This is a genomic window from Pseudomonas sp. S30, assembly GCF_016518545.1.
GTDB lineage: Bacteria > Pseudomonadota > Gammaproteobacteria > Pseudomonadales > Pseudomonadaceae > Aquipseudomonas.
The window spans coordinates 1-55,959 of the sequence record NZ_JACVTO010000016.1 but is presented as its reverse complement, the minus strand read 5'-3'; the positions used below and the strand labels follow the sequence as shown (position 1 = coordinate 55,959).

Sequence of the window (55,959 nt, the reverse complement as noted above, 5' to 3'; positions counted from 1 at the left end):
ACCACCAATCCGATCTTCCAGAGCGTGGTGCAGCAGACCGGCAACGCGCTCAAGCAGAGCGCGGCCATGCTGCGCGCCTCCCCCGAACACTTCGCCGCCAGGCTGGCGGAGAACGAGGCGGTGGTGCGCGCCATCCGCGCGCGCAGCAGCGCCCAGGCCAGCGCACAGATGCGCCGGCACATTCTGGCCGAAGGCCAGCGCATGGGCATCGAACTGAATATCCCGGACGAGCATCCGGCCCCGGACCATTGACCCAGGAGTGCCATCATGACCGCCTTGGCCCCTTCAACGCGCCTGCCCCCGCTGATCCACCACGGCGAAGGACGGCTGGGCGCCGACCAGATCTATCCGCGCCTGTTCGACGCCATTCTCGAGCAACGGCTGCCGCCGGGCAGTGCCTTGCCGGAGCAGGCGCTGGGCCGGGCCTTCGGCGTCAGCCGCACGGTGATCCGCCGGGTACTCGGGCGCCTGGCCGACCAGCAGGTGGTGGTGCAACGGCCCAGCCACACCGCCCATCTGGCAGCGCCCGATCCGCAGCAGGCGCGTCAGGTGCTGAGCGCGCGTCGGCTGGCCGAGACCACGCTGATCGGCCTTGCCGCGCAACGGGCGCGACCGGCCCAGGTGCGCCAGTTGCGCCAACTGGTCGAACGCGAGCGACTGCACCACGAGCGCGGCGAGCGCTGCACGGCCATCCGCCTGGGTGGCGAATTTCACCTCAAGCTCGCGCAGGTGGCCAACAATGCACCGCTCGAACGCTTTCTCAACGGTCTGGTGCCGATGACGTCGCTGATCATCGCGCGTTATGAAACGCCGTGCTGCGAGCACTGTGCCTGGCAAGAGCATGCGGCGATCATCGACGCTGTGGAAGCCGGCGATGCCAGCGCAGCGCTGGCGCTGATGCATCAGCACCTCGATCACCTGGAGGGCAAGCTGGAGCTGCGCGACAGCTAGCGGCAGCGCCGGGCAGGCCGTCGAAGTCAGGGCTCGCGTGAATAAGACGCTCAGGCCGCTGCCAGCGCCGAACTCGGCAGACCGAACAGCCGGTCGAACGCCCAGTTGTAGACGAAGGTGTAGCATGGCACCAGCACGATGAATGCCAGATCGACCACGAACGCCTGCCACAAGGTCATGCCCAGCCACCAGGCGATCAGCGGGATCAGGTACACCACCAGGGTCAGCTGAAACCCTATGGCATGGGCGACCCGCCGGCCCAGCCCGCGACCGCGCGTGGACTGACGGCTTTCCCAGCGTTCGAACAGGGTGTTGTAGATCAGGTTCCAGAGCACCGCGACGGTAGTGATCATCAGCGCCAGGGGGCCGGTGTGCGTGGCCTGGCTGCCCGAAAGATACGCCAGTCCCAGGGTCGACAGGCACAGCCCGATCAGCTCGTAGAAGGTCACATAGACCAGTTTACGTTTGACGCCTTGCACGGTTCTGCCTCTTGGAAACTTCAACGAGGGGTGGATGATGAGTCACTGTTATTGACAGCAAAAGTCAGCTCCTTTCATATTTACTGAAAGGAGTAACCATGAGTTTTTCCACGGACACCATCCAGCTGTTTCTCGCCGTGCTCGACAGCGGCTCGTTTTCCGCAGCGGCCCGGCAACTGGGCAAGGTTCCCTCGGCGGTGAGCATGGCCATCGGCAACATCGAGGCCGAGCTGGGCTATCCCCTGTTCGAACGCGGTTCGCGCGAGGTGCGCGCCACGGATCGCGCACGTGCGCTGGAGCCCCATGCCAGGCTCATCGCCGAGCAGCTGGGGCTGTTGCAGGTCCATGCCCTGGAGCTGTCCTGTGGCCTGGAAAGCAGCCTGTCCATCGCCGTGGTGCCGGATCTGGATCCGGCACCGCTGCTCGCCGCCATCTCGCGCCTGGGCCAGCGCTACCCCCTGCTGGACATCGAACTGCTCAGCGCTCCCCAGGAGGATGCCCTGCACCTGCTCGACAGCGGCCGCGTGGGGCTGTGCCTGGCCTTCGCCGAATTGCAGGTCGACCCACAGCGCAGTTTTCAGCACGTGGGCAGCGAGTCACTGGTGGCCACCCTCTCCCCTGAGCATCCGGCCCTGCGCGCCGGTCGCATCCGTGACCTGGAAGACCTGGTGGACCTGCGCCAGATCCTGGTGCATAGCCGCGACCTACCCCTGCGCGATACCCGCTCGCTGATCGGCACCGCGCACTGGCGCACCGACAGCCTCGACCTTGCCATCGCCATGGTCGAGGCCGGTCTTGGCTGGGGCGACCTGCCAGCCTCGCGTATCGCGCCAGCGATCGCGGCCGGTCGCCTGGTACAGCTGACATTCGGCAACACCCGCAACGAGCTGCAGTTGCCGGTACATGCACTGTGGCGCAAGCGCCAGCCGCTCGGGAAAGCGGCGCGCACGCTGGTGGACTGGCTGGCGGCCGGCTGAGGCAGCCACCGTCGGTCGGATGTCCCGGCACAGCCCTCAACCTTTCTCGCCCCAGGCCGATACCGATTCCGACCGGCACCGCCAGCCCGCCATGGATGGACGGCCGCCACCCCCGATCACGGCTCAAGGTCTGGAAACATGAACCTGAAGTTCCGCCACAAGATTCTGCTCAGCGCCTGCGGTGTCGTCGTACTGGCATTCGCATTGTTCACCCTCTACAACGACTATCTACAGCGCAAGACCATCACTCAGAACATCGAGTCTTCCGTCCAGCAGGCCGGCGCACTCACCGCCAGCAGCGTGCAGAACTGGATGAGCGGACGCATTCTGGTGCTGGAGAACCTGGCCCAGGACATTGCCCAGCAAGGCACCGGCCCGCAGGTCGCCGGCCTGGTCGACCAGCCTTCCTACACCAGCAACTTCCAGTTCACCTACTTCGGCCAGAACACCGGCGCGTTCACCCAGCGCCCCGACGCGCAGATGCCGGCCGACTACGACCCGCGCAAGCGGCCGTGGTACAGCGCGGCGGTGAACGCCAACCAGACCCTGCTCACCCCGCCGTACCAGGCGTCGGTCGGTGGCCTGGTGGTGACCATCGCCATCCCGGTCAAGGCCCGTGGCAACAGCGAACTGCTGGGTGTGGTCGGCGGCGACCTCAGCCTTGATTCTCTGGTCGACATCATCAATGCCGTGGACTTCGGCGGCATCGGTCACGCCTTCCTGGTCGACCGAGAAGGTCAGGTGATCGTCAGCCCGGACAAGGACCAGCTGATGAAAAACCTCAAGGACCTCTATCCCGACAGCGGCCTGCGGGTCGAGCCAGGGATGCAGAAGGTTACCCTGGCGGGCCAGAAAAGGATCGTGTCGTTCACGCCGGTCAAGGGACTGCCCTCGGCACAGTGGTACATTGGCCTTTCGGTCGACAAGGACAAGGCTTACGCCGCACTCGGGCAGTTCCGCAGCTCGGCCATCATCGCCATGCTCATCGCCGTGCTCGCCATCGCTGCCGTACTGGGCTTGCTGATTCCCGTGCTGATGCGTCCGCTGACCACCATGGGCCGGGCGATGCACGATATCGCCGAGGGCGAAGGCGACCTCACCCGCCGCCTGCAGGTCCAGCACAAGGACGAGTTCGGTGAGTTGGCCACGGCCTTCAACCGTTTCGTCGAGCGTATCCACGCCTCGATCAGCGAGGTGGCGTCGGCCACACGTCTGGTGCATGACCTCTCCGAACAGGTGATGAGTGCGTCGAACGCGTCGATCAACGGCTCTGAAGAGCAAAGCCTGCGCACCAACAGCGTGGCCGCGGCGATCAACGAGTTGGGCGCCGCCACCCAGGAAATCGCCCGCAACGCCGCCGACGCCTCGCAGCACGCCAGCGGTGCCAGCGACCAGGCCAACGATGGCCGCCAGGTGGTGGACGATGCCATTGGCGCCATGACGGCGCTGTCGCAGAAGATCAGCGAGTCGTGCCAGCAGATCGAGACGCTCAATGCCAGTACCGACGAGATCGGCAAGATCCTCGACGTGATCAAGGGCATTTCCCAGCAGACCAACCTGCTCGCGCTCAATGCGGCGATCGAAGCCGCCCGTGCCGGTGAGGCCGGTCGCGGCTTCGCGGTGGTCGCCGACGAGGTGCGCAACCTGGCGCATCGCACGCAGGAATCGGCCGAGGAAATCCACCGCATGATCACCGGCCTGCAGGTCGGATCGCGCGAAGCGGTGCACACCATGAACGCCAGCCAGGTGTCCAGCGAACAGACCGTGCAGGTGGCCAACAAGGCCGGCGAGCGTCTGGCCAGCGTGACGGCGCGCATCGGTGAAATCGACGGCATGAACCAGTCGGTCGCGACCGCCACCGAGGAGCAGAGCGCGGTGGTCGAGAGCCTCAACCTGGACATCACCCAGATCAACGCGCTCAATCAGCAAGGGGTGCAGAACCTCAATGAAACCCTGCGCCACTGCGACGCCTTAACTCAGCAAGCCGGCCGACTCAAGCAACTGGTGGGCAGCTTCCGGATCTGACCACGCCCCTGTCATCTGCCCGCCTGGACGCGGGCAGATGAACAACGCCCGTTATAACCTCATAACCAAGAATTCTATTTGGCTATAAAAAACAATCTATATGCTGGCCAGCATCCGACCACGGGCTAGCAGGCAGATCGAGTAGCGTATGGATGTAGGTTCTTTTGGTTTCACCATCGCCGGACTGGTGGTGGGCTTCATCGTCGGCATGACCGGCGTCGGCGGTGGCTCGCTGATGACCCCGATCCTGCTCTGGTTCGGTATCAATCCCGCCACGGCCGTAGGCACCGACCTGCTCTATGCCGCCATCACCAAGGCCAGCGGCGTCTGGGTCCACGCCCGCAACCGCAACATCGACTGGAAGATCACCGGCTGGCTGAGTTTGGGCAGCGTACCTGCCGCAGCGCTGACCCTGTGGTTCCTGAGCACCTTGCACACCGACACCACCGCCTTAAATGCGATCATCAAGCAGGGCCTGGCGGTGGTGCTGATCCTCACCGCACTGGCGATCCTCTTCAAGTCGCGCTTGCAGACATTCGCCAACCGACATGCCGGCGATCATTATCACCTCAGCCCGCGCAGCCTCAACCTGCTCACCGTGATCACCGGCATCGTGCTCGGCGTGATGGTCACCCTCACCTCCATCGGCGCCGGCGCCCTGGGCACGGTGGCGCTGTTCCTGCTCTATCCCTTCCTGGTCACTCGCCGCCTGGTGGGCACGGAGATCGCCCATGCCGTGCCCCTGACCCTGGTGGCTGGTCTGGGCCATGCCGGCATGGGCAACATGGACTGGTCGCTACTGGGGTACCTGCTGCTGGGCTCGCTGCCGGGCATCTATTTGGGCAGCCACCTCACCGGACGCATCTCCGATCGCGTGTTGCGCCCGTGCCTGGCAGGCATGCTGCTGCTGATCGGCTACAAGCTGGCGTTTTGAGCCCTGCGCCTCACCCCGTCGTCAGGCGCAGGCGCCAGCGGTCGGTGCGACTGAGGTGCAGTCGTGCGCAAGGCAGCACGTCGATGGGTGGATGGCTGTGCAGCGGCGCGCCCAGCACCGCCAGCAGGGCGGCGCGAATCACGCTCGGGTGGGTGACCGCCATCCAGTCGCCGGGTTCGTCGAACGCTTGCAGCCAGGCGTCGACCCGGGCGTAGAGCGCCTGGAAGGACTCGCCACGGTGGGGCGTGGCCTGTGCGTCGACCTGCCACCACGCCAACCCATCGGCGTTCTCGCGCTGCAAGTGCTTGAGAGCCACCCCTTGCCAATCGCCCATGTCGCAGTCGGCCAGCGCAGGCTCCACCCGGACCTGCTCCCCCAACCAGGCGGCCGTCTGGCGAGCGCGCAACTCCGGCGCGCAAAGCAGGCGCATGCCCGCCGGTGCAGCGGCCATCAGCGGCGCATCGGCCTGTATCGCGTCCCCGGGGTGATGAAACCGGCCGATCTGCTGGGAACGGGTCAAGGCATGGCAAACCAGAGTCAGGCGTACAGGCTTCATGGTCGATGGACTCAGACAATCGGAATTAGGGCATTGACGCGCCCTGCGCTAGGATGGCGAGTCTAACCCAGGCAAGCCGCCAGCAGAGTCGATCCGATGCCAGACGCCCCCCGCCCTTCCGCCAGTCCGCTTCTGCTCGCCCTGCGCCAGGGTACGCAGGCGTGCCACAAGACCCTGGAAGCACGCCTGCCCTTTTTCAGCGACAGCTTCGACCACGCGGCCTACCGTCGACTGGTCGAGGCCTACTACGGATTCCATGCACCGCTGGAGCTGCGCCTGTCGGGTTATCAGGGCAGCGAGCGCCACAAGGCCCCAGCGCTGTGCCAAGACCTGCTGGCCCTGGGTGCAAGTGCTGCGCAGATCGATGCCTTGCCGCTGTGCGAGCGACTGCCATCGATCACCGACCAGGCGAGCGCGTTGGGTGTGATGTACGTGCTGGAGGGCTCTACGCTCGGTGGCCAGGTGCTCAAGCGCGCCATGGCCGAGCGTCTGGGCGTCGATACCAATACCGGCGGCGCCTTCCTGGATGTCTACGGCAGCGCCACCGGCAGCCGCTGGCGCAGCTTTCTGCAGCGCCTGGAGCAGGCCCCGCATTCGGCGGATGGACAGGCTCGCAGCGTGGCGTGCGCCGTAGCCACCTTCCAGTGCTTCGAGCGCTGGCTCGACCAGCGCCAGGTCCTGGAATCCCGCTGAGACCAAGTGCCACCATTAATCGGCTCTGTCGCCCTTCGTCTTCCCTGTAGCCCATCAGTACAAGGAAGTCGAACATGCTTGCCCTGTCACGTCGCTCCCTGGTCGGCCTCGGCCTGGCCCTGCCTGCCCTTGGCGCCCTGCGCCTGGCCCATGGTGCACCGGCCGATCCAGGCCCGGTGCAGATCAACTTCAACGAAAGCCCCTGGGGACCCAGCGCCGCGGCACGCCAGGCGATGGCAGAGGGCATCGCCAACTGCGGACGCTACCCCTACAAGGCACAGTACCGGCTGATCGATCACTTCGCCGCGCAGCATGGCCTGCAGGCGGACCAGGTCCAGGTGTTCTGCGGCTCGAAGCTGGCGCTGCAACACGCCGTCATGGCATTCACCCAGCGCGGCAGCCTGGTACTGGCCGAGCCCTCCTACGAAGCCCCCGTCGAGGCAGCCCAGGCCCGCGGCACCGCTGTGCATGCCGTGCCGCTGGACCGGCAGCACGCCCACGACGTCGACGCCATGCTCGCCGCCGATGCAAAGCCCGGGATGATCTACCTGTGCAACCCCAACAACCCGACCGGCACCCTCACCTCGCGCCACGCCATCGAGCGTTTGCTGAGCCGCGCACCGGCGGACAGCGTGGTGGTGGTCGATGAGGCCTACATTCATTTCAGCGACGCACCGAGCTGCATCGAGCTGGTTCGCGAGCACCCGCGCCTGCTGGTGCTCCAGACCTTTTCCAAGCTGTACGGCATGGCCGGCGCACGCCTGGGCCTGGCCATCGGCCAGGCACCGTTGTTGCGGCAACTCGAAGTGTACGACGGTGAAAACGTCGCAGCCGCACCGACCTTGCTCGGCGGGCTCGCCAGCCTGGCCGATCCACAGCTGGTGCCCACCCGCAAGGCGGCCAACGCGCGCCTGCGCGATGCCACCATCGCCTGGCTTGGCGACCGCGGCTGGCAGTGTACGGCCAGCCAGACCAACTGCTTCATGATCGACTTGCGCACGCCGGCTCAGCCCGTCGTCGAGCGCTTGGCCGAGCGCGGCGTCCTGGTCGGACGGGTGTGGCGCAGCTGGCCGAACTGGATGCGCGTGAGCGTCGGCAGCGAGCACGACATGCAGCGGCTACGCGAGGCCTTCGTCCAGGTGATGCCGGGCTGAACCCTCGGCACCGGCAGGCGTGCCCAAGCCGTACAGGGGTCAGGCCAGAACCGCACCCAGCGCGTTGACCACCTGCGCCAGGCGTGGCGCCCCCTCCGGCACTCGCACCGCCAGCCCTTCGATTTCGCGCCGCAGGGGATAGCGCTTGCGCAGCAGGTCGAAGGCCTCGCGCTGTACCTGGACATCTTCGCTGAGACTGCGGCGCATGTCCGCGTCGTCTCGACGCGGGTCGTACACCGCACGGCACAGCATGGCCAGTGCCCAGGTAGGGTCCGCCTCGGCATCGAGCTCGATGCGCAGCAACGGCGGCGGCGGCAGCAGGTCGGCCAGCCGTACCTGTTCGGCCGCACCCTGTACGCGGCACAAAGCCTGATAGATCTGCGCGGTGCCGCGCTGCTTGCCATCCAGGCTGTAGCCGGCGATGTGCGGGGTGGCCAGGGTGCACAGGTCGGCCAGTGCCAGGTCGACCTGCGGCTCGCCTTCCCACACGTCCAGCACAGCGTGCACATCGTCGCGCGCGAGCAGCAGCTCACGCAGGGCCGCGTTGTCCACCACCGCACCACGACTGGCGTTGATCAACCAGGCGCCGGGGCGCAGGCGAGCCAGCTCGGGGGCGCCGAGCAGGTGCCAGGTCGGATGATCGCCATCACGCTGCAACGGCGTATGCAGGCTGATCACATCGCAACGCGCCAGCACTTCGTCCAGGCTGACGAATTCACCGTCCTCGCGCGCCGCACGCAGCGGATCGCACACCAGCACCTGCCAGCCCAGCCCGCGCAGCACGCGCACCAGACGTCCTCCGACTTCTCCGGCACCGACCACCCCATAGACGCGCTCAGCCAGCGCCACGCCCTCGAGCTCGGCCAGGGTCAGCAGGCTGCCCAGCACATAGTCCACCACGCCGCGGGCGTTGCAGCCTGGAGCACTGCTCCAGTGGATATGGGCCTGGGCGAAATAGTCGAGGTCCAGGTGATCGGTGCCGATGGTGCAGGTGCCGACGAAGCGCACCCGACTGCCCTCCAGCAGCTGCCGGTCGACGCGGGTCACCGACCGCACCAGCAACACGTCGGCGTCGCGAACGCAGTCGGCATTGATCGCACGACCGGGATAGCGGCGGATCTCACCGAATCCGGCGAAGAAGTCAGCGAGCAGCGGGATATTTTCGTCGGCTACGATCAGCATGGGCGCTCTCCAGTGGGGGAGCGCAGTGTAGGCGCTGTGACGCAGGGTATCCAGCCTGGGTCAGTCGGCCTTCTTGCGGATCCAGTAGAGAAAGGTGCCCGCTTGCTCCTGCTGCTGCACCAGTTCATGCCCCAGGAAGGTGCAGAACTTGGGAATGTCCCGGCGGGTCGAGGGATCGGTGGCGATGACCTTGAGCAGGCCGCCGGCGGCCAGGTTGCGTACGTGCTGGTGCAGCATCATCACCGGTTCCGGACAGTTCAGGCCGGTGGCGTCTAGGGTAGCGTCTGGGGTCAGGTCGGACATGGCGTGCTCCGCGCAAATGGGGTGTGGCGCCGATCAGGCTCGGCGCGGCTTGAGGTCGAGCCGGCGCAGGTGGCAGGTCACTTCCTCGCGGTCGTGGTACAGCTGCTTGCAGGCGATCGACACCTTGACCTTGCGGGCCTTGAAGGTGGCGTCCATGCGGTCCAGCAACTTGCGTACCTCGGCATAGCGCTGCTTCATCGGCAGCTTGAGGTTGACCACGGCCTCGCGACACAACCCCTCGCCTAGCCAGGTTTCGATCAACGAGGCAGTGCGGGCGGGCTTCTCGACGATGTCGCAGACCATCCAGTCCACCGTCTGCCGCGGTTTCCAGGTGAAGCCATCGGCCATCAGGTGCTGCACCAGGCCGGTGTCCATCAGGCTCTCGGCCATGGGGCCGTTGTCGATGGCGGTGACCAGCATGCCGCGCTTGACCAGCTGATAGGTCCAGCCACCCGGCGACGCGCCGAGGTCGACACCGGTCATGTCGTCGCTCAGCCGCTGTGGCCAGTGCTCGCGAGCGATGAACTGGTGCCAGGCTTCCTCGAGCTTGAGGGTCGAACGGCTCGGTGCCTCGCGCGGGAATTTCAGGCGCGGGATACCCATCGGCCACAGCGCCGAGTTGTCCGCCTCGGCCAGGCCGACGAACACCTGCCGGCCACTGGTGAAGGTCAGCAGCAGGCGCGGCGCGGCGGCGTCGTCGACCAGTCGACCGGCCTTTTCTAGAGCCTTGCGCAGCGGCCCTTCGAACTTGCGGCAGAAAGTCGAGAGGGCCTTGCCCTCGTTGCTGTCGAGCACCTCCAGCCATAGGCTGCCGCAGACCGGCAGCGCCGCCAGATGGTCGAGCAACACGCTGATGCGGTCGGTTTCCGGCAGCTCCAGGTATTGGCCCCGGGCCCATTGCCGCGGGAAGATCAGCCGCTCGAAGCGGCGCTCACGCATCAGTCGCTCGGCACCGCCTTCTTCCAGGCAGACGAACTCGGCGCAGGCGCCATGCGCCTTGCCCTTGGCATAGCCGGCAATGCCCAGTTGCGCAGCGTGCTCGCTGAGCTCGGCGCAGACCTCGCCCTCGAAGCCGGGCCGGCAGTGCATGAACAGCGTATTCATCTCTCACTCCACATCACTGGCACAGACAGTGCCAGGGCGGCGAATGATAAAGGAAGTTCGGAACCTGCGACATGCCCTACAGGTCCAGAACTGGGTCAGCCTTGCCAACGCGGGCTGTCCCGATCGATCAGCCAGGCCCGTGCCGTGCGGGCCGATACAGAGCGGTGATACCGGCATCGACGACTGCCGGACACCGGCGCAGAAGGAGTTGGCAATGCCCTCGCTCGATAGCCTGAACACTCTCAAGACCCTCCAGGTGGCCGACCGCGCCTACCACTATTTCAGCCTGACCGAAGCCGCCCGCCACCTGGGCGACCTGGAGCGCCTGCCCATGTCGCTCAAGGTGCTGCTGGAAAACCTGCTGCGCTGGGAAGACGGCAAGACCGTCACCGGCGACGACCTGCAGGCCCTGGCCGACTGGCTCAAGGCGCGGCGCTCGGACCGCGAGATCCAGTACCGTCCTGCGCGCGTCCTGATGCAGGACTTCACCGGCGTGCCTGCCGTGGTCGACCTGGCCGCCATGCGCGCGGCCATGGCCAAGGCCGGCGGCGACCCGCAACGCATCAACCCCCTGTCGCCGGTGGACCTGGTGATCGATCACTCGGTGATGGTCGATCACTATGCCAGCGCAGACGCCTTCGCCGACAACGTCGACATCGAGATGAAGCGCAACGGCGAACGCTATGCCTTCCTGCGCTGGGGTCAGGACGCTTTCGACAACTTCCGCGTCGTGCCGCCCGGCACCGGCATCTGCCACCAGGTCAACCTGGAATACCTAGGCCGCACGGTCTGGACCCGCGAAGAAGAGGGGCGTACCTATGCGTTCCCCGACACACTCGTAGGCACCGATTCGCACACCACCATGATCAATGGACTGGGCGTGCTGGGCTGGGGTGTCGGCGGTATCGAGGCCGAGGCGGCCATGCTGGGTCAGCCTGTGTCGATGCTGATCCCCGAAGTCATCGGCTTCAAGCTCACCGGCAAACTGCGCGAGGGCATCACCGCCACCGACCTGGTACTGACGGTGACCCAGATGCTGCGCAAGAAAGGCGTGGTGGGCAAGTTCGTCGAGTTCTATGGCGATGGCCTGTCCGAATTACCTCTGGCCGACCGCGCGACCCTCGCCAACATGGCGCCGGAGTATGGCGCCACCTGCGGCTTCTTCCCAGTGGACGACGTGACGCTCGACTACCTGCGCCTGTCCGGTCGGCCGGCCGAGACCGTCGAGCTGGTGCAGGCCTACTGCAAGGCTCAAGGGCTGTGGCGCCACCCTGGCCAGGAACCGTCGTTCAGCGACAGCCTGGCGCTGGACATGCACGAGGTCGAGGCGAGCCTGGCGGGCCCCAAGCGCCCGCAGGACCGGGTGGCCCTGTCCCAGGTCAGCCAGGCCTTCGACGGTTTCCTCGACCTGCAGCCCAAGCCGGCGGCCAAGGAAGTCGGTCGCCTGGAGAGCGAAGGCGGAGGCGGCGTAGCGGTGGGCAATGCCGATCAGGCCGGCGAGATCGAATACACCCATCAGGGCCAGAGCCACCGCTTGCGAGACGGCGCCGTGGTGATCGCCGCGATCACCTCCTGCACCAACACCTCCAACCCCAGCGTGATGATGGCTGCCGGGCTGGTGGCCAAGAAGGCGGTGGAAAAAGGCCTGGCGCGCAAGCCCTGGGTCAAGAGCTCGCTGGCACCGGGCTCCAAAGTGGTGACCGACTACTTCCACGCTGCGGGCCTGACGCCCTACCTCGACCGACTGGGCTTCGACCTCGTCGGCTACGGCTGCACCACCTGCATCGGCAATTCCGGCCCTCTGGACGAGGCCATCGAGAAAGCCATTGCCCGCGCCGACCTCACCGTGGCGTCGGTGCTGTCGGGCAACCGCAACTTCGAGGGCCGCGTTCACCCCCTGGTCAAGACCAACTGGCTGGCCTCCCCACCCCTGGTGGTAGCCTATGCCCTGGCCGGCAGCGTGCGCGTGGACCTGACCCGCGACGCCCTGGGCACGGGTAAGGATGGCCAGCCGGTGTATCTGCAGGACATCTGGCCCAGCCAGCAGGAGATCGCCGATGCAGTGGCCAAGGTGAACACGGCGATGTTCCACAAGGAATACGCCGAGGTGTTCGCCGGCGATGACAAATGGCAGGCCATCGAAGTGCCCCAGGCGGCTACCTATGTCTGGCAGGATGACTCCACCTACATCCAGCATCCACCCTTCTTCGAAGATATCGCAGGCCCCTTGCCGGACATCGAGGACATCCGCCAGGCGCGCATCCTCGCCCTGCTGGGCGACTCGGTCACCACCGACCACATCTCCCCGGCCGGCAACATCAAGGCCGACAGCCCTGCCGGTCGCTACCTGCGCGACAAGGGCGTGGAGCCACGCGACTTCAACTCCTACGGCTCGCGCCGAGGCAACCATGAAGTGATGATGCGCGGTACTTTCGCCAACATCCGCATCCGCAATGAGATGCTCGGCGGCGAGGAAGGCGGTAACACCTTGCATGTGCCCAGCGGTGAAAAGCTGTCGATCTACGACGCGGCGATGCGCTATCAGCAGGAGGGCACGCCACTGGTGGTCATCGCAGGTCAGGAATACGGTACCGGCTCCAGTCGCGACTGGGCCGCCAAAGGCACCAACCTGCTGGGCGTCAAAGCCGTGCTGGCGGAGAGCTTCGAGCGTATCCACCGCTCCAACCTGGTGGGCATGGGCGTGCTGCCGCTGCAGTTCAAGGCCGGGGATGACCGCAAGCGGCTGGGCCTGACTGGCAGGGAAAGAATCGAAGTGACCGGGCTTGGCGGCGCGCAGATCCGCCCTGGCATGAGCCTGCCACTGCGCATTATCGGCGAGGACGGCCAGCAGCGCGACATCGAGGTGCTGTGCCGCATCGACACCCTCAACGAAGTGGAATACTTCAAGTCAGGCGGCATCTTGCACTATGTCCTGCGTCAGCTGATCGCGGGATGACGCATCGATGAGCCTATGAGGGGGCTGGCCTGACCGGCCTGCCCTCTCATGCACCCGTGGCGGCGCGAACAATACATCGTCATATGCCAACAAATACGTCAAAAAACTGCAAAAAATCGTTCAAGATGCGCTATCGACCGCATCTCACTAGCTGATTCGTACTGCTTCCTGATTGCGCCACGTCAAGCCAGACAAATATCGACTCAACAAATTCCCTGACCTGCCGATACTGGATGAAAGCCACGCCAGTCGAGCACGCCATGCGCAACAACCAACCGATTACACAGAGAGAACGGACTTTCCCTGCACAGCAGCGGTTGATTTCCACCACCAACGCCAAGGGCGTCATCACCTACTGTAACGACGCCTTCATCGAAATCAGCGGATTCTCGCGAGAGGAGCTGATGGGCGCGCCGCACAATCTGGTGCGCCACCCCGACGTGCCAGCGGCCGTGTTCGCCCACATGTGGCAGACGCTCAAGCAGGGCCAGCCCTGGATGGGCATCGTCAAGAATCGCTGCAAATCCGGCGATCACTACTGGGTCAATGCCTACGTCACGCCGATTTTCGACAACGATCAGGTGGTCGGCTTCGAGTCGGTCCGCGTCAAGCCCAGTGCAGAGCAGATCCGGCGCGCCGAAGCGCTCTACCAGCGCATCAACCAGGGCAAGCCAGCCGTGCCGCGGCGCGACAAATGGCTTCCGGTGCTGCAGGACTGGGTGCCGTTCATCCTCATCAGCCAGGTGGGCTTCCTGATCGGCAACTGGTTCGGCCATTCCTGGGGCTTCGCCCTGGCGGCAGCCGTTTCCGTGCCACTGGGCCTGCTCGGCCTGACCTGGCAGCAGCGCGGGCTCAAACGCCTGCTACGCCTGGCCGAGCAAACCACCTCCGACCCCCTCATCGCGCAGATGTACACCGACAGCCGCGGCGTACAGGCACGCCTGGAAATGGCCATGCTCAGCCAGGAATCACGCCTGAAGACCTGCCTGACCCGGCTGCAGGACAGCGCCGAGCACCTCAGCGACCAGGCGCGCCAATCCGATGAACTGGCCCACAAGAGCTCCTCGGGCCTGGAGCGCCAGCGCGTGGAGACCGAACAGGTGGCCGCCGCCGTCAACCAGATGGCCGCGACTACCCAGGAAGTGGCCACCCACGTGCAGCGCACAGCCGATGCCACCCAGCAGGCCAACCGGCTGACCAGCGAGGGCAGGCAGATTGCCGGCGAAACCCGCGAAGCGATCCAGCGCCTGTCCATCGCGGTAGGTGAAACTGGCCAGACCGTGACCCAGCTGGCCAAGGACAGCGACGAAATCGGCGGCGTGGTCGACGTCATCAAGGGCATCGCCGACCAGACCAACCTGCTGGCGCTCAACGCCGCGATCGAAGCGGCGCGCGCGGGCGAAATGGGCCGAGGCTTTGCCGTAGTGGCCGATGAAGTGCGCCAATTGGCGCAACGCACCGCCGAGTCCACTGGACAGATCCACGGCCTGATCGCCAAGCTGCAGCACACCGCCAGCAATGCCGTACAGACCATGGAAAGCGGTCATCGTCAGGCTGAAGAAGGGGTCGAGCGGGTCTTGCAGGCCGACCAGGCGCTGGTGGGCATCAGCGAGGCGGTGGCCAACATCACCGACATGGCCACGCAGATCGCCGCTGCCACCGAAGAGCAATCGGCAGTGGCCGAGGAGATCAGCCGCAACATCAGCACCATCGCCGACCTCGCCGACCAGACCGCCGAACAGGCCCAGCACTCTGCACTGCTGAGCGAAGAGCTCAACAGCACGGCCGGCACTCAGTATTCCCTGGTGGAGCGATTCAACCGCTGAACCGTCCCGCGCCGCGGGCCTGCAGGGCGCGCGGCGCGCAGGTGGTCAACCAGCCAGGCTCAAGCCACTTTCGAAATAGCGCGCCTGGCCGGTCAGCGGGTCGTCGAAGCGCAGGCTGTGGGCGAGCAGCTGCAGCGGCCGTTGGTAGTCGTCCGGGGCGTCCAGCAGATGCGGATAGAAAGGGTCATTGCGAATCGCCGCCCCTAACGCGGCCATGTGCACCCGCAACTGATGAGTCTTGCCGGTCACCGGCGACAAGCCATAACGCCACCACTGGCCGTTGCACTCCAGCACCTCGGCCAGGGTCTCGGTGTTGGGCGCACCTTCGACTTCCTGCATGCGAAAGAACGGTTCGCCATGGACCAGCCGACTGCGGTGCACCCGTGGAAAGCTGAGCCCCGGCAAGGCGGCGGCGATCGCCTGATAACGTTTGTCGATGCGCCGTTGCGGAAATAGCTGCTGGTAGGCACTGCGCGACTGCGGATTGCACGAGAACAGCACCAGGCCGGCGGTGTGCCGATCGATCCGATGCAGCGGCACCAGATGCGGATTGTCCAGACGGCGAATCAGGCGCCTGAGCAGCGTGTGCTCGACGTATTCGCCCGTCGGCGTCACCGGCAAAAAGTGCGGCTTGTCGGCCACCACCAGGTGGTCGTCGCAGTACAGCAGCGTTTCCTCGAACGGGATGGGCTGTTCATTGGCGACCTCGCGGAAGTAATGCAGGCGCAGACCGCGCCGGTAGGGCAGATCGGCGGCGACCGGTCGACCATCGGCATCGAGCACACGACCCCGAGCGAAGCGGTCGAGCCACTGGTCACGGGTGATACCCTTGAAGTGATCGCACAGGCAATCGAGCACGGTAGGCCAGTGGCCTGGCGGCAGGCAGACGGTACTGGCTTGCTGGAGGGCGGGGTCGAACGGGGTGGACATGGCGGGCTCGGTTATCGGCGGGCAGGCATTATCGCCAATGCCCATGCGCTCAACCAGCTTCGTGAGCCACCTCGCACCGCGCCTTCAGCCAACGCAACACCTGGACGGCTTCCCAGCGCCCGGCATCGTACAGTGCGTACGCCATGCCCTCGTAGCCGACGACATCCAGCGGGCGGTGAAAGCCCGCACGCTGGAACAGCGCTTCGATTTCGGCGAAGCAGGTGTTGAAATGCACCTTGCCGAATGGCGTGCGGTCATCGGTCACCAGGCCCTCCATGCGCAGTTCGAGCACGGCCTCGCAAACCGATTCCGGCGACATGCGGTTGACGCTGTACTTCAATTGCCCGACGTTGTGCATGACCTGACTCTGGGTACTGTATCTTTATACAGCATACGAAGCTGGCCTTGCCCCGTCAATTCTCCACAGGCTGCGAGCGGTCATGTCGACGGACGGTACGCCTGACCTGGCACTGGGCTCATTGCAGAAAGGCGACGACCTGCTCCTGATCGAACGGCCAGGGCAGTTCGCTACCGTCGTCACAACGCCGCAGCACCGGGATGATCAGCCCATAGCGCTCGAACAGGCTCTGGTCGTCGGCGACGTCCACCAGTTCGACCCACAGTCCATGTTCGACCAACGGCATCAGCAGCGCCTCGGCCACTTCACACAGGTGGCACCCTAAGGTGCCGTACAACTGGCACTCTGGCAGCATCACGGATTCCTCATCCCTTCAAGGACCCCGCCATTCTAGGCATCATGGGCATCACGTGCACTCACCAGGCCCCGCCCAATTGTCATTCGGCGTTGCACACATTGGACGACAACGGCTGAACCTTCCGCCACACTCATCACTCGAAAGACCCACATACATCGACAGGGAGAGGCCCATGGCCAGCAAATCCGCAAAGAATGCGCAAGAGATCCTGATGGCTGACTTCCAGGCGCTGGTGCGCGACACCGAGCGGCTGCTTGCCGATACCGCAAACCTCGCCGGCGATCAGGCCGATGAATTGCGCGCGCAGATCCACGACCGCCTGCTGCAAGCCCGGGAAAGCCTGCAGGAGACCCAGGAGTCGGTACGCGAGCGCGGCGAGGCGGCCCTGGGCAGTGCCGAGCTGTACGTGCAGGAAAATCCCTGGCAGGCCATTGGCATCGCTGCCGGCGTCGGGCTACTCATCGGCCTGCTCGCCAGCCGCCGCTGAGGAGGACGTATGGACAACGACGCCATCGGCACGGGCGCTACCGGCAAACGCCTTGGGGCCGCGGTGCTGGGCCTGTTGCACAGCCATATCGAACTGTTCGGCATCGAACTGCAGGAGCAGAAAGGCCGCACCTTGAGGCTGTTGCTGTTCGCAGGCCTGGCACTGGTGTTCGCACTGCTGCTGCTGACGGCGCTGTCGGGCCTGCTGCTGGTGCTGTTGTGGGACAGCTACCGGTTGGCGGGCATCATCGGCCTGTGCGTGTTTTATGGTCTGGCTGCCGTGTTCTGCGGTGTGCGCCTGAAAGCGGCGGTATTCGACGAGTCCTCGCCGTTCCACAGCACCCTCGAAGAACTTGCCAAAGACCGGGAGCGCCTGTTGCCATGAGCCTGCCTGAATTGCCTGTCAGCCGTAATCCTCGGGAACTGCGCAAGGCGCTGCTGCGCCTGCGCATGGAAATGCATCGTCAGGAAATCCGCCACGAATCTGGCCAGTTGCTCGAACCTGTGCGCCGCCTGCGGGGCATGGGCGCCTCGGTCCAGGACGGCCTGGGGATCAAGCATGCGCCCCTGTGGGGTATCGGCGCCGTGGTGGCACTGGGCTTTCTCACCGGCAAGGGCGTGCGCAGCGGCAACCTCGGCCGCCTGGTGCGCCTGGGTGGCAGCCTGGCTCCGCTGGTACGCCTGTACCTGAAGAACGGCCGTCGAGGCTGATCCAGCAGCGCCCGCCGCTTGCGCGGGCGCTTGCGACACGGGAAGCTATGGCCACACCATGACGGAGACCACGCCTTGGACTGGCACACCCTGCTCAACCGCGAACGCCTCGGCAAGACGCTATCGAGCCCCGAGGAACTCGGGCGCAGCCCGTTCCACAAAGACCACGACCGCATCATCTTCTCGGGCGCATTTCGCCGACTGGGACGCAAGACGCAGGTTCATCCGGTCACCAGCAACGATCACATCCATACCCGCCTGACCCATTCGCTGGAAGTCAGCTGCGTGGGGCGTTCCCTGGCCATGCGTGTCGGCCAGACCCTGCGCGACGCGCTCCCGCGATGGTGCGATCCCAGCGACCTGGGCATGATCGTGCAGTCGGCGTGTCTCGCTCACGACATCGGCAATCCGCCCTTTGGCCACTCCGGCGAAGATGCCATCCGCCACTGGTTCCAGCAGGCCGCCGGCCGCGGCTGGCTGGACGACATGAGCGACGACCAGCGGGCCGATTTTCTCAACTTCGAAGGTAATGCCCAGGGATTCCGTGTACTGACCCAGTTGGAGTACCACCAGTTCGATGGCGGCACGCGACTGACCTACGCCACCTTGGGCACGTACCTGAAGTACCCCTGGAGCGCGCGTCATGCCGATGCGCTGGGCTACAAGAAACACAAGTTCGGCTGCTACCAGAGCGAGCTGCCCCTGTTGCAGCAGATCACCCGCAAACTGGGCCTGCCGCAACTCGAGGAACAACGCTGGGCACGTCACCCTCTGGTGTACCTGATGGAAGCCGCGGATGACATCTGCTACGCCCTGATCGACCTGGAAGACGGCGTGGAAATGGAGCTGCTCGGCTATCCGGAGGTCGAGGCGCTGCTGCTGGATCTAGTCGGCGACGACCTGCCGGAGACCTATCGCCAACTGGGGCCAGCCGATTCGCGCCGGCGCAAACTGGCGATCCTTCGCGGCAAGGCGATAGAACACCTCACCAATGCCGCGGCCCAGGCTTTCGTCGAGCAGCAGCCTGCCCTGCTCACCGGGACCCTCAGTGGCGATCTGGTAGAACACATGCACGGCCCCGCCAAGCGCTGTGTGGTGCAGGCAAAGGAAATCGCCCGCAAGAAGATTTTCCAGGACAAGCGCAAGACGCTGCATGAAATCGGCGCCTACACCACCCTGGAAATTCTCCTCAATGCATTCTGCGAGGCCGCCCTGGAACAGCACGGCGGACGCACTCCCTCGTTCAAGAGTCGGCGGGTCCTGGACCTGATCGGCAACTCCGCGCCCGACCCTCACGGTTCGCTGTACAACGCCTACTTGCGCATGATCGATTTCATCGCAGGCATGACCGACAGCTACGCCAGCGAAATGGCCAGTGAAATGACCGGACGCTCCACCCCTCGCTGAAAGGCAGACAGCCGCGGGGCGAGCGCTGCGCGTCAGTCGAACGAGTCATCCTCTTCACTCGTTCATTAACTCCGGACCCTGAAGCCGTACACCAGGAAGTTTTTTACATACAGTTTCATTGTTCATCTTTTGTAAACATTAGAAACATGTGTAGTACTTTGCTGTAGGCTTTTTCCCATATATAGAGTTTAGTGCACGCTCATATGCCCGATGACTGTTATCTGCGATAAGGTCTCGCTCGCCTTCGACACTCATCGCCCGGGAAACTTATATGAGCACTATCTTCATCGTTGATGACCATCCGGTGATTCGCCTGGCCGTGCGCATGCTTCTGGAAAACCAGAACTACACGGTAATCGGCGAATCCGGCAATGGCGTCGACGCCATGCAGATGATCCGCGAAACCCTGCCGGATCTGGTCATCCTGGACATCAGCATCCCCAGGCTGGACGGCCTGGAGGTGCTCTCGCGGTTCCAGGCCATCGGCCTTCCCCCGAAGGTACTGGTCCTCACCGCGCAGTCGCCGGCGCTGTTCGCCATCCGCTGCATGCACTCGGGAGCAGCGGGTTTCGTGTGCAAACAGGAGGACCTGAGCGAACTGCTCAGTGCGGTCAAGGCGGTCCTCAGCGGTTACAACTATTTCCCCAACGAAGCGATGAAACCCGCCCCGCAGTCTTCATCGCAGGAATTGGAGCTGTTCAAGCAGATCAATGACCGGGAGTTGATGGTGCTGCAATTGTTCGCGATGGGGCGCAGCAACAAGGATATCGCCAAAGGCATGTTTCTCAGTAACAAGACGGTCAGCACTTACAAGAAGCGTCTGATGCAGAAACTGCAGGTTTCAACGCTGGTCGAGTTGATCGAAGCGGCCAAGCGTAACGCCTTGGTGTGAGGGGTAGCATGTCGAGGTCTCTTATCTGCCTGCTGCTGGTGCTGCTGGCCCCTGTCAGCCATGCTCAGACGCAGACGCCCACCGCCAAGCCCTTGCACCTGCTCACGCGTTCGAATGCCGAGGCTACCCGACCGGCCCTCACCCTCGAGCAGCGCCAGTGGCTGAGCACACGCACGCACCTGGTACTGGGCACCGCCGCTGCCGACAACCCGCCCTTCGATGTCACCAGCAGCGGCGAATACCAGGGCCTGACCGCCGACTACGCCGGGCTCATCGCCCAGGGATTGGGCGTACCGGTTCAAGTGCTGCACTTCACCAGCCGCCAGCGAGCTGTGCAGGCACTCAAATCCGGGCAGATCGACCTGCTGGGCAGCGCCAACGGCTACGAGGCCGCGGACCCGGACATCACGCTGTCGCGCCCCTACGCGGTCGATCAACCGGTGTTGGTGACACGCGAGGACGAGACGCGTCCCCTGGACATGGGGCTGGCGAACCTGCGCCTGAGCATGCTCTATCACTACCTGCCGCTGCACGAAGTGCGCGCGCTTTATCCCCAGGCCCGCCTGAAGACCTACGCGTCCACCTCCGAGGCGCTCAACGCCGTTGCCTTCGGTCAGGCCGACGTCTACCTCGGTGACACTATCTCCACACATTTCCAGCTCAACCGCGGGCACTTGCCAAGCCTGCGCATGGCCAACTTCGGCAAGCACGAAGCCACCGGTTTCAGCTTTGCCCTGCGCCGTGAAGACCACATACTGGCGAGCTTGGTCAATGCCACACTGCAGAGCCAGCCTGGCAGCGTTGCGAATTCGATCTTCAAGCGCTGGGGCGCAGGCAGCGATGTGCTGCTGACCGATCGCAGGCTGCAACTCACCCCGCGCGAGAAACGCTGGCTGAGCGAACACCCGAGCATGCGCGTGGTGGTGACCGACACCTCCGCGCCCCTGTCGTTCTTCGACAGCAACGGCCATTTTCGCGGCATCACTGCCGACCTGCTCGAGCTGATCCGCCTGCGCACCGGGCTGAAGTTCAAGATCCAGCGTGCCAGCGGCATCGGAGAAATGATCGAGCAGGTCGAGACCGACCAGGCCGACCTGATAGCAGCCGTCACCCTTGGCGATACCGATACGCCGGAACTGCGCCTGAGTCGGCCTTACCTGGAGAGTCCCTACGTGATCGTCACACGTAGTGGCAGGCCCTTCACCTCCCTGGAACAGCTCAAGGGCCGCCGCGTGGCCGTCACGCGGCACACACCGTCAGCCGCTACTCTTGCAACGCGCTATCCGCAGGTACGCCGCATCGAGACCGAGAGCACGTTCTACTCGTTGGCCCTGTTGAGCAGTGGCGCCGTGGACGCCACCATCACCACCCTGCTCGACGCCAACCACGCCATCGCCGCCAACACCAACCTGGTCATCCGCGCCAGCCTGGGCACCGAGCCGGCGTCCTTCTCCATGGCCAGTGGCAAGGATCAAACCGTGCTGGCCTCGATCCTGGACAAAGCGCTGCTGAGCATCACCCCGGAAGAACTGGGCGTGATCAATAGCCGCTGGCGGGGCTATGCCCTGCACGATGGTGGCCAATGGCGCGAGTACCAGCGCCTGGTCATTCAGGTAGTGCTGGGAATCGGCATCCTGCTGCTCATGGCGCTGGCCTGGAACGCCTACCTGCGGCATCAGATCGGTCAGCGGCGCCAGGCCGAGCGAGCCTTGAACGACCAGCTCGAATTCATGCGCGCACTGCTCAACGGCACACCGCATCCCATGTACGTGCGTGACCGCGAAGGCATGCTGCAGAGCTGCAACGACAGCTACCTGGAAGCAGTCGACGCCACGGCCGAGGAGGTCATGGGCAAACGCCTGCAGGACAGTCTGTTCAGCAACTGCGACTACACGCGCCAGATCCATGCCGACTACCAGCAGGTGATGGCGGCGGGTACGCCATTGATCATCGACCGCCCGCTGCGCCTGAAAGACCGCGAGCTGACCATCTATCACTGGATCCTGCCCTACCGCGATTCGCTGGGCGAGGTACAGGGCATCATCGGCGGCTGGATCGACATCAGCGAGCGACGCGAACTGATCCAGGACCTGCGCTTGGCCAAACAACAGGCCGACGACGCCAACCGCGCCAAGAGCACCTTCCTGGCCACCATCAGTCATGAGATCCGTACGCCGATGAACGCGGTCATCGGCATGCTGGAGCTGGCGGTCAGGCGTGCCGATCAGGGCCAGTTGGACAAGCAGTCGATCGAAGTCGCCTACCACTCGGCCAAGGACCTGCTGGGCCTGATCGGCGACATCCTGGACATCGTCCGGATCGAATCGGGACGGGTGTCGCTTGCGCCCGAGCCGGTGGACCTGGCGGCGCTGATCGAGTCGGTGGGGCGCATCTTCGAGGGCCAGGCTCGGGAGAAGGGCTTGCTGCTGGAGGTGTGCATAGAGCCGTCGGCGCGCTGCCATGCACTGCTCGACCCCCTGCGCTTCAAGCAGGTGCTGTCCAACCTGGTCAGCAACGCGATCAAATTCACCGAAGAAGGGCACGTGCGGATCAAGGCCGCGGTGCAGGCCGGGGAACAGGCGCAGCTGGAACTGGAGGTGCGCGACAGCGGGATCGGTATTCACGAGGACGATCTGCGCCGGCTGTTCAACCCGTTCGTCCAGGTGAATCCGCAGAGCGAAAATGCTCGCGCAGGAACGGGGCTCGGGTTGGCGATCTGTCGGACCTTGTGCGAAATGATGGGCGGCCAACTGGTACTCAAGAGCTTGCAAGGGGTCGGCACCCAGGTCCGCCTGCAGATGCCGTTGCAGTGCGTCCAGGCGCTGCCCCGCAGCTTCGAGCAGGCACCTCATGTCGATGCGCCGGACAAGCGCTTGAAGGTGCTGGTGATCGACGACCACCCTGCCAACTTGCTGCTGATGGCCCAGCAACTGGCGTACCTGGGGCTCACGCCGCAAAGCGCCCGGGATGGCCGTGAAGGCCTCGAGAAGTGGCGCAGAGGCCGGTTCGACGTGCTGATCCTGGACTGCAACATGCCTCGCATGAACGGCTACCAACTGGCCGAGACGCTGCGCAGCGAGGAACAGCGCCTGGGCCTGGCGCCCTGCACTATCCTGGGCTACACCGCCAATGCCCAGCCCGAAGTGCGGCAGCGATGCCTGGATGCCGGCATGGACGACTGCCTGCTCAAGCCCATCAGCCTGCACACCCTGGGCAGACACCTGGCGGACGTGCACCCCATGCACGAGCCTGGCGGCTCCTCGCCTCTGGACCTGATGGTGCTCGACAGCCTGATCGGCAATGGCCAGGACAATCGTCAGCGGATGCTGAGCACGCTGCAGACGAGCCTGAACGAAGACCTGGCGACGCTGATGGCCCTGGACCCGCAGCAGGACAGGCCGGCACTTGCCGAGCAGGCGCACAAGATCCTCGGCGTCGCCCGAGTATTGGGCGCCAAGTCACTGATGGAGCGTTGCGAGGCGTTGGAGGAGCGGGCGCTGCCGCTGGCCCAGGTGAAGCTGCGCCGTCAGGCGCTGGCCCGACAGATGCGCCGGGTCCAGAGGGCGCTGGCGGGCCAGGAAGGCCAGCCCGCCAAAGCCCCTTGACGCGGGATCAGGAAGCCGGGTTGATCGGCTTGTCCGGATACCAGGCATCCAGCAGTGGGCTGACCTCGACCTTGGTCAGCTCGCTGCGGCCCTTGAGCCAGGCTTCGACCGTGGCACGCTGCTCTTCGCTGACCGAGCCACGCTTGGCCGAGCAGACCAGGCCGAAGTCATCACCGCCGACATAGTCCAGGCCGTTGGCGTCCATGGCGTCAGCCAGGAAGGCGTCGAGGAAGGCATCGATGGCTTCGTCGGACAGATCTTCCTTGAAATCCAGGTTCAGTTCGAAACCCAGCTCCTGGAATTCATCCACGCACAGCTTCTTGCGCAGACGACGGGAACGGTTGGTAGCCATTGAAACAATCCTCTTGAGTAATTACGCGCGGCACTTTACCAGTTTCCGCAGCATAACGGCGCTTTTGTCTCGAACAGGCGCAAAAACGACCCGCTTGGGGCATAATGCCCCCTTGTTTTCGACAAGGGGCAATCATCTTGTACAGCCCCGGTTTCCTTTTCCCTCGTAAGCAGGGTCACCTATGATCAAGACGCTTCGTCCACTGTTTTTCGCCGGTCTGCTGCTTCCCATCGCCCTCCCCGTCTCGGCTGCCGTCGTCAACACCACCCTGCCTGCGAAAGTCCAGCAGGCGCTGAAGTCCAACAAGTTGCAGGACAACGCCCTGTCCTTGGTCATGCTGCCACTCGACGGCCCTGGCAATCCGACCATTTTCAACGCCGACGTCTCGGTCAACCCAGCCTCCACGATGAAGCTGGTGACCACCTACGCGGCCCTGGAACTGCTGGGCCCGACCTTTCAGTGGAAGACCGAGTTCTACACCGATGGCACGCTGAGCAACGGCGTGCTCAACGGCAACCTGTACCTCAAGGGCGGTGGCGATCCGAAGCTGAACATGGAGAAACTCTGGCTGCTGATGCGCGACCTGCGGGCCAACGGAGTGCGCACCGTGACCGGCGACCTGGTGCTGGACCGCAGCCATTTCGTCCAGCCCAACCTGCCGCATTTCGACGACGACGGCGGCGACGTGAACAAGCCGTTCCTGGTCAGGCCCGACTCGCTGCTGGTGAACCTCAAGGCGCTGCGCTTCGTGGCGCGCAACGACGGCGGCAAGGTGATCGTGTCGGTCGAGCCGCCCATTGCCAGTATCCACATCGACAACCAGGTCAAGGCGGTGGCGTCGAAACAGTGCACCGGTGATGTGCGCTACAACCCGGTGGTGCAGCCGGAGGGTGTCAGCGTTACCGTCAGCGGTCAGCTGGGCGAGGGTTGCAATTCCCAGACCTACCTCGCGCTGCTCGATCATCCGGCCTACGCTGCTGGCGCCGTGCGGGCGATCTGGAACGAACTCGGCGGCAGCATCCAGGGCCGCGACCGCATCGAGAACGTACCCAAGAGTGCGCGCCTGCTGGCCCGCGCGTTCTCGCCGGATCTGGTCGAGGTGATCCGCGACATCAACAAGTACAGCAACAACACCATGGCCCAACAGCTGTTCCTCAGCCTGGGCGCCCAGTTCCGTACCGATGCCGATGGCGATGATGCCCGTGCAGCGCAGCGTGTGATTCGCCAGTGGCTGGCCAAGAAGGGCATCACCTCGCCGCATCTGGTCATGGAGAACGGGTCGGGACTGTCGCGCGCCGAGCGGGTCAGCACGCGCGAGATGGCGGCGCTGCTACAGGCCGCGTGGAAGAGCCCTTACGCGGCCGAGTTCATCAGCTCGATGCCACTGGTGGGCATGGACGGCACCATGCGCAAGCGCCTCAAGCGCACCGCCATGACCGGCGAAGGCCACATCAAGACCGGCACGCTGAACACCGTGCGGGCGATCGCCGGCTTCAGCCGCGACAGCAATGGCCATACCTGGGCGGTATCGGCCATCCTCAACGATCCCAAGCCATGGGGTGCATCGCAGGTGCTGGACCAGGTGTTGCTGGATCTCTACCGCCAGCCAAATACTGGCAACTGATCACAACGCCGGACAGCGGTGCGCCATGAACTGCGCGCACCGCTGCACTGCGATCAGCGCAATTGCAAGCGCCAGGCCCGGTGGATGCGGCTGTTGCGGGCGAAGTCCGGATCCAGCGTCTGCGCGCTGATTTCCTCGACCGTGTAACGCTCCAGCAGGTGCTCGTCCAGCAGGAACTTGCGGAAGTTGTTGGAGAAGTACAGCACTCCACCGGGTGCCAACCGCGCCATGGCCAGGTCGATCAGGCGCACGTGATCGCGCTGCACGTCGAACACTCCCTCCATGCGCTTGGAGTTGGAGAAGGTCGGCGGGTCGATGAAGATCAGGTCGTAGCTGTCCTGGGCCGCCTCCAGCCAGGCCATGACGTCGCTCTGCTCCAGGCGATTGCGCTCGGAAAACCCGTTGAGCGCCAAGTTGCGCCGCGCCCAGTCCAGATAGGTCTTGGACAGATCGACGCTGGTGGTACTGCGCGCTCCACCCTTGGCCGCATGCACGGTTGCCGTGGCGGTGTAGCAGAACAGGTTGAGGAAGCGCTTGCCTGCGGCCTCGCGCTGAATGCGCAGGCGCATGGGCCGATGGTCGAGAAACAGACCGGTGTCCAGGTAGTCGGTCAGGTTGACCAGCAGCTTGACGCCGCCCTCGCTGACTTCCTGGAAACGACCTTCGGTCGCCTGGCGCTCGTACTGACGCGTCCCCCCCTGGCGCTCACGCCGCTTGAGTACCACGCGCTGCGGGTCCACGCCCAGGGCCTGGGGAATCGCTGCCAGGGCATCGAGCAGTCGAGCCTGGGCCTTCTCGGGATCGACCGAGCGCGGCGCAGCGTATTCCTGGACGTGCACCCATTCCTGATACAGATCCACCGCCAGGGCGTATTCGGGCATGTCGGCATCGTACAATCGGTAGCAGTCGACCTGCTCGCGTCGCGCCCACTTACCCAGTTGCTTGAGGTTCTTCTGCAACCGATTGGCGAACATCTGCGCGCCCTCGGACAGACGTGCGGCTTCTGGCGCCACGGCCTGGCCGCTGCGCATCGAATCTGCCTGCTGATCGCTCGGACGCCGCTCGGCGGTGACGAACTGATCGGGCTGAACCTTGAACAGCAACAGCTTGCACGGCAGCGCGCCGTTCCAGAAGGCGTACTGCTTGTGGCTGCGGATGCCCATGCGCTTGCCGAGCTCCGGCGCGCCGGTGAACACCGCTGCCTCCCAGCCCAGGCAAGCCTGACGCAGGCGCTCACCGAGGTTCTGGTAGAGGTACAGCAGGCTCGCCTCATCGCCCAGACGCTCGCCATACGGTGGGTTGCTGATCACCAGGCCCTTCTGGTTCTGATCCGGGCGAGGCTCGAAGCTGGCGACCTCGCCCTGGTAGATCTTCACCCAATCGCCCAGGCCGGCACGCTCGACGTTGTTGCGCCCGGGCTGGATCAGCCGCGGATCGGCTTCATAGCCTCGGATCCACAGTGGTGGCCTGGCCAGACCCGCTTCGGCGCGAAGCTGGGCCTCGTCACGGACCTTGCGCCACACTGCAGGTACATGGCCTTGCCAGGCACTGAAGCCCCAGCGCTCGCGCTTGAGGTTGGGCGCGATGTCGGCCGCGATCATGGCGGCTTCGACCAGGAACGTCCCGACCCCGCACATGGGGTCGGCGAGCGCACCGCCCTCGGCAGCGATGCGTGGCCAGCCGGCACGGATGAGCACGGCAGCGGCCAGGTTTTCCTTGAGCGGCGCCGCCCCCTGCTGCAAGCGGTAGCCGCGCTGGTGCAAGCTGTGACCCGACAGGTCGATGGAAAGAATCGCTTCACCGCGGTCCAGACGCAGATGTACACGCAGGTCGGGGTCGAGCTTGTCCACCGACGGGCGCTGGCCGTCGCGGTTGCGCAGCTTGTCGACGATGGCGTCCTTGACCTTGAGCGCACCGAAATGGGTGTTGTCGATTCCCGACCCATGGCCACTGAACTCGACGGCCAGGGTACCGTCGGCCGCCAGGTGATCCTGCCAGTCGACGGCATGCACGCCGTCGTAGAGGTCGTCGGCATTCTTCATGGCGAAGCGCTGGACTACCAGTAGCACGCGGTTGGCCAGGCGCGACCAGAGGCACAGGCGATAGGCCGTTTCCATGTCGGCCGAGCCACGAATGGCCGAGGTGTGCTCACGCACCTCTTCCAGCCCCAGACTGCGGGCTTCTTCGGCAAGCAGGCCTTCCAGGCCTTTGGGGCAGGTGAGATAGAGTTCGAATGAATCCGACATGTCGATTGCAGAGCCTCTGGATGATTGCCTGGCAGCGCGACGCATCGCGGCTGCTCTGTTTACCGCCTGCCCTCTGATTAGGCATTCGGGTGGACTGCCTGAGCGGCAGGCCGGGCCACTCGACGCGTCGGGCTCGTCTGGGACGGCGCGAGTTGAGTCGTCGAGCAGTATGAAAAATTCGTGGAGCTGAAGGACGTCCGTGACCCTTCGTCGAATTACTGAATATTACGTCAGATCCCTGGCGCCAATGGCCAAATGATTTCAGTCGACCTCAAAACCCAGTAAGCACGGGATCTTGCCGCGACAAGGTTGAGTCGCATTTACTTACTTATCCTTTACAGCTTGAAAAAGGTTACTTTCTTATGACAAATCGGTCATTCACAGTGTGACTTTCATTGGTTAGAACTGACGGCAGGTCACCTTGCAACGGGGTGACACTTCCAGCTCGCCACGCCGGCAGCGAGCGCAAACCGGCAGAAAGATTCTGCCCGGCCTCGGAGAGGCCGACGGGACATTACAGTCAACAAGTGAGGGCAACACCCTATGAGAAGACTTAAGCGTGATCCGTTGGAACGAGCATATTCACGTGGCTACCAATATGGGGTCACCGGAAAATCCCGCGAACTTTGCCCCTTCACACTGCCTTCCGTACGTCAGGCATGGATAAACGGCTGGCGTGAGGGTCGCGGCGACAACTGGGACGGCATGACCGGCACCGCTGGCATCCACAGACTCAACGAAAATCACGCGGTTGGCTGAAAGAGGTTTCTGAATTCGATTCACCATGAACGCCCCATCCGGGCGTCGGGCCAAGGCCCAAGGGCCCCTTAGAGGGGCCCTTCTTTTAACCACGACTGGCCTCGACTGGTACGCTAGAGTCAGCGACGCAGCGCCGCAATGGCGTCCACTGCCTCGCGGATGAGTGCAGGCCCTTTGTAGATGAACCCTGAATAGACCTGAACCAGGCTCGCGCCTGCCGCGATCTTCTGCGCCGCATGCGCACCTTCGGTGATACCGCCGGCGGCGATGATCGGCAGCTTGCCCCCCAGTTCACCGGCCAATACCTTGACGATGTGCGTGCTCTTGTGCAGAACAGGAGCCCCGGACAGTCCGCCGGCTTCGCCCCCGAACGCCAGACCCTCGACCCCTTCGCGACTCAAGGTGGTATTGGTGGCGATCACCGCATCCATGCCCGACTCGACCAGGGCAGCGGCGACCAGCGCGGTTTCTTCATCGCTCATGTCCGGCGCGATCTTGATCGCCAGCGGGACACGCTTGCCGTGCTCGAGCGTTAGCTGCTCGCGGCGCTCTGCCAGGGCGTCCAGCAACTGCTTGAGCGAGTCGCCAAACTGCAGGCTACGCAGGCCTGGGGTGTTGGGCGAGCTGACGTTGACGGTGACATAGCTGGCGTGGCCGTAGACCTTTTCCAGGCAGATCAGGTAATCGTCCTGAGCTCGTTCGACGGGCGTATCGAAATTCTTGCCGATGTTGATGCCCAGCACACCCCGGTAACGTGCCGTGCGCACACGTGACAGCAGGTGGTCGACCCCCAGGTTGTTGAAACCCATGCGATTGATGATGGCCGTCGCTTCAGGCAAGCGGAACAGCCGAGGCTTCGGGTTACCGGGCTGCGGGCGCGGGGTGACGGTACCGATCTCGAGGAAGCCGAAGCCCAATTGGGCGAATCCGTCTATGGCGGCGCCATTCTTGTCCAGCCCAGCGGCAAGACCTACGGGATTGGCGAAGTCCAGGCCCATCACCGTGGTCGGCAGCGATGCCGGACGCTTGCTCAGCAGACCATTGAGGCCAAGACGGCCACCCGCACCGATCAGGTCCAGAGACAGATCGTGGGAGGTTTCCGGGGAAAGCTTGAACAGCAGCTCGCGGGCCAGGGTATACATGGGCAGAGAGAACCGGGGGAAGAATGAGGCGGCAATTATAGCCAGCGCGTCGCTGCGGCGACAGGCCTTTGGCATAGCCTGGGTACTGACGGATTCACAGGCAAAGAAAAACCCGGCCGGGGCCGGGTTTTTCATGAAGCGTCAGACCAATTACTTGGCTTGGGCTTCTACTTGAGCTTCAACGCGACGGTTGACAGCGCGACCAGCTTCGGTAGCGTTGTCGGCAACCGGACGGGTCTCACCGTAGCCAACCGAGCTAACACGGCTGGAGTCTACGCCGAACCGCTGGGTCAGAACTTGCTTGACGGCACTGGCGCGGCGCTCGGACAGCTTCTGGTTGTAAGCGTCTGGACCTACGGAGTCAGTGTGACCTTCAACCACGGTGGTGGTTTGTGGGTACTGCTTCATGAAGGCAGCCAGGTTCTCGATGTCGCCGTAGCTGTTAGGCTTGACGACCGACTTGTCGAAGTCGAACTTCACGTCCAGCTCGACGCGGACGTTTTCAGCGGCAGCTGGGCAGCCGTCGGCGTCAACGGTGACGTTGGCCGGGGTGTCCGGGCACTTGTCGATGTTGTCGCAAACGCCGTCGTTGTCGCTGTCGGTGCACACTTCAGGCGCTGCAACAGGAGCAGGGGCTGCGGTCTGCTTCGGGCTACCGCCGAAGTTCAGGCCAACGCCGACGCTTGGTGCCCACTCGGTGTCACCTTGGTCGATGTTGTACTGAGCTTCAACGCCAGCACGGGCGTAGAACATGTCGGTGATGTACCACTTGGCGCCAGCGCCGATGTTGGCGAAGGTGGAGTGGTCACGACCGCCACGGAAGCTCTGGCCGATCGACTGGTGGGAGAAACCGGCCGACACGTACGGACGGATGGCGTCGTACGGGTTGTTGAAGTGGTAAACGGCGTCAAGAGCAGTGTTCGAGCCCTTGATGTTCTTGCCGTCGTCGCCACGAGCGTTGTGAACTTCGTCGTAGCCCAGACGCAGTTCAACGTCGTCGGTCAGGAAGTAACCGATCGAACCGCCGAACAGGTTGCCGTCGTTTTTGTAGTCGCGCTGGCTGTCGAAGAACTCCTTCTTGTAGAAGATCTCGGTTTCGACGGCGCCTTGACCTTGTGCCATAGCGCCAATCGAGGTGGCGGCTACGAGCGAACCAATGGCCAAGCCCAAGGTGTTTTTCAATTTCATCCGTTAAATCCCCATCTAGTGATAGTTAAGCCGTCCCACCAATAGCCGTAGGACAACTCGACGGCAAGTCTAGCAGACCTTGCCGATTCGTTTGAGCCATTTGCGTAGGACTAAGTTTCAGCTGAGTCAGCAAATTTCTCACGAAGCTTGTCGAGCGCACGCTTGTAACGCATTTTCGTGGCGCTCAGGCCCATGTGCATGATGTCTGCGATCTCCTGGAACTCCAGTTCGGCGACGAAGCGCAGTACCAGAATCTCCCGATCGATCGGGTTCACATGCACCAGCCACTTGTCCAGCCCGCCTTTCTCCTCCGCTTTCGGTGCCTTGTCCTCGGACGCCTCTTCGACGGGGTCCAGGCTCAGGGCATCGAGCAATCGACGCTTGCGGCGCTCCTTGCGGTACTGGGTGATGCATTCGTTGTACGTGATGCTGTAAAGCCAGGTCTTGAACTTGGATTTTCCCTCGAAGTTCTTCAGCCCGTACAGCACCTTGAGCATGACTTCCTGACAGACATCATCGGCATCACGGTCGTTCCCGAGATAACGCGAGCAGACGTTGAACAGAGTCCGCTGGTAACGCCGCATGAGTTCTTCATAGGCGCGAGTAACGTGGAACAATTCCTCATGCGAACGCGCCACCAGTTCCTCGTCGGTGAGGTCGCGGGGTTCGTAGCGCATGGGCGGCGTGTGCACTTTATTCAAAACGGATCTGGCCGACAGTCAGGTCAATGTCGCCGCGCGGCCCCGAGGGCAGTGTTCAGCGGCGGCATACATTAACAGCTTGTACCGTCAGCGACTACTCACACGCTGTTCGAGCAATTCGCGGTTGGACAGCGACACCAGTTCGCCTTCGTCGGTCATCAGGGTGGTCTTGACGGTACCGATCGCCTCGATCTGCCCTTCGACCTCGCCAATACGCACCTGCTGCCCCACCTGATACAGCTCGCGCACATAAATGCCGGCGAGGATCTGCCCGGCGATTTCGCGGCTGCCCAGGCCCATCGCCAGGGCAACGGCCAGACCAACGGTAATCAGGCCGATCACGATCACGTGATTGAGCAGGTCGGTTTTGACCTCCAACTGGCTGATCGCCACGGAAATCGAGATGATGATCACCAAGCCCTGGGCGATGCGCCCTACCCCGGCGGCATATTCCAGGCCGATGCCTTCGGCTGCGCCGCGCACCAGACCGTTGACCAACTGTGCCAGCAGCACGCCAGCCAGCAGCACCAGGGCCGCACCGAACACCTTGGGCAGGTACAGGGCAAGCATGTCGAGGGTGGCCGAGACGCGTTCTAGGCCCAGGGACTCGGCGGCGGACACCAGGAAAATGAGCAGGATGAACCAGTAGACGATCTTGCCGATGAGCGTCGAGATCGGCACCTGGATGCCGACCCGGCCGAGAATCTTGGTGAGGCCGGTACCGCTCATGAGGCGATCCAGGCCGAACTTGGCGAGCAGTTTGGACAGCAGGGTGTCGAGCAGCTTGGCCACGACGAAGCCCAGCAGCACCACCACCAGCGCGCCGAACAGGTTGGGGATGAAGTTCGCCACCTTGGTCCAAAGGGCCGTCATGGCGGTGACCAGGCTCTGGGTCCAGAGATCGAGTTCCATATTCATTCGGCCTTATCAGCTTGCGGTCTGCCAGCGGCAGGAGTACGACGCACCGGCGCCACGTGCGCCGAGCCATTGTTGACAGCGATCAGCAGCGCCTGGCTCCAGCGTCCCAGCAGACTGAACAGATCGCCCGCGCCGACCTGACGGTTGGCGGTCTTGAGCACACGACCCAGGCAAGCGTCGTCGTCTCGGTCATGGCCGGACGGCGACGCTTTGAGCAGGTCGCGCAAGGATTCTTCAAACGGATCGTGCATGGGCACCTCGCGTGATGTCACTCAGAGACGAGGGCTCTGCCCGGCGGGTCACAACACGATGATGACGCAGACCGGCGCAGCGCTGCAGTTGGACGTTCGGCATTGCCTTCACACCCAGCGCAGCCGTCTGAACAGCCACCATTGACCGACGGCCAGGGCCAGCACGACCAGGCACGCCACCAGGAACCCGTAGGGATTGCTGGCACCGGGTATGCCGCCGACGTTGATCCCCAGCAGGCCGGTGAGAAAACTCATCGGCAGGAAGATGCAGGTGATGATGCCGAAGCGGAACATGGTCCGGTTCATCAGCTCGCTGCGCCGCCGGTCTTCGCCTTCGAGCACCAGTGCGGCGCGTTCGCGTGCCAGCTCCAGCTCCTCGAGATAACGGATCAGGCTGTTGTTGAGCTCGTTCCAGTAATCGGCATCGGCGTCGGCGAACCAGCTCCACTTGTGCCGCGACAACTGGGCATAGATGTCTCGCTGCGGCGCCAGGAACCGGCGCAGGCCGGCTGCACGGCGGCGTATCTGCTGCAGGCTGCCCTGGGCCGGGCTGTACCGCTCGTCGGATTCGACCTTTTCTTCTTCCAGGTCGACGGCTTCGGACAGATCGCTGACCAGAGCCTGGACCTTCTCGGTGAGCAGCTCGCCCATCAGCAGCAACAGTTCCGAGACCGACCTGGGTCCACGCCCCTCGCTGAGCTGCTGCAGCACCTCGTCGCTGGCGCGCAGCGGCCGCAGGCGCAGGGAGATGAGGCGTCGTGGCTCGGCGAAAATGCGCACCGAAACCATGTCTTCAGGCTCGGCCCCCGGGTTGAGGTTGACCCCGCGCAGGAACAGCAGCATCTGCTCCTGGGGCAGCGGCAGCAAACGCGGGCGGGTGTTTTCCTCCAGCAGCAGCTCGCAGGCGAACTCGCTCAGGCCGCTGTCCTGCAGCAGCCAGGTGCGGGTCTGCGGATGGCTGCGGTCCCAGTGCAGCCAGAGGCTCTCCTGTTCCTGCAATTGCAGATGATCCAACTCGGTACGGGCAATCGCACGGGCGCCGCCCTTGCCGTCGAGCACCAGGGCATGCACCAGCCCCCACTGCGCGTTTTCTTCCTCGAACATCGACACTCCATCAGCGCTCGCGGCGCGTCACTGCGGCTGGGTCAGCGGGCTGGGCGAGACGATCACGCCATTGTTGTCGGCGTATAGATAGTGGCCGGGGAGGAAGGTGACGCCGGCGAAGGTGACCGGGACATCGACATCGCCAATGCCGCGCTTGTCGGTCTTCAACGGATGGCTGGCCAGCGCCTGCACACCGACGTTGGTCTGCGCGAGCACGTCGACATCACGCACGCAGCCGTAGATCACCAAGCCTTCCCAGCCATTGCTGGCGGCTTTTTCCGCCAGCATGTCGCCCAGCAGCGCCCGGCGCAGCGAGCCACCACCATCGACCACCAGCACCTTGCCCCGGCCGTCGAGTTCGACCTGCTCCCGAACCCGCGAGTTGTCCTCGAAACATTTGAGGGTGACGATTTGTCCACCGAAGGAATCGCGCCCGCCAAAGTTGCTGAACATCGGCTCGAGCACCTGAACCAGGTCGGGATAGGCATCGCACAGGTCTGGGGTGACGTAATGCTGCATGGGGAACTCCTGTCAGTCATAACGAAGGCGGGTGTCGGGCAAGGCTACACCTTCATGGCCCGTGCAGTCATCCGAGACCGTGCAGTCAGTCGGTACGCTGCCGGCGAGCTGCTGCGCTTCGAGAAACCAGCGCTCGACCAACGGCCAGACCTGCACCTGGGCCGCCCTGCTGATCAGCATGTCGACGTGGCCGAAGGCCTCGAAGCCGTCTTCGCGGCCCAGGCGCAGGAACTGCTTGCGGGTATCGCCCCATTGCTCGAACAACGCCCGGCACGCCCACGGCGGAGCCTGGGTATCCGCCGTCGCGGCTGCGGCGAGCAGGGGCACGCGGACCTCGGTCAGCCCGGCCCACCAGTCCCGCCCCTTGACACCGAAGCGCCCGAACAGGCCATGCCAGCGCAAGGCCTCCAGGGCCAGCCCGATCGGCTCGTCTTCCGGACCGCGCTTGAGCCGCGGCCCGGACAGCTGGGCCAGGCGCTTGAGCAACAGGCGCGCGCCCCACTCCAGCGGCGGCAGCTTCAATGGCCAGTAGCGCCGGCTGACCTGGGTGCCGAACAGGGCCACGCTGGCCACGCTGGCGCTGTCCAGGTGACCGCCACCCAGGGCGGCCACCAGGGTGATGCCGCCCAGCGAGTGGCCCAGCCAATGCGGCACCTGGCCGCTGGTTTCGCGCACGAAGGCGCCGATCACCGGCAGGTCGAAAGCGGCGTAGTCCGCCACTCGATTGGTGCGCCATTGACGATTGCGCGGGGACAGGCCATGACCACGCATTTCGGGGATCCATACGTCGAATCCGGCCCGCGCCAGATGGGCGCCCAAGCCCAGGCCCTTGGGCGAATACCAGAAGCGGCGGTTGGAAAAGCTGCCATGCACGAGGATCACCGGCACGCCCTGAGCGACCGGCCGATCGGCCAGGCCCAGGCGGGTCACGGCCAGTTCGACGCTGGGATCGGGACTGTTGGCGGCTTTGATTCGGTAGACGTCTTCGCTGAGGTCGCCGCGCCGCTCCGCACTGAGCAGGGCCACGGGAAAAAGGGTACTGCTGCTTTGCATGGATTCACGGCAATGAAAGAGGGAGAAAAACACAGAAGCGGGCGAGTATCGCGACGGTTGGACCCTCAGGTCGTGATTTCCGCCGCGATGCAAGCCCGCTTCTGCGAGGGGGCGAGTGATCGCCCCCGGGTTCGACGCATCAGGCGGCGCCCTGGCCCTCGGCCAGGAAGAACCAGGTCTCGAGCACCGAGTCCGGGTTCAGCGACACGCTTTCGATGCCCTGCTGCATCAGCCACTTGGCCAGGTCCGGGTGGTCCGAAGGCCCCTGGCCGCAGATGCCGATGTACTTGCCGGCCTTGTTGCAGGCCGCGATGGCATTGGCCAGCAGCTTCTTGACCGCAGGATTTCGCTCGTCGAACAGGTGGGCGATGATGCCTGAGTCGCGGTCCAGGCCCAGGGTCAGCTGGGTCAGGTCGTTGGAGCCGATCGAGAAGCCGTCGAAATACTCCAGGAACTCCTCGGCGAGGATGGCGTTGGACGGCAGCTCGCACATCATGATCACGCGCAGGCCATTGTCGCCGCGCGCCAGGCCGTTCTCGGCCAGCAGGTCGACCACCTGGCTGGCCTCGCCCAGGGTGCGCACGAACGGCACCATGATCTCGACGTTGGTCAGCCCCATCACGTTGCGCACGCGCTTGAGCGCACGGCATTCGAGCTCGAAGCAGTCACGGAACGACTCGCTGATGTAGCGCGAGGCGCCGCGGAAGCCCAGCATCGGGTTCTCTTCTTCCGGCTCGTAGAGCTTGCCGCCGATCAGGTTGGCGTACTCGTTGGACTTGAAGTCCGACAGGCGCACGATGACCTTTTTCGGGTAGAAGGCAGCCGCCAGGGTGCTGATACCCTCGACCAGCTTCTCGACGTAGAACTCGACCGGGTCGTCGTAGCCGGCGATGCGCTTGTCGACGCTGTCCTTGAGTTCCGGCGGCAGGCCGTCGTAGTTGAGCAGCGCCTTGGGATGCACGCCGATCATGCGGTTGATGATGAACTCCAGGCGCGCCAGGCCGACACCGGCGTTGGGCAGCTGGGCGAAGTCGAAGGCGCGATCCGGGTTGCCGACGTTCATCATGATCTTGAACGGCAGTTCGGGCATGGCATCGACCGAGTTCTGCTTGACGTCGAAGCCCAGCTCGCCCTCGAAGATGAAGCCGGTGTCGCCTTCGGCGCAGGACACGGTCACGCCCTGACCGTCCTTGAGCAGTTGCGTCGCGTTGCCGCAACCGACCACCGCAGGAATGCCCAGCTCACGGGCGATGATCGCGGCATGGCAGGTGCGCCCGCCGCGGTTGGTGACGATGGCGCTGGCGCGTTTCATCACCGGCTCCCAGTCCGGGTCGGTCATGTCGGAGACCAGCACGTCGCCCGGCTGGACCTTGTCCATTTCCGAGACATCGTGGATCACCCGCACCTTGCCGGCCCCGATGCGCTGGCCAATGGCACGGCCTTCGACCAGCACCTTGCCTTTTTCCTTGAGCAGATAGCGCTCCATGACGTTGGCGCTGGAGCGGCTCTTCACGGTTTCGGGGCGCGCCTGGACGATGTACAGCTTGCCGTCGTCACCGTCCTTGGCCCACTCGATGTCCATCGGCCGCTGGTAGTGCTGCTCGATGATCATGGCCTGCTTGGCCAGCTCGTTGACCTCTTCGTCGCTCAGGCAGAAACGCGCACGTTCGGCGCGGTCGACGTCGACGGTCTTGACCGAACGACCGGCCTTGGCTTCGTCGCCATAGACCATCTTGATCGCCTTGCTGCCCAGGTTGCGACGCAGGATCGCCGGGCGACCGGCCTCCAGGGTCTGCTTGTGGACGTAGAATTCGTCAGGGTTGACGGCCCCTTGCACCACGGTTTCGCCCAGGCCGTAGGCACCGGTGATGAACACCACGTCACGGAAGCCCGACTCGGTGTCCAGGGTGAACATCACGCCAGCGGTGCCGGTTTCGGAACGGACCATGCGCTGCACACCGGCAGACAACGCCACCAGTTTGTGGTCGAAGCCCTGGTGCACGCGGTAGGCGATGGCGCGGTCGTTGAACAGCGAGGCGAAGACTTCCTTGGCCGCGCGGATCACGTTGTCCACGCCGCGGATGTTGAGGAAGGTCTCCTGCTGGCCGGCGAAGGAGGCATCGGGCAGGTCTTCGGCGGTCGCCGAGGAGCGCACGGCCACGGCCATGTTGTCGTTGCCGGCGGCCATTGCGGCGAAGGCCGTGCGAATTTCCGCATCCAGGCGCGCCGGGAACTGGGCGTCCATCACCCACTGGCGGATCTGCGCGCCGGTCTTGGCCAGGGCGTTGACGTCGTCCACGTCCAGGGCGTCGAGGGCCGCGTGAATCTGGTCGTTCAGGCCACTTTGCTCGAGAAAATCACGGTACGCCTGAGCCGTAGTGGCAAAGCCGCCCGGCACCGAGACGCCGGCACCGGCGAGGTTACTGATCATCTCGCCCAGGGATGCGTTCTTGCCCCCCACATGCTCCACATCATGGACGCCGAGCTTATCGAGGGAAACTACGTACTCTACCAAGGTGATCTCTCCACTGACTGTGTTGGAAAAGCTCAAGGGCGCCCGCCTGTCGACGCTGCGGCTGGGCCGGGACGCTGGTGGCCTGGACCTGGAAAATAAGTGAGAATGCCGAACGTCCGCGTTCGGCAAACCGAACCTATCATATCCAGAAACATTCGGCAGCTTAAGGCCCCTGGCGCAAATGAAACGATCCGCGTTCTTCATCTCCGACGGCACCGGCATCACCGCCGAAACCCTGGGCCAGAGTCTGCTGGCGCAGTTCGATAGCATTCCCTTCGCCAAATTCACTCGCCCCTACATCGACACGCTGGACAAGGCGCGGGCCATGGTCCAGCAGATCAACGCGGCGGCCGAGCGCGACGGCGTGCGGCCGATCATCTTCGACACCATCGTCAACCAGGACATCCGCGAGGTCATGGCCACGTCCAACGGCTTCATGATCGACATCTTCTCGACCTTTCTTTCGCCGCTGGAGCAGGAACTGACAGCGCATTCGTCCTATTCGGTCGGCAAGTCCCACTCCATTGGCGGCAACTCCAACTACATGGAGCGGATCGAGGCCGTCAACTTCGCCCTGGACAACGACGATGGCGCACGCACCCATTATTACGACAAGGCCGACCTCATATTGGTGGGCGTGTCGCGATGCGGCAAGACGCCGACGTGTTTGTACATGGCCATGCAGTTCGGCATTCGCGCCGCCAATTACCCGCTGACCGAAGACGACATGGAGCGCCTGCAACTGCCGCCGGTGCTGAAGAAGCACCACGGCAAGCTGTTCGGCCTGACCATCGATGCCGATCGGCTGACCGCCATCCGCCATGAACGCAAGCCCAACAGCCGCTACTCCAGCTTCGCCCAGTGCGAGTTCGAAGTGCGCGAGGTGGAGAACCTGTTCCGTCGCGAGAACATCCCCAACATCAACTCCACGCACTTCTCGGTGGAGGAGATTTCCGCGAAGATCCTCGTGGAGAAAGGCGTGGAGCGGCGCTTCAAGTAGCCCCAACCTCGCTCTGCAGCGCAAAAAAACGAGCCCCGGCAGCATGGCCGGGGCTCGTTCGTTTCAGCGTCAGGATCAGGACGGTACGACCACCGCCTGCCCGCTCAGCGCCAGGTCGACCAGCTCACGGTTGGCCACGGCATACATCGCGTAGTCCGTACCGCTGGCATTGCGCAGGTCGTCGAGCATGGCGCGCCAGCGCTCGACCATCACCTGATGCTGCTCGACCCACAGCGCCACCCGGGCGTCCATGTCGTCCGGGGCATCGGCCATCTGCAGGACCGAGATGGTGATGGCCCGCTGCTGCAGGTCGATGTCGTCGCGGAACGCTTCGCGGGCCAGGGCCTGCCAGTTGTTCTCCACCGGCAGGTTGCTGATTTCCTGCAGGTACCAGGTCAGGTCCAGCGCGCTGCCCACGGCGAAGAACGCCTTGGCCACCTGCGCCGGGTCATGGCCGGTGACGTCCGAGGCCTCGATGATCGGCAACAGGGTGTACAGGTGCGTGGTGCCGGCCACCATGCGTGCCAGCAGCTCGGGCACGCCGGCTTCGACGAAGCCCTGGTAGCGCGTCTGCCAGCGGTCGCGGGTGGGGCCTTCGAGCAGTTCGTCGAGCTTGAGCCCCAACTGGGCGATCTTCGGCCCGAAGTGGGCGGTATCGCGGCCCGCGTCCTGCTCGTTGCGACGGCTGCGCAGGAACCAGCGGGTGGCCCGACGCCCCAGACGCATCAGCTCGTCCATCAGGGTCAGCTGGATTTCGGCCGGGACCTGGTAGTCCAGGGCCTCGATCTGGCGGAACCAGTGCGGCAGGTGGAAGATGTCGCGCACGATCACGTAGGCACCGGCCACGTTTGCCGGGCTCATGCCGGTGGACTCCTTCAGGCGCTGCACGAAGGTGATGCCCATGTTGTTGACCAGGTCGTTGGCGATCTGGTTGCTGACGATCTCGCGCTTGAGGCGGTGACGGCGCATGGCCTCGGCGAACTTGCTGACCAGCGACGGCGGAAACGCGGTTTCCATGTCGCGGGTCAAGTAGTCGTCGTCCGGCACCTGGGACTTGAGCAACTGCTCCTTGAGGTCGATCTTGCTGTAGGAGATCAGCACCGACAGTTCGGCGCGGGTCAGGCCATGGCCGGCCGCCAGGCGCTCGGCCAGCTGGTCCTCGCTGGGCAGGAATTCGATGGCACGGTCGAGCTTGCCACGTGCCTCCAGGTCGGCCATCAGGCGCTTGTACTCGGCGATCCGCTCGCGGGCACGGCGCGCCGCCAGCGACAGGGCCTGGGTCTGCTTGTAGTTGTTGCCCAGCACCAGCGAGGAGACTTCCTCGGTCATGCTGCCCAGCAGCTGATTGCGCTGCTTCTCGGTCATGTCGCCTGCCTGCACCACTTCGTTGAGCAGGATCTTGATGTTGACCTCATGGTCCGAGCAGTCCACGCCACCGGCGTTGTCGATGAAGTCGGTGTTGGTGGCGCCGCCGTTGAGCCCGAACTCGACGCGGCCGAGCTGGGTCATGCCCAGGTTGCCACCCTCGCCCACCACCTTGCAGCGCAGCTCGTTGCCGTTGACGCGCAGCGCATCGTTGGCCTTGTCGCCGACGTCGGCATGGCTTTCGCTGCTGGCTTTGACGTAGGTACCGATGCCGCCGTTCCACAGCAGGTCGACCGGTGCCTGCAACAGCGCGTGCAGCAGTTCGGTCGGGGTCAGCCGGTCGGCCTGGATGGCGAAGCGTTCCTTCATCTGCGCGCTGATGGCGATGCTCTTGGCGCTGCGCGGGAAGATGCCGCCGCCCTCGGACATGATCGTGGTGTCGTAGTCGGTCCAGGCCGAACGCGGCAGCTCGAACAGGCGCTTGCGCTCGGCGAAGCTGGTAGCCGTATCCGGATTCGGGTCGATGAAGATGTGCAGGTGGTTGAAGGCGGCCACCAGTTGCAGCTTCTCGGACATCAGCAGGCCGTTGCCGAATACGTCACCGGCCATGTCGCCGATGCCGACCACGCTGATCGGGTCTTCCTGCACGTTGATACCGCGCTCGCGGAAGTGGCGCTGCACGCCGACCCAGGCGCCGCGCGCCGTGATGCCCATGCCCTTGTGGTCGTAGCCGGCCGAGCCGCCCGAGGCGAAGGCGTCGCCGAGCCAGAAGCCGTAGTCGTTGGCGATGCCGTTGGCGATGTCGGAGAAGGTCGCGGTGCCTTTGTCCGCCGCCACCACCAGGTAGGGGTCGTCATCGTCGTGACGGACCACATTGACCGGGGGCACCACGCCGCCGTCCTTGAGGTTGTCGGTGATGTCGAGCAGGCCGCTGATGAAGATGCGGTAGCAGGCGATGCCCTCGGCGGCGATCTCGTCGCGGCCCCCGCCCAGGGGCAAGCGCCGTGGCAGGAAGCCGCCCTTGGCGCCGACCGGCACGATCACCGAATTCTTCACCTGCTGGGCCTTGACCAGGCCGAGCACTTCGGTGCGGTAGTCTTCTTCGCGGTCCGACCAGCGCAGGCCGCCGCGGGCGACGTTGCCGAAGCGCAGGTGCACGCCCTCCACCCGTGGCGAATAGACGAATATCTCGAACTTGGGCACCGGCTTGGGCAGTTCGGGGATCAGGCGCGGGTTGAACTTGAAGCTGAAGTAGCCCTTCTGCTGGCCATTGCCGTCGGTCTGATAATAGTTGGTGCGCAGGGTGGCCTTGATCAGGTCCAGGTAGCGCCGCAGGATGCGGTCCTCGTTGAGCACCTGCACGTCGTCCAGGGCATTGAGGATCGCCTGCTCCAGGCGCTGCTGCTTGTCGTCCAGGTCGTCCTGGCCGAGCTTGCGTGCCAGGTAGAAGCGGGTCTTGAACAGGCGAGTGAGTTCGCGGGCGATGTCGGTATGGTTGTTAAGCGTGCTGGCGATGTAGCCGAGGTCGAAGCCCAGGCGGATCTGCTTCATGTAGCGGGCATAGGCGCGCAACAGCGCCACGTCGCGCCATGGCAGGCCGGCCGTGAGCACCAGGCGGTTGAAGGCGTCGTTTTCGGCTTCGCCCTGGACGATGTGGATGAAGGCGTCCTGCAGGGTGTCGTTGAGCTGCTGCAGGTCCAGGTCCAGGCCTTCGCTGTAGGTGAAGGCGAAGTCGTGGATCCAGAATTCGCGGCCATTGGCGTGGCGCAGCCGGTACGGGAACTCACCGAGCACACGCAGCCCCAGGTTCTCCAGGATCGGCAGCACGTCGGACAGCGCCAGCGGTGTATCGGCGTGGTACAGCTTGCAGTGCAGCAGGCGCTCGCCGATCTGGGTCAGCGGCTGGTAGAAGCTCATGGCCAAAGGCTTGGCCTCGGACAGCGCCAGAACGTGTTGCAGGTCGACCACCGCCGAGTGCGCGGCGAAACGCTCGCGGTAGCCGGCCGGGAAGCCCTTGGGAAAGTCGGCGAGGATATTGGTGCCCTGGGCCTCGCCGAAGTTGTCCACCACCAGCGCCGAGTAGTCGTCCTGCCAGGAGCGGCAGGCCTGGATCACTTCGTTTTCCAGTTGCTGGGGGTCGATGTCGATGCGGTTCTTCGGGTCGACCCGCAGGATCAGTTGCACCCGCGCCAGTACCGACTCGGAGAAGAAAGTCCAGAACTCGCAGTCCGAGGCCTTGAGGCGCTCCATCAGCACCTGCTGGATCTTCTGCCGCACCTCGGTGGAATAGACCTCACGCGGCACATAGGCCAGGCAGTAGCAGAAGCGCCCGTACGGATCCTTGCGCAGGAACACGCGGATCTTGTTGCGCTCCTGGATCTGCACGATCGACATGGTGGTGTTGAACAGTTCGTCGATCGGCGTCTGGAACAGGTCGTCGCGCGGCAGCACCTCGAGGACTTGGGTCAGTTCCTTGCCCAGGTGCGCCTGGGGGTCGAAGTTCGAGCGGCGCTCCACTTCCGCGACCTTCTCGCGAATGTAGGGAATGGTGTACACGCTCTCGCCGTACACCGTCGAAGTGTACAGGCCCATGAAGCGGCATTCCCTGAGCACCTTGCCCTCGGCGTCGATCTGGCGGATCGACACGTAGTCCGGGTAGGCCGGACGGTGCACGCGACTGGGCTGCGAGGCCTTGGCGAACGACAGCAGGCGCGGCTCGCGCAGGTAACTGACGGCGTAGTCCTCGATGCGCCGGTCGTCGCTGCTCAGGCCGCTGCGCAGCACTCGGGGCAGACCGAGGAACGAGGATTCGTCGTACACCAGGCTGCCGCCGGCGGCGTCGGACTCGACCACGAACTCTTCGTAGCCGAGGAAGGTGAAGTGGTTGTCCAGCAGCCAGGTGAGGAAATTCTGCACCTCGGCCTTGTCGTTCTGCGCCGGACCGAACGCGTTTTCGCCCACCAGCGCCAGCAGGTCGCGCACCTTGGCCTTCATCGGCTCGAAGTCGGCCACCACCACGCGCACATCGGCCAGTACCAGCTCCAGTTCGCGGCTCAGGCTGGTGAGCTCGGCGGCGTTGGCGCAGCGGTCGATTTCCAGGTACATCAGCGATTCGTGGTTGACCCCCTCACCCTGGCTGCCCTTGGGCAGCAGTTCGAGCAACTCGCCCTTGGCGCCCCGGCGAGTGCTCAGCACGGTGGTCTGCAAGGTGTGGATGCTGTAGCCGCGGCGGTTGAGCTCGGTACGCACCGAATCCACCAGGAACGGCAGGTCATCGTGCAGCACTTCGACCACGGTGTGGGTGGACTGCCAGCCGTGGCGCTCGTAGTCGGGGTTGTAGACCCGCACCAGCGGCGTGGCCGAGTCGAAGCGCTCGATGGTGCGCCAGGCGGAAAGCGTGCAGCCGGCGAGGTCGGACAGCCGACGCTGGGTGAGTTCGTCCAGAGAAATGATGCCGAAGAACTGCTCGGCGAACAGCGCCACTTGTGGCAGGGACTGCTCGCCGATGTGCTGCGCCAGGGCCGCTTGCAGTTGGTGCTGGAAGTCGGCCTTGCTGGCTGCGGTGAAAAACGCCATCTGTGGTACTCCGCTTGGGCTGTTTTTTTGGTGAAGCGTCGTTAGGCTCCGCCGTCTCTGGATCAACCATAGCCAACCCGAGGCAGCGCAACGATGGAATCAAGGCGTGGGACAGGTCCTGCGCGTCGGCGTTCCGGACCGTGTTCCATGGATGGGTATCTGCAAAGACGATCACAAAGGCAGTGACTCAACGGATATCCATCGACTGGGCAGCTTAACGACTGCACGGTCACCACGGCTTGCAGCGCTGCGACATATTCGGTCAAGGGCCGGTAATCGCGCGGTTTATGCCGTGCCCCAAGGCTGGCACAATCGCATTTCACTTCCTTGAACCGAGCCGCCCATGCAACTGAAAACCGCCCTGCTCTTCGCCACCCCGTGCGACGAGGAAGAAGACGACATGGCGACCTTGTGCTGCCACAGCGACAAGGGCCAGATGTTCCTGCTGACCCGTTACCCCGATGAGGACACCGTCGACCTGACGCTGGACGACGAACCGTCGACGCTGGACGGGTTGAAGGCGACCCTGAGTGCCCAGCGCCTGCTGATCGAAGTGGCCGCGGGCGATCGTGACGCGCTCAGGGGTGACGAACAGCTGGAAATCTTCCTGACCAGTGCGGGGACCGACCTGGATGAGGTGGCGCAGACCCTGCGCAACATTCTCGACGGTACGGGTAGCTTCGTCTGCGAACTGTGAGCACGACTCGCCTGCCGATTGACAGATACCGGTGCAACCAGGCATTGTCTGACAACCTGACTACTAGGCAGCACGTTCCATGCTAGAGCTTCAGCGCCCCGATACCCTGGTCGATCGCGTCGTCAGCGCCATACGTGGCGAGATCGATTCGGGCCGGCTGGCGGCCGAATCGCGGCTGCCCACCGAACAGCAGCTGGCCGAGCAGCTGAACGTCAGCCGTTCGGTAGTGCGTGAAGCGGTGGCCCAGCTCAAGGCCGATGGTGTGCTGATCGCCCGCCGTGGATTGGGCTCGTACATCTCGCAGACGCCCGGCGGCACCGTGTTCCGCTTTCCCGGCAGTGGCAGCCGCTCGCCCGACCTGGTGCAAATGTTCGAGATGCGCCTGTGGATCGAGACCCAGGCGGCGGCCATCGCCGCGCGGCGCCGTGATGACGCCGACCTGGCGCGCATGGCCGAGGCCTTGCAAGTCATGCTCGATCCGCGCAGCGACCTGGCCACCGCCGCCGCTGCAGACGTGGCGTTCCACCGGGCCATCGCCGAGGCGAGCAAGAACGGTTACTTCGTCGCCTTCCACGACTTCATCGGCGGCCAACTGGCCCATGCCCGGCGCACCGCATGGGAGAACTCGGCCCGTCCTGCCGTAGGCGGCTCCGCCGACGCCCGGCGCGAGCACCAGGCGCTGTATCAGGCCATCGCCGACGGTGACCGTCAGGCCGCAGCCGGCTGCGCCGAAGCCCACCTGCACGCCTCGGCAAAACGCCTGAAGCTCGACTTGCCCGCCCTCGACTGAATCCTGGAGATCACTCATCACGACTTTTTCTTCGCGCCACTTAGTCTGACAACCTGATAAGCAGATCTACCGACAACAATTCAAGGAACCTGCATGACACACGATTACTGCATCATCGGCGGCGGCATCGTCGGCCTCGCCACGGCCATGGCGCTGCTGGAGCAGCGGCCGGGCGCTTCGCTGCTGATACTCGAGAAGGAAGATCAGTTGGGCCGCCACCAGACCGGCCACAACAGCGGTGTGATCCACGCTGGTATTTACTACGCCCCTGGAAGCCTCAAGGCCGAGCTGTGCAAGCGTGGCGCCCAGGCCACCCAGGCGTTCTGCCGTGAACACGGCATCGCCTTCGAGGTGTGCGGCAAGCTGCTGGTGGCGTCCAACGACCTGGAGATGCAGCGCATGCAGGCGCTGCACCAGCGCTCCCAGGAGAACGGGCTGAAGGTCGAGCGCCTGGATGCAACTGAGCTGGCGCGGCGCGAACCAAACATCGTCGGCCAGGGCGCGTTGTTCGTCGATTCCACAGGGATCGTCGATTACAAGGAGGTGTGCAAGGCCATGGCGCGGGTGATCGAGCGCGCCGGCGGCGAGGTGCGTCTGTCCACCACGGTGTGGGCGATCCAGGAACACGCCGATCACGTCACCGTGACCAGCGATGCCAACACCTGGCGCGCGCGCCAGTTGGTCGCCTGTGCCGGATTGCAATCGGACCGGTTGGCCCGAATGGCCGGCGTGAAGATCGACCATCAGATCATTCCGTTCCGCGGCGAGTACTACCGCCTGCCCGCCAGCAAGAACCAGATCGTCAACCACCTCATCTATCCCATTCCCGATCCGGACCTGCCCTTTCTGGGCGTGCACCTCACCCGCATGATCGATGGCAGCGTGACCGTCGGCCCCAATGCCGTACTGGGCCTGGGCCGAGAGAATTACCCGAAGTTCTCGGTGAACTGGCGTGATGTGGCCGAATACGCCCGTTTCCCCGGACTCTGGAAAACCCTCTGGAATCATCTGGGTTCCGGCACCCGGGAAATGAAGAACTCGTTGTTCAAGCGCGGCTATCTGGAGCAGTGCCGAAAATACTGCCCGTCGCTGACGGTGGAAGACCTGCTGCCCCACGAGGCCGGCATCCGCGCCCAGGCAGTGATGCGCGACGGCACCCTGGTCCACGATTTCCTCTTCGCCGAAACGCCGCGCATGGTGCATGTGTGCAATGCGCCCTCGCCCGCTGCCACCTCGGCCATTCCCATCGGCCGGATGATCGCCGAACGCATCCTCAAGTCCCGCTGAATGCTGCTGCACCTTCCCACTACAAACATAATAAGGAACACATGATGTCGGTACATGAAACGGCGCCCGCCGCCACGGAAACTCCGGAACAGCAACGCAAACGCCTGCGCAAGGTCGCGGCGGCGACCATCTTCGGTTCGATGCTGGAGTGGTACGACTTCTACCTCTACGCGACCATGGCGGCGATCGTCTTCTCGAAGATCTTCTTCGATGCCAGCAATCCGGCGGTGGCGTCGCTGCTGGCATTCTCCACCTTCGCCATCGGCTTCATCGCCCGCCCCTTCGGTGGCATCCTGTTCGGCTACCTGGGCGACCGCTTCGGCCGCAAGCACGTGCTGGTGATCACCTTCTGCCTGATGGGCGTGTGCACGATGCTCATCGGCCTGATTCCCGGCTATGCCAGCATCGGCCTGTGGGCGCCGATCCTGCTGGTGACGATCCGTGTCATCCAGGGCCTGGGCGCTGGCGCGGAACTGTCCGGTGCGGCAGTCACCTCCTACGAGCATGCCAGCGAGGGCAAGCGCGGAAGCCAGGGCGCCTGGCCAGCGCTGGGGCTGAACCTGGGCCTGCTGCTGTCGTCGCTGACGGTGTACCTGCTGACCATGAACGGCAACGACTTCCTCCTGGCCGGCGGCTGGCGGATTCCCTTCATCGCCAGCATCGCCCTGGTGGCGGTGGGCCTGTGGGTACGCAGGAGCATTCCTGAAACCCCGGACTTCAAGGCCCTCGATACCGCCAAGGAGACGCCTCGGGTGTCACCGCTCAAACAGTTGCTGCGCCAGGATCGCAAAGGCCTGGCTGTGGTGTTCTTCGTGGCGGTGGGCTACAACGCGCTGAGCTACATCTTCAAGACCTTCTCTCTCGCCTACCTGACCCAGTTCAAGGGCGTGGACGCGCACGTAACGTCTCTGTCGGTGACCATCGCCAGCCTGGTGGCGATCTTCGCCGTGCCGTTCTTCGGCTGGCTGTGCGACCGCTGGAGCAGCAAGACCGTGTTGATGCTCGGAGGGCTGCTGTCGGCGCTGTTCGCCTATCCGTTCCTGCACCTGCTCGAGACCGGCGAACCGCTGTCGATCTACGTGGCGATCGCCCTCGGCACCGGCCTGCTGGCACCGATGATGTTCGCCCCCCAGGGCTCGTTCCTCAGCCGCCAGTTCCCTACCGAAACCCGCACTTCGGGCTTCGGCACCGGCCGTGAAATCGGCACCGCGGTGGCCGGCGGGCTGGCGCCCCTGGGCGGCCTGGCACTGGTGGCGAGCTCGGCCACTCACTCCACCGACGGCGTGGCGGTGATCCTGGCAGTGGCCGGCGTGCTGGTGGTGGTGTTCGCCCTGTGCGATCAGGGACGTCGATACTCCTCTGCCAAGAACTGATGATGAAAGTGGGTGCCGTGCCTCTCGCCCGGCGCCAGCGCCTCGCCTATGATCCGTTCCCGGACGATTGACTTCAGGCGAGGACCTTCATGAGTCATCCGATCTTCAGATTCAGCACTCAGGCACTGCCGCCCAAATCGCGCTTCGAAGCCTGGCGCGACGAGGTCAACGCGCTGTTCGAGATCGATATCGGGACCCACGCCCGTGCCACGTTCAACTACAGCCTGGCCACCGCCTACGTCGGCGACCTGCTGATGGGCTGCGGCACCTGGGAAGGCGAACAGGCGCCGGTGCAGTATGCGGTCAAGCGCGGCCAGCGCATGCTCCGTCGCGATGGGCTGGATCACTACTACATCTGCCTGGGCCTTTCCCATGCCATCTGCGGATCGGCGGGTCGTCAGCCGCTGTCGACCCAGGCCTCGCAGATCTACGTGCTCGACCTGGCACGCGAGCTGGACAGCGAAATCGTCGCAGGCGACACCATCATCCTGACCATCCCGCGAGACGTGTTGAGCGCCCGCCTGGGCCACAAGGACCTGCATGGCCTGGTGGTGCAAGGCGCATTGGGCGGGCTGCTGGCCGATCACATGCGCGCCCTGCGCCATCGCCTGCCCGACCTCACGCCCGAGGAACTGCCCCATGTGTACCAGGCGACCCTGGCCATGGTCGCCGCAGCCTTGGCGCCCGGCGCCGCCACGCTCGACGACGCGGCCCCGCACATCGACCATCGCCTGCTGGCCCGCGCCCGTCAGCTGATCGAGCAGCAGTTGTCCAGGCCGGACCTCGATCCGGCATCCGTCGCACGACAACTGGGCGTGTCACGCGCCGCGCTGTACCGGCTGTTCGCGGCGGACTCGGGGGTGGCGGCCTATATCCAGCGACGCCGCCTGATCAAGGCTCGGGAGCTGCTGCGCAACGGCCATGTCGATCGACCGCGCATCTCCAGTCTGGCCTACGCGTGCGGCTTCAAGAGCGAGGCGCACTTCAGCCGTGCCTTCAAGGCAGCCTTCGGCTACACCCCTTCCGAGGCGCGAGAGCAGACGGCTGCCCAGCCGGCGAGCGCCACCAAGCACCAGGACATGCACACCGGCTTCTCTCTCAAGGCGCTGCTCGAGCGTATGAACAGCGGCTGAGACGTACTGTTAAAAGTTGGAGACGCCCGGTCAAGAGAATCAGCCGGCCAGTTGAATGTCGCCTTTTATAATCGTCTGCACGCACTCGGCGGGTTTGGGTGGCCGCACTAAAGCAATACCGTCGCATTCGAACCAGGGTTTGCGACGGGTACGCAAAACACCGGCCTGATCCTGCCGTGCCGCGTCTACGTCAACCTCGCGCACATCACATCAACAACCTTCGTTCGCACAGACGACGCTCTGGAGCGCGGCGAGCCGTTGTGCGCACGTCAGATCAAAAGGCACCTGTATGAACAAGAGTGTATTGGCGATCGCGTTGAGCACCTGCCTGCTCAGCGCCTGCAGTTCCACGCCGTCGATGTCATCCATCACGGGCGATGAGCGCTTCTCGGAAAGTTTCGTGCGCGCCCACCTCATCAAGGACAAGACCACCCTGGCCGAGGTGGCGAGCCTTTATGGAGAACCGGAGTCACGCAACAACTACAGTGACGGCAGTTCGAGCCTGACCTACAGAAAGCGCACGACCCGGGACCAGTTGAAGTCTCTCTACAACCTGGTGGACGCCATCCCGGGGGCCGACTCGGCGAAGTCGGCATTGGCCCAGGCCAGCAACAAGACGTATGACCTGGACAAGGCCAGCAGCTCGTTGAAGGAGCTGTCGGGCAACAAGGATCATGACAGCAACTATCTGAGTGTCACGTTCGACAAGAACGGTATCGTCAGGTCCTGGTCGCAGTAGTGGTGCGCTGGGCCCGTACGGTGAGGCGCCGGGCTTGTGGCCTACTGATGTAGGTCAATTCAACGCCCAGGGGCCTTCGCTGGGCGGGATCTTCACTCTTCTGTGGCCGAACGGAAACCACGCCGCCTAGAGCATTGCAGACCGTGAACCTCGCCGGGGTGGATCGTTTTTTTTCCCTTGATGAAACGTTTCACCCCGTCTATAAAAATGGCACAACTCCAAGAAAGGCTGTCGCCATGACCCCACTGAAACTGTTCGTCGCGCTTAGCGCGATGTCCGCTGCCTCCCACGCCCTGGCCTGGGATTACGTTCTGCTCGACACCGACAAAGCCGCCCAGAGCTGGCAGATCACCAGCCAGCAACTCGGAATCAAGACCGAAAAACCCTTCAGCGTCACCCTGCGCACCTTGCACGGCGGTCGCCAGGAGGGTGTCAGCATCGTCGATATCGATAACGGCACGATGAAACTCTCGGTGGTGCCCACTCGCGGAATGAATGTCTTGCAGGCCTCGGTCAGCACGGTGCGCATGGGTTGGGATTCTCCGGTCGAGGAAGTGGTCAACCCGGCATTCATCGAACTCAATGGCCGCAGTGGCCTGGGTTGGCTGGAAGGGTTCAATGAACTGGTCGCCCGTTGCGGATACGAATGGGTCGGCCATCCAGGCGTCGACAACGGCGAACTGCTTACCCTGCACGGCCGGGCCGCCAACATTCCTGCCAGCAAGGTCACCCTGCATATCGATGAAAAACCACCTTACGCCATCACCCTGCGCGGCGAATTGAAAGAGCAGGCGTTCAAGAAGGTCGACTTCTCGGTCGCGACCGAACTGGTCACCGAACCCGGCAGCGTCATGTTCGCTCTCAATGATACTCTGACCAATAACGGCGACTATCCAAAGGAATACCAGGCGCTGTATCACAGCAACTTCAGCACCCCGTTCCTGGAACAGGGCGCTCGTTTCGCTGCGCCGGTGAAACAGGTGTCACCGTTCAATGACAAGGCCAAAATCGACCTGCCCGACTGGCAAATCTACCGCGCACCGACCAAGGACTACGACGAAACGGTCTACAACGTGGTGCCGTATGCCGATGCCAAGGGCGATACCTTGACCGTACTGCATAACAAGGCCGCCAACCTCGGCGTTTCTGTTGGCTTCAACACCCAGACCCTGCCCGTCTTTTCCCTGTGGAAAAACACCGATACCCAAGGCCAGGGCTATGTCACGGGGCTGGAGCCAGGGACCAGTTTTTCCTACAACCGCCGTTACCAGCGACCACTGAATCTGGTGCCGACGATCGGGCCCAAGGAACACAAGCAGTTCCGCATCAGCTACAGCTTGTTAGCGGATAAAGCAGCCGTGAACAAGGCCTTGAAGCGGGTAAGCGAGATTCAGGATGGGCGCGAGACTGAAGTGCGGCAGACGCCGCTGGTTGATCTCGCCCGAGAGTGACATAGGTTGAAGAATTGCCTGACGACGGTGGTGCCAGGCGTCCAGGTGTTCGCGACCTGGTCCATCGAAGAGTTCAGGGTTCGCCAGCCAGCGCGTGACCTTGAGCTGTTGATGGGCTGCTGGCGACTATTGGAGTATCCGGCAGTCATCTCGAGATTTTCAGACAGCCCTCGGACAAACGCCGGTGCACGCTACTCCTCACCCTTGCTGCAGTCCGAGAAAAATATAATGCAATTTTTATATCCCGCACCACGGCACGTCGAGAGCGCGTTGTTTTCTGCCAGATCAAGTGCAGGTTTGCTGTTTACGGCATAGCCTGTATCGCTTCCCGCAAGCGCCACGCAGGCATTCTGATAGTAAGCCTCAAGCTTGCACGAGTGCCCAGCCTTCATCTGGCAATTATCCAGCGCCCTTCGGGTGGCTGCGTCCTTGCTGGAAAGGCCTTTCGAACTCCCGATGATTCCTTTGGGAACATAAGTAGCCAAGGCCCCCCAGGATTCGGCGGGGCTTGGTTGCGCTACTGGCTGACTCTGTTGATCCGCGCCAGGTATCGGCACGCAGTTTTGCCATCCATTACCCTGTTGCGGATACTCACCAGCGGGACAACCGCCCTCTGCATATGCAAAACCCACCACCTGGAAAAAAACCATCATTGTGAGTAACAGAGATTTTTTCATGGAATTTGCCAGGGCTCCGGCACTTTGTGCACAGACTATTCCTTCAAGTCGACTATGTCGTCGCAGGAATAGGTATTGGAATAAAGTGTTGCGCCATTGCTGACATTGGAGCACTGATAGGCAGACGAGCCCTTTTGCAGGATCAGGTAGTGAGCGATCCTCCTACCGCCCGGGCCGGGCGCCTGGTAAGCACCCTTGATTTCATAGCCAAGCTTCAGCAATTCCTGAACACCCTTCGTCCCGTCGGCCATGGCCCCGGAGCTGAGCATCGATAACGGCAAAGCGACGAGTGCCCCGACTTTGTGGATCAATTTCATAGGTTCAACACCTTCTTCGGTTACGGCTGCGAAGGTTCAGGAGAGCCCGTGATTGTACTTCATCACGACGATGCAGGATGAACGCTGCAGGGGGTTATGCCAAGTGCAGTCGTCTACTACGATCCCGCCATGGAGATGGCGGCGATGCATAGCGCCTTCTTTCCAACGACTCGATCAAATCCCAAGGCGTTGTGCGTAGTTCCTGGAAAATGCTAACCCCTTCGCCCTTTTCAATCATATGGCAGTTTTCTCAGCAGGGCACCAGGTACGTCGCGGATCCATTATTCACGGAACACATCCGTTGCCCATCCTCTACAGGCTGAGGACGAACTTGAGTTGGCGGGTACTTGGCGCGCTCCGCCTGCGCTTTTCTGAGCCGCTCCTCAGCCACTCTCCCGTATTCCTGGGTAACCCGGAGCTTTTTCTGCATCAATTGTAGGTACTTGGGGCTGTTCACCGGCACCTTTTCCATTTCCTCATCGATCTCAATGACCGCTGCGGGAAGGAAACCATTGGCAACCATTCTTTTATCGCCTTCGATATTCAACAGGTGATCATCGAGCGGTTGAGCTCTTCGGACGGCAGCTGCATTGTTATCGTTCAATGCACACCCCGCTAAAACACAGATTGCAGATACGGCCAGCATCATATTTTTCATGATTTTATTTTCGTCGTTCCATTGTTTAGCGGCAGGTTACCTGATCTCTTCACCAATTAGTTTCCAGCCACCGCTTCGCAGCAAAGCGAAAGCGTCAAGCGCTCGCTATGGCGCGCGCAGGGCCGGCTCACTCACCAAGCTTCGACGCCATGCAGCCAGTACTGGTGCACTCTCTCTCGCGCTCCTGCAGAAACGTCATTCGTTCTTGAGTCATATCTACCGCACAGCCCAGATTTACAAAGTAGCCATTGGACTTCTCTTCGCTGCATTGGCTATCACGCTGTTTGATCCAGGCGATCTGGCCATTTTTCAAAGAGGCCTGCTGTGTTGGAGTCAGATGCTTACGCAAGGCTGAGTATTGCTGGTTCAGATCGCGGTCGGCTTGTGAAAATAGGCTACCTACACAGTAAACCTGATCGAACGCGTTACGGGGTTTGGCACAGCCAGCAGCCTGCGCCCAGAGGGGGAATACAGCTACTGTCAGGGCGATTGCTACTGTTTTCATTCTAAGGCTCATGTCCTTGGCACGTGTAGCACACAGATACCCTTTCCGACTTGGGCCTTCAACCCCAATAGTGAAAAACGGGACCGACTGAGACGCACAGACAAAAAGCTGAGACGCAGAGACAAGCAATTCATTCTGCCTTCATCCTTCGAGTAGTTACTATTTTTGCAAACCAGCTCATGCTCACCTGCCTACCCACCTGCCCTCTAATCAAAGACTGAAAAGCACCTCGATGAACATTATAAAACTGCTACGCTCCTGCACCGCTTACACCAGTTTGTTGACGCTGTCGGGTTGCGCACTGATGGGCAGCGGCGCACCCACGTTGAACGACTTGTACGCCGAGCATCAGTTGAAGGGGGCAGATATAAAGGAAGCTTACCGAAAAATTGGCCCACCAGACCAAGTCGGGAAGCTGCCCAATGGTCTCTCGGTGGCGAAATGGGATGATGCCTACTCCTACACGTACGTATCTCAAGTCAATCAGTTGAGCGCAGGACCTGGCGGATCGACGATGGTGACGCCAACGGAATATACGTCCGTCACCAATCATGAATGCATTCTTTCACTGACGTTCAACGCGCAAAATATCGTGATCAATGTCGCGACTCAAAAAACTGATCCGGGCGCGTGTAGCCGTATATATAGTGGTCATCGGTGAGCGGTGGTAGTATTTGACCGGCCGCCATGAGGCTATTGTCGTAAGGAGTTCCCTGCCTATGGCCGCCAGCAGATCAAGTAAACTGCCCGCCATCAAGTATGCCTCACTTTCCGCCAACACCAAGCTCGCCGCGAACTTGGTATATCATTGCGTCTGAACCTCAGCCGCTGCGGTGGGATTGTCCTGCAGCCAATAGAGCATGGCCTTGGCCTGCATGTACTGTCATTCGCGCACGACGGCACCGGGACTCTGAGACACTGTAGCAATCCATTCGACATGTGGTCGCTGGTGGTGCGAAAGTCGGTGACCATTCCATATTTCTGTAGCTTCTGCACCGACTATCCTCAGGTTTTTAAAAAATCTCATGCCCAAGCAATTCAAAGCCAGCTTTCTGCCCCATCGTTTTTCTATACGAGGCTCTGTACGAAAAGAGATGTCCTGTTCTAAAAATCTTACCCGTTATGGCACTTCCCTAAAAAATTTCGTTCCTTTGGTAGCTGAGGAATCGACAAAATCCTTGCGATGGCGAGGCGATGATTGGGTTTCTACGAATCTCGTACAGAGCTTAGTTGACGCAAGATCATCTACCCTACCGGCAGCGCCAGCAGTTGTTTTATCACTAACCTATAATTTACTTAAGAGCCAAGCGCTCTCATCAAAGTCGAAGCATCCTTTAACAGCTCGGGATCTTGGCTCAAACTCTTAACGTCAACCAAAGCGCAAGCAGCCTTTTTCGCCGCACTTGCGTTTCCCCTCCAACACTCTGCGCTCACACTTGCAAGAGCCGCGAGTAACTCACCGTCGTATCTCTCTCCTGCCAATACATCATCTTTTATCAATATCACAGCAAAGGGTAATAACTCATTAACGAAGAGATTTTGCCTGATTGCGCGGCACACATCTCCTACACATAACTGATCAAGTGGAGTATCGCGCACCAAAAGATACCATTCGGTCAAAGACGAAGGGCTGTCTTCTGGCAACCAACCGATTTGAGTAAGACTTTCCAACTCACGAAACGTCATATCCCGGCACCATTTAAAGCTGATTCAATACGATCAATAGTATCCAACGCTCGCTGGCGTGCAACTTGCGCTGACGGTTCGTTCACGCCCTTTAGGGTTGCCGCATGGTTCCGTAAACCTCGAAGAGTGTCATTCATCTCTTTTAAGTGATCCCAATAACCACCGCCAGGCTTCGGAACAGGATTACCAGCCATATCCTTTAAGGTACCTGTAATATCACTATACTTGAAATTATTGAGAATATTATCAATTTTTCCGACAGCTCTTTTTTGGCCCTGACTCAGCGTAGCTAGAGAATCTCCAGCCCTTTTTGCACCTACTACTTCTTCCCCCTTCCGATCCGCAACCCCCCGCTCCGCCGCCGCCAACTGCGCCAGGTTCCCGCCCTCCTTGGGCACCAGCGCCGTCTCGCTATAGAAATACAGCTTCCCATCAGGCGCGACAAA

At 63.1% G+C, this 55,959-nt stretch carries 52 protein-coding genes (1 of these 52 only partly in view); 26 read left to right on the top strand and 26 right to left on the bottom strand.

Annotated elements, in window-relative coordinates; genetic code table 11:
• On the top strand, nucleotides 1-252 hold the end of the coding sequence (locus IAE34_RS17650; RefSeq protein ID WP_200140254.1) for a FadR/GntR family transcriptional regulator. It extends 450 nt beyond the left edge of the window; only the last 252 of its 702 coding nucleotides appear in the window; its start codon lies beyond the left edge, outside the window; the stop codon is at nucleotides 250-252.
• A 15-nt stretch (nucleotides 253-267) separates the two neighbouring features.
• A complete protein-coding gene (locus tag IAE34_RS17645; protein WP_200140253.1) occupies nucleotides 268-951 on the top strand; it encodes a GntR family transcriptional regulator in 684 nt (227 codons plus the stop codon).
• A 50-nt stretch (nucleotides 952-1,001) separates the two neighbouring features.
• Here the strand turns inward: IAE34_RS17645 and IAE34_RS17640 are convergent, their stop codons facing one another.
• Complete coding sequence (locus tag IAE34_RS17640; RefSeq protein ID WP_200140252.1) at nucleotides 1,002-1,430, bottom strand: PACE efflux transporter; 429 nt, start codon at nucleotides 1,428-1,430, stop codon at nucleotides 1,002-1,004.
• Between the two features lie 98 nt (nucleotides 1,431-1,528).
• Here IAE34_RS17640 and IAE34_RS17635 point away from each other — a divergent pair, with 98 nt between their 5' ends.
• The 3 genes from IAE34_RS17635 to IAE34_RS17625 all read left to right on the top strand — a co-directional run bounded on the left by IAE34_RS17635 (nucleotide 1,529) and on the right by IAE34_RS17625 (nucleotide 5,366).
• On the top strand, nucleotides 1,529-2,407 hold the full coding sequence (locus IAE34_RS17635; protein ID WP_200140251.1) for a LysR family transcriptional regulator: 879 nt from the start codon (nucleotides 1,529-1,531) through the stop codon (nucleotides 2,405-2,407).
• 138 nt (nucleotides 2,408-2,545) lie between these two features.
• Nucleotides 2,546-4,432 carry a methyl-accepting chemotaxis protein gene (locus tag IAE34_RS17630; RefSeq protein WP_200140250.1) on the top strand — a complete coding sequence of 629 codons (1,887 nt, stop codon included), beginning with the start codon at nucleotides 2,546-2,548 and terminating at the stop codon, nucleotides 4,430-4,432.
• A gap of 148 nt (nucleotides 4,433-4,580) precedes the next feature.
• A complete protein-coding gene (locus IAE34_RS17625) occupies nucleotides 4,581-5,366 on the top strand; it encodes a sulfite exporter TauE/SafE family protein (protein WP_200140249.1) in 786 nt (261 codons plus the stop codon).
• A 10-nt stretch (nucleotides 5,367-5,376) separates the two neighbouring features.
• On the opposite strand, the gene IAE34_RS17620 is transcribed toward IAE34_RS17625, so the two are convergent.
• Complete coding sequence (locus IAE34_RS17620) at nucleotides 5,377-5,922, bottom strand: histidine phosphatase family protein (RefSeq protein ID WP_200140248.1); 546 nt, start codon at nucleotides 5,920-5,922, stop codon at nucleotides 5,377-5,379.
• Between the two features lie 96 nt (nucleotides 5,923-6,018).
• Here IAE34_RS17620 and IAE34_RS17615 point away from each other — a divergent pair, with 96 nt between their 5' ends.
• Complete coding sequence (locus IAE34_RS17615) at nucleotides 6,019-6,615, top strand: biliverdin-producing heme oxygenase (protein WP_200140247.1); 597 nt, start codon at nucleotides 6,019-6,021, stop codon at nucleotides 6,613-6,615.
• 74 nt (nucleotides 6,616-6,689) lie between these two features.
• Nucleotides 6,690-7,769, top strand: coding sequence for a pyoverdine biosynthesis transaminase PtaA (gene ptaA / locus IAE34_RS17610; protein ID WP_200140246.1), 1,080 nt, complete (start codon nucleotides 6,690-6,692; stop codon nucleotides 7,767-7,769).
• Nucleotides 7,770-7,808: 39 nt separating this feature from the next.
• Here ptaA and pdxB read toward each other — a convergent pair whose 3' ends face one another.
• Genes pdxB through rlmM form a run of 3 tightly spaced genes read right to left on the bottom strand, consistent with a single transcriptional unit; the run spans nucleotide 7,809 to nucleotide 10,358 of the window.
• Nucleotides 7,809-8,951 carry a 4-phosphoerythronate dehydrogenase PdxB gene (gene pdxB / locus IAE34_RS17605; protein WP_200140245.1) on the bottom strand — a complete coding sequence of 381 codons (1,143 nt, stop codon included), beginning with the start codon at nucleotides 8,949-8,951 and terminating at the stop codon, nucleotides 7,809-7,811.
• A 60-nt stretch (nucleotides 8,952-9,011) separates the two neighbouring features.
• A complete protein-coding gene (gene tusA, locus IAE34_RS17600; protein WP_200140244.1) occupies nucleotides 9,012-9,254 on the bottom strand; it encodes a sulfurtransferase TusA in 243 nt (80 codons plus the stop codon).
• 33 nt (nucleotides 9,255-9,287) lie between these two features.
• Nucleotides 9,288-10,358, bottom strand: a complete 1,071-nt coding sequence (gene rlmM, locus IAE34_RS17595; RefSeq protein WP_200140243.1) for a 23S rRNA (cytidine(2498)-2'-O)-methyltransferase RlmM — start codon at nucleotides 10,356-10,358, stop codon at nucleotides 9,288-9,290.
• Between the two features lie 214 nt (nucleotides 10,359-10,572).
• On the opposite strand from rlmM, the gene acnA reads away from it, so the two are divergent.
• Together acnA and IAE34_RS17585 are read left to right on the top strand one after the other, a co-directional pair.
• Complete coding sequence (gene acnA, locus IAE34_RS17590) at nucleotides 10,573-13,314, top strand: aconitate hydratase AcnA (RefSeq protein WP_200140242.1); 2,742 nt, start codon at nucleotides 10,573-10,575, stop codon at nucleotides 13,312-13,314.
• A 260-nt stretch (nucleotides 13,315-13,574) separates the two neighbouring features.
• Entirely contained in the window at nucleotides 13,575-15,140 is a 1,566-nt protein-coding gene (locus IAE34_RS17585; RefSeq protein ID WP_200140241.1) for a methyl-accepting chemotaxis protein, read from the top strand.
• Nucleotides 15,141-15,185: 45 nt separating this feature from the next.
• On the opposite strand, the gene IAE34_RS17580 is transcribed toward IAE34_RS17585, so the two are convergent.
• The 3 genes from IAE34_RS17580 to IAE34_RS17570 form a co-directional block, all read right to left on the bottom strand.
• On the bottom strand, nucleotides 15,186-16,070 hold the full coding sequence (locus IAE34_RS17580; RefSeq protein ID WP_200140240.1) for a pseudouridine synthase: 885 nt from the start codon (nucleotides 16,068-16,070) through the stop codon (nucleotides 15,186-15,188).
• A gap of 49 nt (nucleotides 16,071-16,119) precedes the next feature.
• The gene (locus tag IAE34_RS17575; protein WP_200140239.1) at nucleotides 16,120-16,428 is read right to left on the bottom strand and encodes a transcriptional regulator; all 309 of its coding nucleotides are present in this window, start codon (nucleotides 16,426-16,428) and stop codon (nucleotides 16,120-16,122) included.
• A gap of 118 nt (nucleotides 16,429-16,546) precedes the next feature.
• Nucleotides 16,547-16,783, bottom strand: coding sequence for a glutaredoxin family protein (locus tag IAE34_RS17570; protein WP_200140238.1), 237 nt, complete (start codon nucleotides 16,781-16,783; stop codon nucleotides 16,547-16,549).
• Nucleotides 16,784-16,958: 175 nt separating this feature from the next.
• Here IAE34_RS17570 and IAE34_RS17565 point away from each other — a divergent pair, with 175 nt between their 5' ends.
• From IAE34_RS17565 to IAE34_RS17540, 6 genes are all read left to right on the top strand, one after another.
• Nucleotides 16,959-17,273, top strand: a complete 315-nt coding sequence (locus IAE34_RS17565; RefSeq protein ID WP_200140237.1) for a DUF883 family protein — start codon at nucleotides 16,959-16,961, stop codon at nucleotides 17,271-17,273.
• Nucleotides 17,274-17,282: 9 nt separating this feature from the next.
• Complete coding sequence (locus tag IAE34_RS17560; RefSeq protein WP_200140236.1) at nucleotides 17,283-17,657, top strand: phage holin family protein; 375 nt, start codon at nucleotides 17,283-17,285, stop codon at nucleotides 17,655-17,657.
• Nucleotides 17,654-17,983 carry a hypothetical protein gene (locus tag IAE34_RS17555; protein ID WP_200140235.1) on the top strand — a complete coding sequence of 110 codons (330 nt, stop codon included), beginning with the start codon at nucleotides 17,654-17,656 and terminating at the stop codon, nucleotides 17,981-17,983. Before IAE34_RS17560 ends, IAE34_RS17555 begins: the two co-directional genes overlap by 4 nt.
• Before the next feature lie 75 nt (nucleotides 17,984-18,058).
• Nucleotides 18,059-19,390, top strand: coding sequence for a deoxyguanosinetriphosphate triphosphohydrolase (locus IAE34_RS17550; protein WP_200140234.1), 1,332 nt, complete (start codon nucleotides 18,059-18,061; stop codon nucleotides 19,388-19,390).
• Between the two features lie 271 nt (nucleotides 19,391-19,661).
• Nucleotides 19,662-20,282: a response regulator transcription factor gene (locus tag IAE34_RS17545; RefSeq protein WP_200140233.1), complete on the top strand. Its 621-nt coding sequence runs from the start codon at nucleotides 19,662-19,664 to the stop codon at nucleotides 20,280-20,282.
• Between the two features lie 8 nt (nucleotides 20,283-20,290).
• Nucleotides 20,291-23,887, top strand: a complete 3,597-nt coding sequence (locus IAE34_RS17540) for an ATP-binding protein (RefSeq protein WP_200140232.1) — start codon at nucleotides 20,291-20,293, stop codon at nucleotides 23,885-23,887.
• Between the two features lie 7 nt (nucleotides 23,888-23,894).
• Here IAE34_RS17540 and IAE34_RS17535 read toward each other — a convergent pair whose 3' ends face one another.
• Nucleotides 23,895-24,239, bottom strand: a complete 345-nt coding sequence (locus IAE34_RS17535; protein ID WP_200140231.1) for a YggL family protein — start codon at nucleotides 24,237-24,239, stop codon at nucleotides 23,895-23,897.
• Between the two features lie 181 nt (nucleotides 24,240-24,420).
• Here IAE34_RS17535 and dacB point away from each other — a divergent pair, with 181 nt between their 5' ends.
• Nucleotides 24,421-25,863 (top strand): D-alanyl-D-alanine carboxypeptidase/D-alanyl-D-alanine endopeptidase, encoded by a 1,443-nt coding sequence (dacB, locus tag IAE34_RS17530; RefSeq protein ID WP_200140230.1) that lies wholly within the window; start codon nucleotides 24,421-24,423, stop codon nucleotides 25,861-25,863.
• A 53-nt stretch (nucleotides 25,864-25,916) separates the two neighbouring features.
• Here dacB and rlmKL read toward each other — a convergent pair whose 3' ends face one another.
• Nucleotides 25,917-28,109, bottom strand: a complete 2,193-nt coding sequence (gene rlmKL / locus IAE34_RS17525) for a bifunctional 23S rRNA (guanine(2069)-N(7))-methyltransferase RlmK/23S rRNA (guanine(2445)-N(2))-methyltransferase RlmL (RefSeq protein WP_200140229.1) — start codon at nucleotides 28,107-28,109, stop codon at nucleotides 25,917-25,919.
• 543 nt (nucleotides 28,110-28,652) lie between these two features.
• Here rlmKL and rmf point away from each other — a divergent pair.
• The gene (rmf, locus tag IAE34_RS17520; RefSeq protein WP_079227119.1) at nucleotides 28,653-28,868 is read left to right on the top strand and encodes a ribosome modulation factor; all 216 of its coding nucleotides are present in this window, start codon (nucleotides 28,653-28,655) and stop codon (nucleotides 28,866-28,868) included.
• A gap of 119 nt (nucleotides 28,869-28,987) precedes the next feature.
• Here rmf and IAE34_RS17515 read toward each other — a convergent pair whose 3' ends face one another.
• From IAE34_RS17515 to ppsA, 9 genes are all read right to left on the bottom strand, one after another.
• Nucleotides 28,988-30,010, bottom strand: a complete 1,023-nt coding sequence (locus IAE34_RS17515; protein ID WP_200140228.1) for a quinone-dependent dihydroorotate dehydrogenase — start codon at nucleotides 30,008-30,010, stop codon at nucleotides 28,988-28,990.
• A gap of 150 nt (nucleotides 30,011-30,160) precedes the next feature.
• A complete protein-coding gene (locus tag IAE34_RS17510; RefSeq protein WP_200140227.1) occupies nucleotides 30,161-31,198 on the bottom strand; it encodes an OmpA family protein in 1,038 nt (345 codons plus the stop codon).
• A gap of 110 nt (nucleotides 31,199-31,308) precedes the next feature.
• A complete protein-coding gene (gene sigX / locus IAE34_RS17505) occupies nucleotides 31,309-31,875 on the bottom strand; it encodes an RNA polymerase sigma factor SigX (protein ID WP_200140226.1) in 567 nt (188 codons plus the stop codon).
• A gap of 111 nt (nucleotides 31,876-31,986) precedes the next feature.
• Entirely contained in the window at nucleotides 31,987-32,811 is an 825-nt protein-coding gene (locus tag IAE34_RS17500) for a mechanosensitive ion channel family protein (protein WP_200140225.1), read from the bottom strand.
• Between the two features lie 2 nt (nucleotides 32,812-32,813).
• The gene (locus IAE34_RS17495; protein ID WP_200140224.1) at nucleotides 32,814-33,068 is read right to left on the bottom strand and encodes a CrfX protein; all 255 of its coding nucleotides are present in this window, start codon (nucleotides 33,066-33,068) and stop codon (nucleotides 32,814-32,816) included.
• Nucleotides 33,069-33,176: 108 nt separating this feature from the next.
• Nucleotides 33,177-34,172 carry a zinc transporter ZntB gene (locus tag IAE34_RS17490; protein WP_200140223.1) on the bottom strand — a complete coding sequence of 332 codons (996 nt, stop codon included), beginning with the start codon at nucleotides 34,170-34,172 and terminating at the stop codon, nucleotides 33,177-33,179.
• A gap of 27 nt (nucleotides 34,173-34,199) precedes the next feature.
• Nucleotides 34,200-34,691, bottom strand: a complete 492-nt coding sequence (rraA, locus tag IAE34_RS17485; RefSeq protein WP_200140222.1) for a ribonuclease E activity regulator RraA — start codon at nucleotides 34,689-34,691, stop codon at nucleotides 34,200-34,202.
• A gap of 12 nt (nucleotides 34,692-34,703) precedes the next feature.
• Entirely contained in the window at nucleotides 34,704-35,744 is a 1,041-nt protein-coding gene (locus IAE34_RS17480; protein WP_200140221.1) for an alpha/beta fold hydrolase, read from the bottom strand.
• A 139-nt stretch (nucleotides 35,745-35,883) separates the two neighbouring features.
• A complete protein-coding gene (gene ppsA, locus IAE34_RS17475) occupies nucleotides 35,884-38,259 on the bottom strand; it encodes a phosphoenolpyruvate synthase (protein ID WP_200140327.1) in 2,376 nt (791 codons plus the stop codon).
• Between the two features lie 181 nt (nucleotides 38,260-38,440).
• On the opposite strand from ppsA, the gene ppsR reads away from it, so the two are divergent.
• Nucleotides 38,441-39,259, top strand: coding sequence for a posphoenolpyruvate synthetase regulatory kinase/phosphorylase PpsR (ppsR, locus tag IAE34_RS17470; protein ID WP_200140220.1), 819 nt, complete (start codon nucleotides 38,441-38,443; stop codon nucleotides 39,257-39,259).
• Nucleotides 39,260-39,334: 75 nt separating this feature from the next.
• On the opposite strand, the gene IAE34_RS17465 is transcribed toward ppsR, so the two are convergent.
• Nucleotides 39,335-44,200: an NAD-glutamate dehydrogenase gene (locus IAE34_RS17465; RefSeq protein ID WP_200140219.1), complete on the bottom strand. Its 4,866-nt coding sequence runs from the start codon at nucleotides 44,198-44,200 to the stop codon at nucleotides 39,335-39,337.
• 343 nt (nucleotides 44,201-44,543) lie between these two features.
• Here IAE34_RS17465 and IAE34_RS17460 point away from each other — a divergent pair, with 343 nt between their 5' ends.
• From IAE34_RS17460 to IAE34_RS17430, 7 genes are all read left to right on the top strand, one after another.
• Nucleotides 44,544-44,897: a hypothetical protein gene (locus IAE34_RS17460; RefSeq protein ID WP_200140218.1), complete on the top strand. Its 354-nt coding sequence runs from the start codon at nucleotides 44,544-44,546 to the stop codon at nucleotides 44,895-44,897.
• 79 nt (nucleotides 44,898-44,976) lie between these two features.
• Nucleotides 44,977-45,687 carry a FadR/GntR family transcriptional regulator gene (locus tag IAE34_RS17455; protein ID WP_200140217.1) on the top strand — a complete coding sequence of 237 codons (711 nt, stop codon included), beginning with the start codon at nucleotides 44,977-44,979 and terminating at the stop codon, nucleotides 45,685-45,687.
• 93 nt (nucleotides 45,688-45,780) lie between these two features.
• Nucleotides 45,781-46,974, top strand: a complete 1,194-nt coding sequence (gene lhgO, locus IAE34_RS17450) for an L-2-hydroxyglutarate oxidase (RefSeq protein ID WP_200140216.1) — start codon at nucleotides 45,781-45,783, stop codon at nucleotides 46,972-46,974.
• Nucleotides 46,975-47,018: 44 nt separating this feature from the next.
• Nucleotides 47,019-48,347 carry an MFS transporter gene (locus IAE34_RS17445; RefSeq protein WP_200140215.1) on the top strand — a complete coding sequence of 443 codons (1,329 nt, stop codon included), beginning with the start codon at nucleotides 47,019-47,021 and terminating at the stop codon, nucleotides 48,345-48,347.
• 89 nt (nucleotides 48,348-48,436) lie between these two features.
• A complete protein-coding gene (locus tag IAE34_RS17440) occupies nucleotides 48,437-49,480 on the top strand; it encodes a helix-turn-helix domain-containing protein (protein WP_233631217.1) in 1,044 nt (347 codons plus the stop codon).
• Nucleotides 49,481-49,769: 289 nt separating this feature from the next.
• The gene (locus IAE34_RS17435; RefSeq protein WP_200140214.1) at nucleotides 49,770-50,219 is read left to right on the top strand and encodes a hypothetical protein; all 450 of its coding nucleotides are present in this window, start codon (nucleotides 49,770-49,772) and stop codon (nucleotides 50,217-50,219) included.
• Between the two features lie 236 nt (nucleotides 50,220-50,455).
• Entirely contained in the window at nucleotides 50,456-51,670 is a 1,215-nt protein-coding gene (locus IAE34_RS17430; protein ID WP_200140325.1) for an aldose 1-epimerase family protein, read from the top strand.
• A gap of 191 nt (nucleotides 51,671-51,861) precedes the next feature.
• Here IAE34_RS17430 and IAE34_RS17425 read toward each other — a convergent pair whose 3' ends face one another.
• The 4 genes from IAE34_RS17425 to IAE34_RS17410 form a co-directional block, all read right to left on the bottom strand.
• Nucleotides 51,862-52,347, bottom strand: coding sequence for a DUF4189 domain-containing protein (locus tag IAE34_RS17425; protein WP_200140213.1), 486 nt, complete (start codon nucleotides 52,345-52,347; stop codon nucleotides 51,862-51,864).
• 35 nt (nucleotides 52,348-52,382) lie between these two features.
• On the bottom strand, nucleotides 52,383-52,664 hold the full coding sequence (locus IAE34_RS17420) for a hypothetical protein (RefSeq protein ID WP_200140212.1): 282 nt from the start codon (nucleotides 52,662-52,664) through the stop codon (nucleotides 52,383-52,385).
• 250 nt (nucleotides 52,665-52,914) lie between these two features.
• Nucleotides 52,915-53,322, bottom strand: coding sequence for a hypothetical protein (locus IAE34_RS17415; RefSeq protein WP_200140211.1), 408 nt, complete (start codon nucleotides 53,320-53,322; stop codon nucleotides 52,915-52,917).
• Nucleotides 53,323-53,449: 127 nt separating this feature from the next.
• Nucleotides 53,450-53,827: a lysozyme inhibitor LprI family protein gene (locus tag IAE34_RS17410; protein ID WP_200140210.1), complete on the bottom strand. Its 378-nt coding sequence runs from the start codon at nucleotides 53,825-53,827 to the stop codon at nucleotides 53,450-53,452.
• Nucleotides 53,828-54,059: 232 nt separating this feature from the next.
• On the opposite strand from IAE34_RS17410, the gene IAE34_RS17405 reads away from it, so the two are divergent.
• Entirely contained in the window at nucleotides 54,060-54,488 is a 429-nt protein-coding gene (locus IAE34_RS17405; RefSeq protein ID WP_200140209.1) for a hypothetical protein, read from the top strand.
• A gap of 635 nt (nucleotides 54,489-55,123) precedes the next feature.
• On the opposite strand, the gene IAE34_RS17400 is transcribed toward IAE34_RS17405, so the two are convergent.
• Together IAE34_RS17400 and IAE34_RS17395 are read right to left on the bottom strand one after the other, a co-directional pair.
• Nucleotides 55,124-55,513 carry a contact-dependent growth inhibition system immunity protein gene (locus tag IAE34_RS17400; RefSeq protein WP_200140208.1) on the bottom strand — a complete coding sequence of 130 codons (390 nt, stop codon included), beginning with the start codon at nucleotides 55,511-55,513 and terminating at the stop codon, nucleotides 55,124-55,126.
• Nucleotides 55,510-55,959 (bottom strand): polymorphic toxin type 28 domain-containing protein (locus IAE34_RS17395; RefSeq protein ID WP_200140207.1); only part of this gene is annotated, 450 nt, incomplete at its 5' end. The genes IAE34_RS17395 and IAE34_RS17400, both read right to left, overlap by 4 nt.

What these genes read in the sequence shown, in the direction of transcription:
- IAE34_RS17480 (WP_200140221.1), bottom strand. Translation starts at nt 35,744, where the DNA reads ATGCAAAGCAGCAGTACCCTTTTTCCCGTGGCCCTGCTCAGTGCGGAG.
- pdxB (WP_200140245.1), bottom strand. Translation starts at nt 8,951, where the DNA reads ATGCTGATCGTAGCCGACGAAAATATCCCGCTGCTCGCTGACTTCTTC.
- IAE34_RS17615 (WP_200140247.1), top strand. Translation starts at nt 6,019, where the DNA reads ATGCCAGACGCCCCCCGCCCTTCCGCCAGTCCGCTTCTGCTCGCCCTG.
- IAE34_RS17565 (WP_200140237.1), top strand. Translation starts at nt 16,959, where the DNA reads ATGGCCAGCAAATCCGCAAAGAATGCGCAAGAGATCCTGATGGCTGAC.
- IAE34_RS17445 (WP_200140215.1), top strand. Translation starts at nt 47,019, where the DNA reads ATGTCGGTACATGAAACGGCGCCCGCCGCCACGGAAACTCCGGAACAG.
- ptaA (WP_200140246.1), top strand. Translation starts at nt 6,690, where the DNA reads ATGCTTGCCCTGTCACGTCGCTCCCTGGTCGGCCTCGGCCTGGCCCTG.
- IAE34_RS17420 (WP_200140212.1), bottom strand. Translation starts at nt 52,664, where the DNA reads ATGAAATTGATCCACAAAGTCGGGGCACTCGTCGCTTTGCCGTTATCG.
- IAE34_RS17570 (WP_200140238.1), bottom strand. Translation starts at nt 16,783, where the DNA reads ATGCTGCCAGAGTGCCAGTTGTACGGCACCTTAGGGTGCCACCTGTGT.
- IAE34_RS17540 (WP_200140232.1), top strand. Translation starts at nt 20,291, where the DNA reads ATGTCGAGGTCTCTTATCTGCCTGCTGCTGGTGCTGCTGGCCCCTGTC.
- IAE34_RS17645 (WP_200140253.1), top strand. Translation starts at nt 268, where the DNA reads ATGACCGCCTTGGCCCCTTCAACGCGCCTGCCCCCGCTGATCCACCAC.
- IAE34_RS17430 (WP_200140325.1), top strand. Translation starts at nt 50,456, where the DNA reads ATGACCCCACTGAAACTGTTCGTCGCGCTTAGCGCGATGTCCGCTGCC.
- rraA (WP_200140222.1), bottom strand. Translation starts at nt 34,691, where the DNA reads ATGCAGCATTACGTCACCCCAGACCTGTGCGATGCCTATCCCGACCTG.
- sigX (WP_200140226.1), bottom strand. Translation starts at nt 31,875, where the DNA reads ATGCGCTACGAACCCCGCGACCTCACCGACGAGGAACTGGTGGCGCGT.
- IAE34_RS17410 (WP_200140210.1), bottom strand. Translation starts at nt 53,827, where the DNA reads ATGAAAACAGTAGCAATCGCCCTGACAGTAGCTGTATTCCCCCTCTGG.
- ppsR (WP_200140220.1), top strand. Translation starts at nt 38,441, where the DNA reads ATGAAACGATCCGCGTTCTTCATCTCCGACGGCACCGGCATCACCGCC.
- IAE34_RS17630 (WP_200140250.1), top strand. Translation starts at nt 2,546, where the DNA reads ATGAACCTGAAGTTCCGCCACAAGATTCTGCTCAGCGCCTGCGGTGTC.
- rmf (WP_079227119.1), top strand. Translation starts at nt 28,653, where the DNA reads ATGAGAAGACTTAAGCGTGATCCGTTGGAACGAGCATATTCACGTGGC.
- tusA (WP_200140244.1), bottom strand. Translation starts at nt 9,254, where the DNA reads ATGTCCGACCTGACCCCAGACGCTACCCTAGACGCCACCGGCCTGAAC.
- IAE34_RS17545 (WP_200140233.1), top strand. Translation starts at nt 19,662, where the DNA reads ATGAGCACTATCTTCATCGTTGATGACCATCCGGTGATTCGCCTGGCC.
- IAE34_RS17510 (WP_200140227.1), bottom strand. Translation starts at nt 31,198, where the DNA reads ATGAAATTGAAAAACACCTTGGGCTTGGCCATTGGTTCGCTCGTAGCC.
- IAE34_RS17465 (WP_200140219.1), bottom strand. Translation starts at nt 44,200, where the DNA reads ATGGCGTTTTTCACCGCAGCCAGCAAGGCCGACTTCCAGCACCAACTG.
- rlmKL (WP_200140229.1), bottom strand. Translation starts at nt 28,109, where the DNA reads ATGTCGGATTCATTCGAACTCTATCTCACCTGCCCCAAAGGCCTGGAA.
- IAE34_RS17455 (WP_200140217.1), top strand. Translation starts at nt 44,977, where the DNA reads ATGCTAGAGCTTCAGCGCCCCGATACCCTGGTCGATCGCGTCGTCAGC.
- IAE34_RS17400 (WP_200140208.1), bottom strand. Translation starts at nt 55,513, where the DNA reads ATGACGTTTCGTGAGTTGGAAAGTCTTACTCAAATCGGTTGGTTGCCA.
- IAE34_RS17620 (WP_200140248.1), bottom strand. Translation starts at nt 5,922, where the DNA reads ATGAAGCCTGTACGCCTGACTCTGGTTTGCCATGCCTTGACCCGTTCC.
- IAE34_RS17435 (WP_200140214.1), top strand. Translation starts at nt 49,770, where the DNA reads ATGAACAAGAGTGTATTGGCGATCGCGTTGAGCACCTGCCTGCTCAGC.
- IAE34_RS17535 (WP_200140231.1), bottom strand. Translation starts at nt 24,239, where the DNA reads ATGGCTACCAACCGTTCCCGTCGTCTGCGCAAGAAGCTGTGCGTGGAT.
- IAE34_RS17580 (WP_200140240.1), bottom strand. Translation starts at nt 16,070, where the DNA reads ATGTCCACCCCGTTCGACCCCGCCCTCCAGCAAGCCAGTACCGTCTGC.
- IAE34_RS17490 (WP_200140223.1), bottom strand. Translation starts at nt 34,172, where the DNA reads ATGTTCGAGGAAGAAAACGCGCAGTGGGGGCTGGTGCATGCCCTGGTG.
- IAE34_RS17405 (WP_200140209.1), top strand. Translation starts at nt 54,060, where the DNA reads ATGAACATTATAAAACTGCTACGCTCCTGCACCGCTTACACCAGTTTG.
- IAE34_RS17555 (WP_200140235.1), top strand. Translation starts at nt 17,654, where the DNA reads ATGAGCCTGCCTGAATTGCCTGTCAGCCGTAATCCTCGGGAACTGCGC.
- IAE34_RS17560 (WP_200140236.1), top strand. Translation starts at nt 17,283, where the DNA reads ATGGACAACGACGCCATCGGCACGGGCGCTACCGGCAAACGCCTTGGG.
- IAE34_RS17460 (WP_200140218.1), top strand. Translation starts at nt 44,544, where the DNA reads ATGCAACTGAAAACCGCCCTGCTCTTCGCCACCCCGTGCGACGAGGAA.
- IAE34_RS17425 (WP_200140213.1), bottom strand. Translation starts at nt 52,347, where the DNA reads ATGAAAAAATCTCTGTTACTCACAATGATGGTTTTTTTCCAGGTGGTG.
- IAE34_RS17585 (WP_200140241.1), top strand. Translation starts at nt 13,575, where the DNA reads ATGCGCAACAACCAACCGATTACACAGAGAGAACGGACTTTCCCTGCA.
- IAE34_RS17515 (WP_200140228.1), bottom strand. Translation starts at nt 30,010, where the DNA reads ATGTATACCCTGGCCCGCGAGCTGCTGTTCAAGCTTTCCCCGGAAACC.
- IAE34_RS17575 (WP_200140239.1), bottom strand. Translation starts at nt 16,428, where the DNA reads ATGCACAACGTCGGGCAATTGAAGTACAGCGTCAACCGCATGTCGCCG.
- lhgO (WP_200140216.1), top strand. Translation starts at nt 45,781, where the DNA reads ATGACACACGATTACTGCATCATCGGCGGCGGCATCGTCGGCCTCGCC.
- acnA (WP_200140242.1), top strand. Translation starts at nt 10,573, where the DNA reads ATGCCCTCGCTCGATAGCCTGAACACTCTCAAGACCCTCCAGGTGGCC.
- IAE34_RS17500 (WP_200140225.1), bottom strand. Translation starts at nt 32,811, where the DNA reads ATGGAACTCGATCTCTGGACCCAGAGCCTGGTCACCGCCATGACGGCC.
- IAE34_RS17635 (WP_200140251.1), top strand. Translation starts at nt 1,529, where the DNA reads ATGAGTTTTTCCACGGACACCATCCAGCTGTTTCTCGCCGTGCTCGAC.
- IAE34_RS17625 (WP_200140249.1), top strand. Translation starts at nt 4,581, where the DNA reads ATGGATGTAGGTTCTTTTGGTTTCACCATCGCCGGACTGGTGGTGGGC.
- dacB (WP_200140230.1), top strand. Translation starts at nt 24,421, where the DNA reads ATGATCAAGACGCTTCGTCCACTGTTTTTCGCCGGTCTGCTGCTTCCC.
- IAE34_RS17440 (WP_233631217.1), top strand. Translation starts at nt 48,437, where the DNA reads ATGAGTCATCCGATCTTCAGATTCAGCACTCAGGCACTGCCGCCCAAA.
- IAE34_RS17415 (WP_200140211.1), bottom strand. Translation starts at nt 53,322, where the DNA reads ATGAAAAATATGATGCTGGCCGTATCTGCAATCTGTGTTTTAGCGGGG.
- rlmM (WP_200140243.1), bottom strand. Translation starts at nt 10,358, where the DNA reads ATGAATACGCTGTTCATGCACTGCCGGCCCGGCTTCGAGGGCGAGGTC.
- IAE34_RS17495 (WP_200140224.1), bottom strand. Translation starts at nt 33,068, where the DNA reads ATGCACGATCCGTTTGAAGAATCCTTGCGCGACCTGCTCAAAGCGTCG.